Annotated in this window: 54 protein-coding genes, 1 other RNA gene and 1 riboswitch (2 of these 56 running past the window's edge); of the genes, 28 read left to right on the top strand and 27 right to left on the bottom strand. The window is 69.3% G+C overall.

The features are described 5' to 3' along the window. From carA to hrcA, 6 genes are all read right to left on the bottom strand, one after another. Positions 1–504 carry the 5' portion of a glutamine-hydrolyzing carbamoyl-phosphate synthase small subunit gene (gene carA, locus LDO11_RS08120; protein ID WP_232141073.1) on the bottom strand. The gene continues 633 nt to the left of window position 1, outside the view, so only the first 504 of its 1,137 coding nucleotides appear in the window; its start codon is at positions 502–504; the stop codon falls past the left edge of the window. 241 nt (positions 505–745) lie between these two features. Next, positions 746–1,465 (bottom strand): 4-hydroxy-tetrahydrodipicolinate reductase, encoded by a 720-nt coding sequence (gene dapB, locus LDO11_RS08115; protein WP_232141072.1) that lies wholly within the window; start codon positions 1,463–1,465, stop codon positions 746–748. Positions 1,466–1,599: 134 nt separating this feature from the next. Beyond that, positions 1,600–2,739, bottom strand: coding sequence for a molecular chaperone DnaJ (gene dnaJ / locus LDO11_RS08110; protein WP_232141071.1), 1,140 nt, complete (start codon positions 2,737–2,739; stop codon positions 1,600–1,602). A 128-nt stretch (positions 2,740–2,867) separates the two neighbouring features. Further along, the gene (gene dnaK, locus LDO11_RS08105) at positions 2,868–4,790 is read right to left on the bottom strand and encodes a molecular chaperone DnaK (protein WP_232141070.1); all 1,923 of its coding nucleotides are present in this window, start codon (positions 4,788–4,790) and stop codon (positions 2,868–2,870) included. A gap of 123 nt (positions 4,791–4,913) precedes the next feature. Further along, positions 4,914–5,444 carry a nucleotide exchange factor GrpE gene (gene grpE, locus LDO11_RS08100; RefSeq protein WP_435574621.1) on the bottom strand — a complete coding sequence of 177 codons (531 nt, stop codon included), beginning with the start codon at positions 5,442–5,444 and terminating at the stop codon, positions 4,914–4,916. Positions 5,445–5,559: 115 nt separating this feature from the next. Further along, a complete protein-coding gene (gene hrcA / locus LDO11_RS08095; RefSeq protein WP_129135940.1) occupies positions 5,560–6,621 on the bottom strand; it encodes a heat-inducible transcriptional repressor HrcA in 1,062 nt (353 codons plus the stop codon). Positions 6,622–6,729: 108 nt separating this feature from the next. Between hrcA and recN the strand changes: the two genes are divergently transcribed. Then, a complete protein-coding gene (recN, locus tag LDO11_RS08090; protein WP_232141069.1) occupies positions 6,730–8,391 on the top strand; it encodes a DNA repair protein RecN in 1,662 nt (553 codons plus the stop codon). A gap of 23 nt (positions 8,392–8,414) precedes the next feature. Here recN and LDO11_RS08085 read toward each other — a convergent pair whose 3' ends face one another. Then, positions 8,415–8,822, bottom strand: coding sequence for a Fur family transcriptional regulator (locus tag LDO11_RS08085; protein ID WP_129135942.1), 408 nt, complete (start codon positions 8,820–8,822; stop codon positions 8,415–8,417). Positions 8,823–8,925: 103 nt separating this feature from the next. On the opposite strand from LDO11_RS08085, the gene LDO11_RS08080 reads away from it, so the two are divergent. Then, on the top strand, positions 8,926–9,306 hold the full coding sequence (locus LDO11_RS08080; RefSeq protein ID WP_129135943.1) for an outer membrane protein assembly factor BamE: 381 nt from the start codon (positions 8,926–8,928) through the stop codon (positions 9,304–9,306). Between the two features lie 48 nt (positions 9,307–9,354). On the opposite strand, the gene LDO11_RS08075 is transcribed toward LDO11_RS08080, so the two are convergent. Together LDO11_RS08075 and LDO11_RS08070 are read right to left on the bottom strand one after the other, a co-directional pair. Beyond that, positions 9,355–9,633, bottom strand: coding sequence for an RnfH family protein (locus tag LDO11_RS08075; protein WP_232141068.1), 279 nt, complete (start codon positions 9,631–9,633; stop codon positions 9,355–9,357). Beyond that, positions 9,630–10,058, bottom strand: coding sequence for a type II toxin-antitoxin system RatA family toxin (locus LDO11_RS08070; RefSeq protein ID WP_232141067.1), 429 nt, complete (start codon positions 10,056–10,058; stop codon positions 9,630–9,632). Before LDO11_RS08070 ends, LDO11_RS08075 begins: the two co-directional genes overlap by 4 nt. A 57-nt stretch (positions 10,059–10,115) precedes the next feature. Here LDO11_RS08070 and smpB point away from each other — a divergent pair, with 57 nt between their 5' ends. Then, positions 10,116–10,607, top strand: a complete 492-nt coding sequence (smpB, locus tag LDO11_RS08065) for an SsrA-binding protein SmpB (RefSeq protein ID WP_232141066.1) — start codon at positions 10,116–10,118, stop codon at positions 10,605–10,607. Positions 10,608–10,637: 30 nt separating this feature from the next. Here the strand turns inward: smpB and LDO11_RS08060 are convergent, their stop codons facing one another. Next, positions 10,638–12,851, bottom strand: coding sequence for a CHASE domain-containing protein (locus tag LDO11_RS08060; protein ID WP_232141065.1), 2,214 nt, complete (start codon positions 12,849–12,851; stop codon positions 10,638–10,640). A gap of 106 nt (positions 12,852–12,957) precedes the next feature. Here LDO11_RS08060 and ssrA point away from each other — a divergent pair. The 3 genes from ssrA to LDO11_RS08045 all read left to right on the top strand — a co-directional run bounded on the left by ssrA (position 12,958) and on the right by LDO11_RS08045 (position 14,823). Beyond that, positions 12,958–13,310: a transfer-messenger RNA gene (gene ssrA / locus LDO11_RS08055) on the top strand. Positions 13,311–13,419: 109 nt separating this feature from the next. After that, complete coding sequence (locus LDO11_RS08050; RefSeq protein ID WP_232141064.1) at positions 13,420–14,076, top strand: UdgX family uracil-DNA binding protein; 657 nt, start codon at positions 13,420–13,422, stop codon at positions 14,074–14,076. 18 nt (positions 14,077–14,094) lie between these two features. Continuing rightward, positions 14,095–14,237: riboswitch (yybP-ykoY riboswitch) on the top strand. A gap of 25 nt (positions 14,238–14,262) precedes the next feature. Beyond that, on the top strand, positions 14,263–14,823 hold the full coding sequence (locus LDO11_RS08045; protein ID WP_232141063.1) for a manganese efflux pump MntP: 561 nt from the start codon (positions 14,263–14,265) through the stop codon (positions 14,821–14,823). 117 nt (positions 14,824–14,940) lie between these two features. On the opposite strand, the gene LDO11_RS08040 is transcribed toward LDO11_RS08045, so the two are convergent. From LDO11_RS08040 to LDO11_RS08005, 8 genes are all read right to left on the bottom strand, one after another. Then, positions 14,941–15,618, bottom strand: a complete 678-nt coding sequence (locus LDO11_RS08040) for a YiaD family glycine zipper/OmpA-like lipoprotein (protein WP_129135949.1) — start codon at positions 15,616–15,618, stop codon at positions 14,941–14,943. A gap of 116 nt (positions 15,619–15,734) precedes the next feature. Next, positions 15,735–17,171, bottom strand: coding sequence for a cryptochrome/photolyase family protein (locus tag LDO11_RS08035; RefSeq protein ID WP_232141062.1), 1,437 nt, complete (start codon positions 17,169–17,171; stop codon positions 15,735–15,737). 33 nt (positions 17,172–17,204) lie between these two features. Further along, positions 17,205–18,344, bottom strand: a complete 1,140-nt coding sequence (gene alr, locus LDO11_RS08030) for an alanine racemase (protein ID WP_232141061.1) — start codon at positions 18,342–18,344, stop codon at positions 17,205–17,207. A gap of 92 nt (positions 18,345–18,436) precedes the next feature. Next, positions 18,437–19,852, bottom strand: coding sequence for a replicative DNA helicase (locus LDO11_RS08025; RefSeq protein WP_232141060.1), 1,416 nt, complete (start codon positions 19,850–19,852; stop codon positions 18,437–18,439). 213 nt (positions 19,853–20,065) lie between these two features. Next, entirely contained in the window at positions 20,066–20,527 is a 462-nt protein-coding gene (gene rplI / locus LDO11_RS08020; protein WP_129135952.1) for a 50S ribosomal protein L9, read from the bottom strand. 101 nt (positions 20,528–20,628) lie between these two features. Beyond that, positions 20,629–20,859 (bottom strand): 30S ribosomal protein S18, encoded by a 231-nt coding sequence (gene rpsR, locus LDO11_RS08015; protein WP_024890462.1) that lies wholly within the window; start codon positions 20,857–20,859, stop codon positions 20,629–20,631. Between the two features lie 11 nt (positions 20,860–20,870). Then, positions 20,871–21,299: a 30S ribosomal protein S6 gene (gene rpsF, locus LDO11_RS08010; RefSeq protein WP_129135953.1), complete on the bottom strand. Its 429-nt coding sequence runs from the start codon at positions 21,297–21,299 to the stop codon at positions 20,871–20,873. 173 nt (positions 21,300–21,472) lie between these two features. Next, on the bottom strand, positions 21,473–21,814 hold the full coding sequence (locus LDO11_RS08005) for a HesB/IscA family protein (RefSeq protein WP_232141059.1): 342 nt from the start codon (positions 21,812–21,814) through the stop codon (positions 21,473–21,475). Positions 21,815–21,917: 103 nt separating this feature from the next. Between LDO11_RS08005 and asnS the strand changes: the two genes are divergently transcribed. The 15 genes from asnS (at position 21,918) to chrA (ending at position 36,083) form a co-directional block, all read left to right on the top strand. Then, positions 21,918–23,318, top strand: a complete 1,401-nt coding sequence (gene asnS / locus LDO11_RS08000) for an asparagine--tRNA ligase (protein ID WP_232141058.1) — start codon at positions 21,918–21,920, stop codon at positions 23,316–23,318. Between the two features lie 5 nt (positions 23,319–23,323). Continuing rightward, a complete protein-coding gene (locus tag LDO11_RS07995) occupies positions 23,324–23,623 on the top strand; it encodes a hypothetical protein (RefSeq protein ID WP_129135956.1) in 300 nt (99 codons plus the stop codon). Positions 23,624–23,630: 7 nt separating this feature from the next. Continuing rightward, entirely contained in the window at positions 23,631–23,963 is a 333-nt protein-coding gene (locus LDO11_RS07990) for a hypothetical protein (protein ID WP_232141057.1), read from the top strand. A gap of 22 nt (positions 23,964–23,985) precedes the next feature. Further along, positions 23,986–24,774 carry an SDR family NAD(P)-dependent oxidoreductase gene (locus LDO11_RS07985; protein ID WP_232141056.1) on the top strand — a complete coding sequence of 263 codons (789 nt, stop codon included), beginning with the start codon at positions 23,986–23,988 and terminating at the stop codon, positions 24,772–24,774. A gap of 18 nt (positions 24,775–24,792) precedes the next feature. Further along, positions 24,793–26,214, top strand: a complete 1,422-nt coding sequence (locus tag LDO11_RS07980; protein WP_232141055.1) for an aldehyde dehydrogenase — start codon at positions 24,793–24,795, stop codon at positions 26,212–26,214. An 18-nt stretch (positions 26,215–26,232) separates the two neighbouring features. Next, a complete protein-coding gene (can, locus tag LDO11_RS07975) occupies positions 26,233–26,907 on the top strand; it encodes a carbonate dehydratase (RefSeq protein WP_232141054.1) in 675 nt (224 codons plus the stop codon). Beyond that, positions 26,900–27,337 carry a RidA family protein gene (locus tag LDO11_RS07970; protein ID WP_232141053.1) on the top strand — a complete coding sequence of 146 codons (438 nt, stop codon included), beginning with the start codon at positions 26,900–26,902 and terminating at the stop codon, positions 27,335–27,337. The genes can and LDO11_RS07970 overlap by 8 nt, the downstream gene beginning before the upstream one ends. Positions 27,338–27,395: 58 nt before the next feature. Then, entirely contained in the window at positions 27,396–27,959 is a 564-nt protein-coding gene (locus tag LDO11_RS07965) for a 3-hydroxyanthranilate 3,4-dioxygenase (protein WP_129135962.1), read from the top strand. A gap of 143 nt (positions 27,960–28,102) precedes the next feature. Beyond that, the gene (locus LDO11_RS07960) at positions 28,103–29,128 is read left to right on the top strand and encodes an amidohydrolase family protein (protein WP_232141052.1); all 1,026 of its coding nucleotides are present in this window, start codon (positions 28,103–28,105) and stop codon (positions 29,126–29,128) included. 79 nt (positions 29,129–29,207) lie between these two features. Beyond that, positions 29,208–30,500, top strand: a complete 1,293-nt coding sequence (gene kynU / locus LDO11_RS07955; RefSeq protein ID WP_232141051.1) for a kynureninase — start codon at positions 29,208–29,210, stop codon at positions 30,498–30,500. Continuing rightward, positions 30,497–31,864, top strand: a complete 1,368-nt coding sequence (locus LDO11_RS07950; RefSeq protein ID WP_232141050.1) for an FAD-dependent oxidoreductase — start codon at positions 30,497–30,499, stop codon at positions 31,862–31,864. The genes kynU and LDO11_RS07950 overlap by 4 nt, the downstream gene beginning before the upstream one ends. A gap of 110 nt (positions 31,865–31,974) precedes the next feature. Next, positions 31,975–33,417, top strand: a complete 1,443-nt coding sequence (gene sbcB, locus LDO11_RS07945) for an exodeoxyribonuclease I (protein WP_232141049.1) — start codon at positions 31,975–31,977, stop codon at positions 33,415–33,417. Between the two features lie 82 nt (positions 33,418–33,499). Then, the gene (locus LDO11_RS07940; protein ID WP_232141048.1) at positions 33,500–34,186 is read left to right on the top strand and encodes a DUF2461 domain-containing protein; all 687 of its coding nucleotides are present in this window, start codon (positions 33,500–33,502) and stop codon (positions 34,184–34,186) included. An 82-nt stretch (positions 34,187–34,268) separates the two neighbouring features. Next, a complete protein-coding gene (locus tag LDO11_RS07935) occupies positions 34,269–34,811 on the top strand; it encodes a DUF2939 domain-containing protein (protein WP_232141047.1) in 543 nt (180 codons plus the stop codon). Between the two features lie 60 nt (positions 34,812–34,871). Then, positions 34,872–36,083, top strand: a complete 1,212-nt coding sequence (chrA, locus tag LDO11_RS07930; RefSeq protein WP_232141046.1) for a chromate efflux transporter — start codon at positions 34,872–34,874, stop codon at positions 36,081–36,083. A gap of 31 nt (positions 36,084–36,114) precedes the next feature. Here the strand turns inward: chrA and LDO11_RS07925 are convergent, their stop codons facing one another. The 4 genes from LDO11_RS07925 to LDO11_RS07910 all read right to left on the bottom strand — a co-directional run bounded on the left by LDO11_RS07925 (position 36,115) and on the right by LDO11_RS07910 (position 44,367). Then, a complete protein-coding gene (locus LDO11_RS07925) occupies positions 36,115–37,071 on the bottom strand; it encodes a 5'-nucleotidase (protein WP_129135969.1) in 957 nt (318 codons plus the stop codon). A 69-nt stretch (positions 37,072–37,140) separates the two neighbouring features. Beyond that, the gene (locus LDO11_RS07920; protein WP_232141045.1) at positions 37,141–37,908 is read right to left on the bottom strand and encodes an NAD kinase; all 768 of its coding nucleotides are present in this window, start codon (positions 37,906–37,908) and stop codon (positions 37,141–37,143) included. Between the two features lie 155 nt (positions 37,909–38,063). Further along, complete coding sequence (locus LDO11_RS07915; protein WP_232141044.1) at positions 38,064–43,064, bottom strand: NAD-glutamate dehydrogenase domain-containing protein; 5,001 nt, start codon at positions 43,062–43,064, stop codon at positions 38,064–38,066. 148 nt (positions 43,065–43,212) lie between these two features. Further along, on the bottom strand, positions 43,213–44,367 hold the full coding sequence (locus tag LDO11_RS07910; RefSeq protein ID WP_343226114.1) for an acyl-CoA dehydrogenase family protein: 1,155 nt from the start codon (positions 44,365–44,367) through the stop codon (positions 43,213–43,215). Between the two features lie 122 nt (positions 44,368–44,489). Between LDO11_RS07910 and LDO11_RS07905 the strand changes: the two genes are divergently transcribed. The 3 genes from LDO11_RS07905 to metH are packed head-to-tail and all read left to right on the top strand — an operon-like array spanning position 44,490 to position 49,227. Continuing rightward, entirely contained in the window at positions 44,490–45,467 is a 978-nt protein-coding gene (locus tag LDO11_RS07905; RefSeq protein ID WP_232141042.1) for an ArsR/SmtB family transcription factor, read from the top strand. Beyond that, a complete protein-coding gene (locus LDO11_RS07900; protein WP_232141041.1) occupies positions 45,464–46,543 on the top strand; it encodes a homocysteine S-methyltransferase family protein in 1,080 nt (359 codons plus the stop codon). The genes LDO11_RS07905 and LDO11_RS07900 overlap by 4 nt, the downstream gene beginning before the upstream one ends. Beyond that, positions 46,540–49,227 carry a methionine synthase gene (gene metH / locus LDO11_RS07895; protein WP_232141040.1) on the top strand — a complete coding sequence of 896 codons (2,688 nt, stop codon included), beginning with the start codon at positions 46,540–46,542 and terminating at the stop codon, positions 49,225–49,227. The genes LDO11_RS07900 and metH overlap by 4 nt, the downstream gene beginning before the upstream one ends. Before the next feature lie 7 nt (positions 49,228–49,234). Here the strand turns inward: metH and LDO11_RS07890 are convergent, their stop codons facing one another. The 4 genes from LDO11_RS07890 to LDO11_RS07875 all read right to left on the bottom strand — a co-directional run bounded on the left by LDO11_RS07890 (position 49,235) and on the right by LDO11_RS07875 (position 51,990). Beyond that, positions 49,235–49,882, bottom strand: coding sequence for a DUF2058 domain-containing protein (locus LDO11_RS07890; protein ID WP_232141039.1), 648 nt, complete (start codon positions 49,880–49,882; stop codon positions 49,235–49,237). Between the two features lie 19 nt (positions 49,883–49,901). Then, the gene (locus LDO11_RS07885; protein ID WP_255683359.1) at positions 49,902–50,129 is read right to left on the bottom strand and encodes a SlyX family protein; all 228 of its coding nucleotides are present in this window, start codon (positions 50,127–50,129) and stop codon (positions 49,902–49,904) included. 78 nt (positions 50,130–50,207) lie between these two features. Further along, positions 50,208–50,975 carry a BamJ family beta-barrel-assembly machinery protein gene (bamJ, locus tag LDO11_RS07880; RefSeq protein WP_232141037.1) on the bottom strand — a complete coding sequence of 256 codons (768 nt, stop codon included), beginning with the start codon at positions 50,973–50,975 and terminating at the stop codon, positions 50,208–50,210. Between the two features lie 70 nt (positions 50,976–51,045). Beyond that, positions 51,046–51,990 carry an FKBP-type peptidyl-prolyl cis-trans isomerase N-terminal domain-containing protein gene (locus LDO11_RS07875; protein WP_232141036.1) on the bottom strand — a complete coding sequence of 315 codons (945 nt, stop codon included), beginning with the start codon at positions 51,988–51,990 and terminating at the stop codon, positions 51,046–51,048. 307 nt (positions 51,991–52,297) lie between these two features. Between LDO11_RS07875 and LDO11_RS07870 the strand changes: the two genes are divergently transcribed. Together LDO11_RS07870 and LDO11_RS07865 are read left to right on the top strand one after the other, a co-directional pair. Beyond that, positions 52,298–53,344 carry an SDR family oxidoreductase gene (locus tag LDO11_RS07870; RefSeq protein ID WP_232141035.1) on the top strand — a complete coding sequence of 349 codons (1,047 nt, stop codon included), beginning with the start codon at positions 52,298–52,300 and terminating at the stop codon, positions 53,342–53,344. 172 nt (positions 53,345–53,516) lie between these two features. Then, the gene (locus LDO11_RS07865; RefSeq protein WP_129135980.1) at positions 53,517–55,316 is read left to right on the top strand and encodes a glycoside hydrolase family 15 protein; all 1,800 of its coding nucleotides are present in this window, start codon (positions 53,517–53,519) and stop codon (positions 55,314–55,316) included. Positions 55,317–55,349: 33 nt separating this feature from the next. Here LDO11_RS07865 and LDO11_RS07860 read toward each other — a convergent pair whose 3' ends face one another. Then, complete coding sequence (locus LDO11_RS07860; RefSeq protein WP_232141034.1) at positions 55,350–55,865, bottom strand: glutathione peroxidase; 516 nt, start codon at positions 55,863–55,865, stop codon at positions 55,350–55,352. A gap of 159 nt (positions 55,866–56,024) precedes the next feature. Here LDO11_RS07860 and LDO11_RS07855 point away from each other — a divergent pair, with 159 nt between their 5' ends. Both LDO11_RS07855 and LDO11_RS07850 read left to right on the top strand, forming a co-directional pair. Next, a complete protein-coding gene (locus tag LDO11_RS07855) occupies positions 56,025–56,360 on the top strand; it encodes a hypothetical protein (protein ID WP_232141033.1) in 336 nt (111 codons plus the stop codon). A gap of 3 nt (positions 56,361–56,363) precedes the next feature. Next, on the top strand, positions 56,364–56,648 hold the 5' portion of the coding sequence (locus tag LDO11_RS07850; protein WP_129135983.1) for a GntR family transcriptional regulator. Its footprint extends 87 nt past the window's final position; the window shows 285 of its 372 coding nt (coding positions 1–285); its start codon is at positions 56,364–56,366; its stop codon lies off the right edge, out of view.

Here is a 56,648-nt window from a genome sequence, read left to right as displayed (position 1 = left end):
GACGCTGACCTCCTTCGCCAGGTCCATGCCCTTGAGGCCGGGGAACTTGCGCGCCGCCTCGAGTGCACGCTCGACGTCGGCTTGCCCGATGGAAGCAGCACCGGCCAGCAGTGCACCGTTCTGGGCACCGCGCTCGCGCAGGATGCGCGTGAGCTTGCGGGTGTCGATGCCGGCGATCGCGACCACGCCGCGCGCGGCCAGCCACTCCGGCAGCGGTACCTGGCTGCGCCAGCTCGAGGGCCGGCGCGGGACGTCACGCACGATCAGGCCCGCGGACCATACCTGCGTGGCTTCGTCGTCCTGGTCGGTCGCACCGGTGTTGCCGATATGCGGGTAGGTCAGGGTGACGATCTGGCGCGCGTACGACGGGTCGGTCACCACTTCCTGGTAACCGGTCATGGCGGTGTTGAACACCACCTCGCCCACGGACAGGCCAGCGGCGCCTGCGGAAATGCCCTCGAAGACGGTGCCGTCTTCAAGTACGAGGATTGCGGGTCGGGTCACGGCGGTCGCCCAGTGTGGAGGAGATCCTGCACCGCCAGGCCCGCCTCCAGTGACGGAGAGCGTTCGCTGTCGACGGGCCGCAAAAATCCGCGGACGTGGCGCTTGGCCAGTCCGGGGCGGTGGGGTTCAGGCGAGCGGGAATTTTACCGGCCGGGGGGGCAAAAGGAAACGGGCGCAGCGCATCGCGAAGAGGGGAATGGCGCCACTGCGCGTCCGCGCCGGCCTATCGCACGTGTTGTGTTCAGCCCGCGGCCAGCAGATCGCGCATGCCATAGCGGCCGGGCGCGCGCCCGGCCATCCGCAGCGCCGCCGTCAACGCGCCCTGGGCGAACACGTCGCGGCTGGTCGCACGGTGCACCAGCTCGATGCGCTCACCGGTGCCGGCGAAATGCACGGTGTGTTCGCCGACGATGTCGCCGGCGCGCACGCTCGCATAGCGCGGCGTCGCCCCGCCCTGCTCCGCCGCTGCGCCCAGCGCGAGCGCAGTACCCGAGGGCGCATCGCGCTTGTGGATGTGGTGCAGTTCGAGGATGTCGCAGTCCCAGTCGGCGAGGTCGCGCGCGGCGCGCTCGACCAGCAGGTTGAGCACCGCCACCCCGAGGCTGAAATTCGCCGCCCACAACACAGGGATCCGCTCCGCCGCGCGGTCGAGCGCGGCAAGCTGGGCGTCGGTCACGCCAGTGGTCCCCGACACGAACGCGGCGCCGCGCGACACGCAGTGCGCCAGCACGCCATCGAAGCCATCCGGCAGGCTGAAGTCGATCGCCACGTCGAACGCCGGCACGCCGCCTAGCTCGCGCGACGCGAATCGTGGCACCCCGTCCTGCACCCGCTGCTCGACCCGTCGCGACACCGCAGCGACCACCTGCAGGTCCTCGCGCCCCGCGGCAAGGCGCAGCAGCGCCTGCCCCATGCGGCCATTGGCGCCGTGGATCAGCAGTAGGACGGGAGGCTTCGACATCGTGCGGGGGAGCCGGCTCGGGAGGCCGCATAGGCTGCGCCAGCGCTGCGGCAACGGCAACCCTCGCGAGGGCCTGCGGCCCACATGGGAACGCCGCGGATGGCCGCGGCGTTGGGACAGGACAGTGGTGCGCGTCAGGGAGACGTCATGCGGTCCCAGAAGCTGCGCACGCCGTCGACGAAGGTGCTCGACTTCGGCGAGTGGCGACGCGCACCATCGCCGCTGAAGGTGGCTTCGAACTGCTCGAGCAGCGTCCGCTGCTCGGCAGTGAGGTTGACCGGCGTTTCGATGACCACCTTGCAGTAGAGATCGCCGGGGTGGCGGCTGCGCACCGACTTGACGCCCTGGTCGCGCAGGCGGAACACCTTGCCGGCCTGGGTTTCGGCGGGAATGCGGATCTCCGCTTCGCCATCGAGCGTCGGCACCCGCACCACGTCGCCGAGCGCGGCCTGCGAGATGCGGATCGGCACCTCGCAGTGCAGGTCGTCGCCGTCGCGCTGGAAGATCTCGTGCGGGCGCACCCGCACCTCGACATACAGGTCGCCCGGCGGCGAACCCGCGGGCCCGGCCTCGCCCTCGCCCGACAGGCGGATGCGGTCGCCGCTGTCCACACCGGCGGGGATCTTCACCGACAGGACCTTTTCCTCCTCCACCCGCCCTGCGCCATGGCAGGTCCGGCACGGGTTGACGATGCTCTTGCCGCGGCCACCGCAATGCGGGCAGGCCTGCTGCATGGTGAAGATGCCGCGCTGCATGCGCACCTGGCCGCGACCATGACAGGTCGAGCAGGTCTCGATCCTGCCGTCTTCCGAACCGCTGCCATCGCAGCTGCCACAGCCGACCAGGGTCGGTACCTCGATACGCTTCTCGACGCCGTTGACCGCCTCGCGCAGGTCGAGCTCGAGAACGTAGCCGATGTCGGCGCCCCGGCGCGGGCCACCCCGCCCGCCGGCACCACCACCGAAGATGTTGCCGAAGATGTCGCCAAAGATGTCGCCCATGTCGGGGCCGCCGAACCCGCCCGGGCCGGCGTTGCCACCGCCCATGCCGTGTTCGAACGCGGAATGGCCGTACTGGTCGTACATGCGGCGCTTGCCGCCGTCCGACAGGACCTCGTAGGCCTCCTTGCACTCCTTGAAGGCCGCCTCGGCAGCCGCATCACCCGGGTTGCGGTCCGGGTGGTGCTTCATGGCGCTGCGGCGGTAGGCCTTCTTGAGTTCCTCTTCGCTTGCGGTGCGGGCCACGCCCAGGACTTCGTAGTAATCGCGTTTCATCGGGCGGGGATTCGTCGTCTGGATTGGGTGTTGCGTGGACGTGTGTGCATCGCCATCGGAAAGCCACCGGCCGGCGAAGGAACGGGGCCTCGGCCCCGTTCCCTGGACTCAGCCGTGGCGGATGACCGTCACTTGCGCTCGTCGTCCTTGACCTCGGTGAACTCCGCGTCCACCACGTCGTCGTTCGACGGCGCACCGCCACCGGCCTGCGGGCCGGCATCGCCGCCCTGCTGGGCGGCCGCGACGGCGGCGAACAGTGCCTGTGCAGTCTCTTCGAGCGCCCTGGTCTTCGCCTCGATCTGGGCCTTGTCGTCGCCCTTCATCGCGGTCTCGACCTCGGCGATCGCGGCCTCGACGCGGCCGATCACGTCACCGGGCACCTTGTCGCCGTTGTCCTTGATCGCGCTGCGGGTGCCGTGCACCAGCGCATCGGCCTGGTTGCGGGCGCCGACCAGTTCCTGGAACTTCTTGTCGTCCTCGCGGTGCGCCTCGGCGTCGGCGACCATCCGCTGGATCTCGTCGTCCGACAGCCCCGAGCCGGCCTTGATCTCGACCTTCTGCTCCTTGCCGGTCTTCTTGTCCTTGGCGGTGACGTGCACGATGCCGTTGGCATCGATGTCGAACGACACCTCGACCTGCGGCATGCCACGCGGCGCCGGGTCGATGCCGGTGAGGTCGAACTTGGCCAGCGACTTGTTGTAGCGGGCCTGCTCGCGCTCGCCCTGCAGCACGTGCACGGTCACCGCGGACTGGTTGTCCTCGGCGGTCGAGAACGTCTGCGAAGCCTTGGTCGGGATGGTGGTGTTCTTCTCGATGATCTTGGTGAACACGCCGCCCAGGGTCTCGATGCCCAGGCTCAGCGGGGTCACGTCGAGCAGCAGCACGTCCTTGACGTCGCCGGCCAGCACGCCGCCCTGGATCGCGGCGCCCAGTGCCACGGCCTCGTCGGGGTTGACGTCCTTGCGCGGCTCCTTGCCGAAGAACTCCGCCACCGCCTGCTGCACCTTCGGCATGCGGGTCTGGCCGCCGACGAGGATCACCTCGTTGACGTCGGACGCACGCAGACCGGCATCGTTGAGCGCGGTGCGGCAGGGCTCGATCGACTTGCGGATCAGGTCCTCGACCAGCGCCTCGAGCTTGGCCCGGGTCAGCTTGATGTTGAGGTGCTTGGGACCCGACGCATCGGCGGTGACGTAAGGCAGATTGACCTCGGTCTGCTGCGCGGAGGACAGCTCGATCTTGGCGCGCTCGGCGGCGTCCTTCAGGCGCTGCAGGGCCAGCGGATCCTTGCGCAGGTCGATCCCCTGGTCCTTCTGGAACTCCTCGACGAGGTAATCGATGACGCGCTTGTCGAAGTCCTCGCCGCCGAGGAAGGTGTCGCCGTTGGTGGCCAGCACCTCGAACTGCTTCTCGCCGTCGACTTCGGCGATCTCGATGATCGACACGTCGAAGGTGCCGCCGCCGAGGTCGTACACGGCGATCTTGCGGTCGCCGCCGGCCTTGTCGAGGCCATAGGCCAGCGCGGCCGCGGTCGGCTCGTTGATGATGCGCTTGACGTCCAGGCCGGCGATGCGGCCGGCGTCCTTGGTGGCCTGACGCTGCGAGTCGTTGAAGTAGGCCGGCACCGTGATCACGGCCTCGGTGACCTTCTCGCCCAGGTAGTCCTCGGCGGTCTTCTTCATCTTCTCCAGGATGCGCGCGGAGATCTCCTGCGCCGACAGCTTGTTGCCGTCGTTGGTGGCCACCCAGGCGTCGCCGTTGTCGTGCTGGACGATCTTGTACGGCACCAGGCCGATGTCCTTCTGCACTTCGGCATCGGTGAACTTGCGCCCGATCAGGCGCTTGACCGCGAAGAAGGTGTTGTGCGGATTGGTGACGGCCTGGCGCTTGGCGGATGCGCCGACCAGTACCTCGCCATCCTTTGTGTAGGCGACGATCGAAGGCGTGGTGCGATCGCCCTCGCTGTTCTCGATGACCTTGGCCTTGCCGCCGTCCATGATCGCCACGCACGAATTGGTCGTGCCGAGGTCGATGCCGATGATCTTTGCCATGAGTGGTTCCCTCTGGATCCGTATTCGATGTGTCTGGGGGCGGCACGCGGCCGCCGATGCGTGATATCTGGGGGCGGCGGTGTGCCGTTCAAGCGGCTACCGCGATGCGCAGGCGCGCCGGCGTCAGTCCCTGGCCACCACGACGAGCGCGGGGCGCAGCAGGCGCTCGTTGAGCACGTAGCCCTTCTGGAACACCTGGGCGACGTGGCCCGGAGGCACTTCGCCGGCGTCGGTCTGGCTGATCGCCTGGTGGCGTTCCGGGTCGAACGGCTGGCCGGCTGGCGCGACGACCTGCAGGCCGTTGTCACCGGCCACCTTGAGCAGCTGGCGCAGGGTGAGTTCCAGGCCCTCGCGGAGCGGGCTGCTGTCGGCGCCGGCCGCGGCCAGGCCTGCATCCAGGCTGTCGAACACCGGCAGCAGGTCGCCCAGCAGGCGCTCGTTGGCGAAACGGCGGGCCGCGTCGACCTCGCGCGCCATGCGCTTGCGCTGGTTCTCGAGGTCCGCGCGCTCGATCAGGGACTGCGCACGCAGCTGCTCGAGTTCGGCCTGCAGCAGCTGCACCTGTTCTTCGAGCAGGGCCTGCGGCGATGCCGACGCGTCGTCCTGCGGCTGCATCGTGGGGTCGGGAGTGTCGGGGTGGCTCTCGTGGGTCATTTCCATGTCCGTGGCGGTCGACTGGCCGCCGCTGGCCGGAGCAATGGGGTTGCCCGGCGCGGATTCAAGTGCCGTCCGCCTGCAATCGTGTGTCGGTGCCGTCCCGCAGCCCCCGCTACGGCGACCTGCCACCGCGCTCCAGCGCCGCACCCAGTGCTTCCGCGGTGGCCTGCACCACCGGCACGATGCGGTCGTAGGCCATCCGCGTCGGCCCGATCACCCCCAGCACCCCGAGCACGCGCCCGTCGGCCGCGTACGGCGCGGTCACCAGCGATACCCCTTCCAGAGGGGCCAGCCCGGTTTCCTCGCCGATGAATACCCGCACCCCGGGCGCGCGCACGGTGCGCTCGAGCAACTGCAGGATCTCGCGCTTGCGCGAAAAAGTATCGAACAGCTCGCGGAGGCGGTCGAGATCCGAGAGGTCCTGCACCCCGATCAACCGGGCCTGCCCGGCCATCAGCATGTCGTCGCCCTCCTCCGGGGCGAGGGCCTGCTCGGCAAGCTCGACGGTGCGCGCCATCAGGCTCTCCATCTGGCTGCGCGTGAGCTGCATCTCGCGCAGCAGCGTGGCGCGGATGTCGGCCACCGCGCGACCGGCGAAGTTGACGTTGAGGTAGTTGGCCACCTGCTCCAGTTCCGACGCCTCGTAGGGCCGGCGCACCTGGATCAGGCGGTTCTGCACCTCGTTGTCCGCAAACACCAGGATTGCCATCACCCGCTGGCTGTCGACGGCAACGAAGTCGATGTAGCGGAAGGCGAACTGCTCGCGCCGCGGCACGCTGACCACGCCCATGAAGCGGGTCATCGCCGACACCAGCTCCGACGCGCTGCCCAGCAGCGACTGGGTGCCACCGCCGGCGGGCAGCTGTTCGCGTAGGTGGGTGACCTCGTGCTCGGGCAATGGCCGCAGCTGCAGCAGCGAATCGACGAACACCCGGTAGCCCTGCGCGGTGGGCACGCGTCCGGCGGAGGTATGCGGCGCGGTCAGCAGGCCGCTGTCCTCGAGGTCGGAGAGGATGTTGCGGATCGTCGCCGGGCTCACGTCCAGCCCGGCATGGCGGGCAAGCGTCTGCGACCCGACCGGCTCGCCGTTCTCGATATGGCGGGCGATCAATGTGCGCAGCAGATGCCGTGAACGGGCATCGAGTTCGGACGGGGGCGTGTGCTTGCGGCTCATGGCCCCGGTATACGGCGCACCCTGCGCCCACGCAAGCGCGTCTCAGCCGCTGCGCCGCTGATCGCCGAGATTGTTGGCCGCAACCATTCCGCCCTGCACAATCCGCGCATGCTGACCCACCTCGCCATCCGCAATTTCGCCGTCGCCACCGCCAGCGAGCTGGAGTTCGGTGCCGGCCTCACCGTGATCTCCGGCGAAACCGGCGCCGGCAAGTCCCTGCTCGTCGATGCGCTCGGGTTCCTGTCCGGGTTGCGTGCCGACAGCGGCATGGTGCGCCATGGCGCCGACCGCGCCGAACTCACCGCCAGCTTCGACCTCGCCGATGCCGCCGGCGCGCGCGCCTGGCTGGTGGCCGAGGAATTCGACGATGGCGATGCCTGCCAGCTGCGGCGCACGCTGCGCGCCGATGGCGGTTCGCGGGCATGGATCAACGGCCGCCCGGCCACGCTCGGGCAGCTGGCCGCGCTGGCGGGTCACCTCGTCGAGATCCATGGCCAGCACGAGCACCAGGCGCTGCTGTCGCGTGGCGCGCAGCTCGCCCTGCTCGATGCCTATGGCCGCCATGCCGGCGCACTGCAGGCGGTGGCCGCGGCCGCGCGCACCTGGTCGGCCCTGCTCGACGAGCGCGACCGCCTTGCGGGTCTGGGCGACCCCGGCGAGCGGCGCGACTGGCTGGCCCACCAGCTCGCGGAACTCGAACGCGAACCGCTGGATGCCGCCTCCCTCGCCGAACTCGATGCCGCGCACCGCCGCCAGGCCAATGCCGCCGGCCTGATCGCCGCCTGCGAAACGGTGCTGGCGGGGCTTGGCGAGGACGACGCCGTGACCGGACGCGTGCAGCGGCTGCGCGGCGAACTCGCACGCCTGCATCGCGACGAGCCACGCCTGGCCGAGGTGGACGCGATGCTCGAGGCGGCAACGATCCAGCTCGACGAGGCGCAGCTGCTGCTGCAGCGGGTGCGCGACGATCTCGACATCGACCCGGAGCGCTACGCCGAGCTCGAGCGCGGCCTCGCCCGCATCCACGACCTCGCCCGCAAACACAGGGTGGCCCCGGATGCCCTCGAAGCCCTGCGCGATCGCATCGCCACCGAACTGGAGGAACTGGCCGACGCCGGCATCCGCCTGCAGCGGCTGGATGGCGAGATCGATGCCGCCAGCGCCGCGTGGACGGCGGCGGCCGCCGACCTGACCCGCGCCCGCGCGTCGGCGGCGGCACGGCTCTCTGCCGACACCACCACGCTGATCGATGAGCTCGGCATGGGCGGTGGCCGCTTCGAGATCGCACTGGAGCCGCAGCCGGGCGGCCGCCCCGACCCGCTGGGCGCCGAGCGCGTGGAATTCCTGGTCGCGGCCAATGCCGGCCAGCCGCCACGGCCGCTGCGCAAGGTGGCTTCCGGCGGCGAGCTGTCGCGGATTTCACTGGCGATCGAGGTCGCCGCGCTGGGCCTGGACGCGGTGCCGACGATGGTCTTCGACGAAGTCGACTCCGGCATCGGCGGCGCGGTGGCGGCAATCGTCGGCCGCAAGCTGCGCGCGCTGGGCGCATCGCGCCAGGTGCTGTGCGTGACCCATCTGCCGCAGGTGGCGGCGCAGGGCCATGCGCACTACCGGGTGAGCAAGCGCACCCGCGGCGAAGAGACCGAGAGCGAGGTCAACCGCCTCGACGAGCGCCAGCGGCAGGAGGAACTGGCGCGGATGCTGGGCGGCGTCGAGGTCAGCCGCGAGGCCATGGCCGCCGCACGCCGGCTGCTGGCCGACGTGGCCTGAGGGGAGGGACGCGATCGACCGCGTCAGAGGCGCTTCTTGCGCACGTACAGCACCAGCGAATGCTCGTCGAGCACATAGCCGTGCTCGTCGGCGATGCGGTTGAGCAGGGCGACGATTTCCGGGCTCTCGAATTCGGTGATCAGCCCGCTGCTCATGTCGACCATGTGGTAGTGGTGGTCGCCACGGTCGAGTTCGTAGAGCGCATGGCCGCCCTCGAAGTTGTGCTTGATCACCAGCCCCGCGGCCTCGAACTGGGTCAGCACGCGGTACACCGTGGCCAGGCCGATCTCGTCGCCCTGGTCGAGCAACTGGCGGTAGATGCCTTCCGCAGTCATGTGCTGGTGCGGCGTCTTCTGCTCCAGCAGCTGCAGGATCCGCATTCGGGGATGCGTGACCTTTAGACCGGCCTTGCGAAGGTCGAAGGATTCCATGTCGTCTCCTGTCGGCCGCATCGAACAGGGCAAAGCGGTCCGGAACGGTTGCTGCAATCGGCCGGAGTGTATCATCGGCATGTTCCCGACCACCGATGGCCCCATGCGCAGACTCCTCGTTCCCCTCCTCGTCGCCGGCATCCTGTCGGGCTGCGGCATCGTCTACAAGCAGCCGATCTACCAGGGCAGCCTCGTGGAACCCGAAGCGGTCGAGCAGCTGCAGGCCGGCATGAGCAAGCAGCAGGTCGTCGGCCTCCTGGGCACCCCGTCCATCGCAGACCCGTTCCACCACCAGCGCTGGGACTACACCGCCACCCAGCGCAACAACCGCCTGGGCCGCACCGACATCAAGAACCTCACGCTGTGGTTCGAAAGCGACCGGCTGACGCGCTGGGAAGGCGAATACTTCCCGGAGCAGAACGAGGAACTCGCCGCGGAAATGCGCAAGTTCGGCAATCTGCCCCGCGAGCGCGGCCGCCGCTGATCCGCGCAGCCGTGCATGATTGACACCCGATGACCGGCCATGTGCCGGTCATTTCTTTTGTGCGCGTTCGCCTGCACGCCGCCGGCGCGCGTCCTTGGGATCGGCCACGAGTGGCCGCAGCAGTTCGATGCGGTCGCCGTCCGCAAGCGGGGCGTCGGGCTCGGCCCGTTCGCCGAAGACCGCCTGGCCATCGATGCCATCGAGCGGCAACCCGCTGGCGGCGATGGCATCGGCCACCCGCGCGCCTGCCGGCAGCTGCAGTTCCACCGCCTCGAAGTGGCGCGGCCAGGCCAGCACCACCGAGACCCGGATGGTGCCTGCGCTCATGCTTCGCGGTCGGCGACGCGCACGAAATCGTCGACCATGCGGTCGGCCAGGCCCTGGAAACCGATGGTCATCGCCGGCAGCAGCAGGCGGCTGCGCGGTTCGAAGTCGAGCGTCAGCGTGACGCGGCTGGCGGCTTCGTCGATCGCGTGGAAATCCCAGCGACCGTCGAGGCGGCGGAACGGGCCGTCGCGCAGCTGCATGTCGATGCGGTGCGGGGCGTCCAGGGTGTTTTCGGTGGTGAACCAGGTGCGCAGCGCGCCGAAGCCGAGGTCGAGCCGGGCAAGCTGGCGGTCAGCGGTGGATTCCATCACCTCGGCGCGTTCGCACCACGCGAAGCGGCGGGGATAGGCGTCGACGTCACGGACCAGCTCGAACATCCGCGTGACGGGATGCTCCACCAGGGCACTGCGTTGGATCTTGGGCATGGAACCTCTTTGCTGCGGGTGTGTCCACGCCTGCCGTATTTCGGGGACAATGCCGGGATGGGCAAGCAGGCGGACAAGGATAAGACAATCGGTGCGACCATCGCGTTGAACAAGCGCGCGCGCCACGAGTACCACCTCGAGCAGCGCGTCGAGGCGGGTATCGCATTGCAGGGCTGGGAGCTGAAGGCCATCCGTGCCGGACGCGCCAACATCACCGAGAGCTACGCCATCGTCCGCAATGGCGAGATCTTCCTGTTCGGCGCGCAGATCACCCCGCTGATCTCGGCGTCGACCCACGTGGTCGCGGATTCGCGCCGCACCCGCAAGCTGCTGATGCACCGGCGCGAGATCGACCAGTTCATCGGCAAGGTCGAGCGCGATGGCTACACCATCGTGCCGACCTCGGTGTACTGGAAGCGCAACAAGGTCAAGGTCGAACTGGCCCTGGCCAAGGGCAAGCAGAAGCACGACAAGCGCGACACCGAGCGCGAGCGCGACTGGAACCGGGAAAAGCAGCGCGTGCTGCGCCGGCACAACAAGGACGCCTGACCGGCCCCACCGGCGTCGCGGTCCCGGACGTCAGGCGGTCTCGCTGTCGTCGTCGGGCTGCTCCGGCAGCGTGAACCAGAAGCAGGCGCCCTCGCCTTCGCGGCCTTCGGCCCAGACCTCGCCACCGTGGCGTTCGACGATCCGCTTGACCGAGACCAGGCCGATGCCGTGGCCGGGGAACTCGTGCTGCGCATGCAGGCGCTGGAACGGCCGGAACAGCTTGGACGCGTAGTCCTGGGAGAATCCGGCCCCGTTGTCGCGCACGAAGAATGCCTCCACGCCATCGGGGCGCTGCCGGCGGCCAACCTCGATCCGTGCGCCATCGCGACCACCGGTGAACTTCCAGGCATTGCCGAGCAGGTTCTGCAGCAGGTTGGCGATCAGAGCCGGGTCCCCGTGCGCGACAAGCCCGTCGGCGATGTCGACGTCGACCTCGCGCTCCGGATCGGCCAGCCGCAGGTCCGCGATCGCCTGCCGGGCGATCGCGGCGAGGTCGAGTTCGCGGCGATGCACCTTGGCGCGCGACAGCCGCGCCATCTGCAGCAACGCGTCGATCAGCGCATCCATGCGCGACGTGGCCGCGCGGATACGCGAGAGGTAATCGCGGCCGGTATCGTCGATCACCGCGCTGTAGCGTTCGTTGAGCAGGCGCGAGAACCCGTCGATCGTGCGCAGCGGTGCGCGCAGGTCATGCGACACGCTGTAGGAGAACGCCTCGAGTTCGAGATTCGCCCGCTCCAGTTCCTGCGTACGCGCCGCCACCCGTGCCTCGAGCGTGCGGTTCAATGCGCGCACGCGTTCCTCGGCGCGGTACCACTCGGTGACATCGTCGATCTGCACCAGCCGCACGACTTCGTCGCCGGCCTCGCCGGGGACAGGCGCGGTGAACATGCGCACGCGGCGCCGGCTGCCATCGCTGCGGCGCAGGATCCTGCTGGCCCGGTACACGCCATCGCGTGCGTGTGCGCCGGCTTCCTCGCTGTCCACCTCGTCGGCATCGCGCCCGTCGACGAAGAAGCCGCCCATGTCGGCACCGATCAGCTGCTCCAGCGGCATGCCGACGATGGCGGCCAGGGCGAGGTTGGCATCGACGACGCGGTCATCCTCGTCGAGCAGCGCGTTGCCGACCGGCGAGTACACCATCGCGCTGCGGAACCGGGATTCACTGCGCCGGTAGGACTCGCTCATCCGCGCAGCGAGCTGGCGGGCGTGCACGCCGGTACGCGCCAGCGACCACGTCACCGCCGCCAGCAGCAGGGCCGCCAGCAGTCCCACGATCATCGTGGCCCGCGCCGGCGAGGGGCCGCTGGACGGCTCCAGTGCGATGAACTCGATCCGCCAGGTGCGGCCGTAGAATTCCTGGATGACACTGTGGCGGTCGCGATGGTCGGCGGCCGCGGCCCTGGCGAAGTCTGGATCGACATACATTTCCGCGGCCTCGCCGTGGGTGATGTCGGTGATCCGGATCGACATCGTGCGCGGCAGCGTGGCCAGCGACTGCGGCATGAAGTCCTGCATCCGCAACGGTGCGTAGGTCCATCCGCGCAATGCCGCACGGCGCGCCTCCACCGACGCCGGCAGCACGCCACCGCGGTATACCGGGGTGTACAGGATCGCCCCCTGCGGGGTGTCGTCGAACCTGCGTTGCAGGACCAGCTTCCCGGTCAGCCGCGACTCGCCACTGTCGCGCGCGGCTTCCATCGCCACCCGGCGCGCCGGCTCCGACAGCATGTCGAAGCCGTCGATGCCGTCATGCTCCGGCCGTCGCGGCTCCACATAGACCACCGGCCCGTAGGCTTCGCGCACGCCGCGCGGATGCAGTTCGAACAGGCCATTGCCATCACTGCGGCGTTCGAGCTGGAACTCGCGCAGACGATCGCCGGGAATGTAGGCCCCGTAGCCCAGCGCGTTGGGCCCGGCGCGGCGCCCGATCTGCAGGCCGTCGACGTAGCTCCGCCATTGCTGCGCAGTGGGCCGCTCGACCGAGGCGAACAGCGAGGCACCACCGCGCGTACTGAGCTCGTAGACCAGCAGCTGCTGCGACATCAGGTCGCGCACCTGGGTGGTTTCTTCGGCCATGTGCGCCTTGCGCGAGTCGCGGTCGCGCGCATGCTCGGAGCGTGCGTACAGCAGCACCAGCGACAGCGCGGCCAGCAACACCACCAGCGCCGCCGCCACCGCAAGCCGTGGATCCTCGCGCAGCCCCCGGGGCCTTGCCGTTGTGCCGTCCGTATCCCCGATCAAGCTGTTGTTCCCTTCGATGAACGCCTCCCCGCCCCCGTGCGTGCGCGCCTTGTGTCCGCGCAGGCGGCCCCTATACTGGCGCATGTCGGCGACAAACGACATTCCCGGGGGTGCACTGGCTTCGACGGGGGTCGCGAAATTGCCTGGCGCATGCCGAGGGGGTAGCTTTCCTCGTAAATCCAGCTGCAAAACTCTAGTTGCCAACGACGACAACTACGCTCTCGCCGCTTAAGGCGTAAGCCCCGAACCCACTTGTGCCTGTGCTCGTGGATGTAGGGTCATTATCACAGGAACCAGCCATGGCGGTTGCCTGTCCGCCATGGTTGAACCAACAGGCTGGTCCCGGGATGCGCTTCGCGCACCGTGCTGTTCCGGGGCGAGATCCAACGGTGCGCTAAGCATGTAGTGCCGGGGATGGAGTGCCTTCGGACGGGGGTTCAATTCCCCCCACCTCCACCATCTTCAAGCAGGACCCCGACCGGAAACGGCCGGGGTCTTCTGCTTTCAGGGCACGGAAAGCCTCGCCGACTTCACCGGTAGGACGCGCAATGGCCGCTAGCGTGGTGCCATGCCTGCAAGCGCCGCCAGACGTCGTGGCCCACCCCGCCCGGCCAAGCCGGTTGACGAGGTTCCGACGGGCAACCTCTCCGAACTGCGTGCCGCTGCGGCCGCCTGCCGGCGTTGCCCGCTCTGGCGTCCGGCAACGCAGACGGTATTCGGCGCAGGCCCGGCACGTGCGCGGATCATGCTGGTGGGGGAACAGCCCGGTGCCCAGGAAGATCTCGCCGGTCAGCCCTTCGTGGGCCCCGCCGGGCAGCTGCTGCGCGTGGCGCTGGAGGCCTCCGGCCTCGATCCTGCGCGGCTGTATCTGACCAACACGGTCAAGCATTTCAAGTTCGAGGCCCGCGGCAAGCGGCGCCTGCACCAGCGTGCGTCCGCCGGCGAACAGGCGGCCTGTCGACCGTGGCTTGCCGCCGAGCTCGACCGGCTGCGGCCACGCATGGTCGTCGCGCTCGGCGCGATGGCGGGGCAGACCCTGCTCGGCAACACGTTCCGCCTGACTATGGGCCGCGGCCAGCTGCTGCCGTTGGGTGAGTCGGACACCACGGTGGTCGCGACCTGGAACCCGTCGGCGATCCTGCGCGCGCGCGATCCGAAGCGCGAGGAGATGCATCGGCAACTTCTCGATGACCTGCAACTGGCCGCGGAGCACGTACGCGCCTGATGGCCATGGCCCCGGGTGCTAGAATCGCGCGCCTCACTGGGGAGTAGCCTGCTTCCGCAAGGAAGCGCCGGTATCAACATGCTCGGCCTTCGGCCGTGGTACCGGAGCCGTGATGGGTTGGCGAGACCAGCGGTCCACGGCGCCCGTGCGCCGTCATGGCCGTGTCCGCAACCGACTGCCTGACGCATGCACCCTGTCACGATGCTTCTGATCGGCCTCGCCATGTCGACCGACGCGTTTGCCGCGGCGGTCGGCAAGGGCGCCGGGATGCGGCAGCCACGGCTGCCCGATGCGCTGCGCGTGGGCCTGATCTTCGGGGTCATCGAGGCGGTCACGCCGGTGGTCGGATGGTGGCTGGGTCGCAGCGCGCTGCCGTGGGTGGAGGCCTTCGATCACTGGATCGCGCTGGCGCTGCTGGTGTTGCTGGGCGGCCACATGATCCACGCCGGCCTGCGCAGCGCGACGGCAGCAACGGATCGGCCCCGGCATGGCTTCTGGAACCTTGCCGCCACCGGCCTTGCGACCAGCATCGACGCGCTCGCGGTCGGCGTCGGCCTGGCGATGCTCGACGTGAATATCGTGGTGATGGCTGCGGTCATCGGCCTGTGCACGCTGGCGATGGTGACGACCGGCGTCATGCTCGGCCGCGCGCTGGGCGCAATGGCCGGGCGGCGGGCTGAAGTGCTCGGCGGCGTGATCCTGATCCTGATCGGCCTGACGATCGTCTACGAGCACGTGCTCGCATAAGCCATCGGCCACTGGGCCCAACCACGTCGGTATGACCTGGTAACGCTGCCCGGGGGACCTTCAGAAGAAGAAAGGGCCGCTTTCGCGGCCCTTTCCGTTTCGCCTCGATCCGGACGATTACTGCTGGATCGGCACCAGGGTGATCTCGACGCGGCGGTTCTGTGCGCGCCCGGCCTCGGTGCTGTTGTCGGCGATCGGACGGGTCATGCCGGCGCCGACGGTGATGATGCGCTGCTGGTTGACGCCCTGCCCGCCCAGGTACTGGGCGACCGCCTGGGCACGGCGCTCCGACAGCTGCTGGTTGTAGGCCGCGGCACCGGTGTTGTCGGTGTGGCCAGCCACCTCGATCACCGTCTGCTCGTACTGGCGCAGGGTATTCGCGACGTTGTTGAGCACCGGATAGAACTGCGGCTGGATGTTGGACTGGTCGAACCCGAAGGTCACGTTGCCCGGCATGTTCAGGGTGATGTTGTCGCCCTGGCGGACGACGTCGACACCGGTGCCGGCCATCTGCCGACGCAGCTCGGCTTCCTGGCGGTCCTGGTAGGCACCGACGGCGCCACCGGCAAGCGCGCCGGCACCGGCGCCGATCAGCGCGTGCTGGCGACGCTCGGTCGCGCTGTCGCCGCTCAGGAGACCTGCCACCGCACCGATGCCGGCGCCGATCAGCGCGGTGTTGCGGGTCCGGTTCGGGTCATTGGGGTCGCTGCTCTGGCCGGTGTAGGTGGCACAGCCGGTCAGCATCAGCGCGCCGGCGAGCGCGGCGGTCAGGCCTTTGGTCACGGAATTGCGCATGGGTCTTCTCCCTGGGGTCTGCGCCGGAGGACTCCGGCGTGTGGGTAGGCGGATCGCATGCTAGCCACGTGACGGTCGGGACCGGGTGACGGGCTGAATGCGCGGATACGGCCCATTCAGTTTTTCGACACCCGCTTGCGGGTGACCTGCGCGTACGCATCGAGCGCCGCCTGCCGACCCTCGGCGATGCCCACCAACGGTGCATGGGGGTAGCCCTGCACCTGCTTCAGCATTGCCGCGGGCGCGTCCCACGGTGCGAAGCGGTGTGCGGGCGGCAGCACCTGCAGTTCCGGCAGCCAGCGCGAGATATAGGCCGCGTCGGGATCGAAGCGCCGCGCCTGCAGGACCGGGTTGAAGATCCGGAAGTACGGCGCGGCATCCGCCCCGGTCCCCGCCACCCACTGCCAGCCCATCGTGTTGTTGGCGAGGTCGGCATCCACCAGGGTGTCCCAGAACCAGCGCGCACCGTGCCGCCAGTGCAGCCGCAGGTGTTTGGTGAGATAGCTGGCGGCGAGCATGCGCACACGGTTATGCATCCACCCGGTCTGCCACAGTTCGCGCATGCCGGCGTCGATGATCGGCACGCCGGTGCGGCCCCGCTGCCAGGCAGCCAGCACCCCCTGCTGTGGACGTTGCCAGGGAAAGTCGGCAAACCGGGGGTCGAGGTCGGCATCGACGGTATGTGGATAGTGGTGCAGCAGGTGGTGGGCGAACTCGCGCCAGCCCAGCTGCGCGAGGTAGGCATCGCCGGCATCTCCGAGGTCCGCGTCGATCACCACGTGGGCGACGCGCGCCACCGAGATCTCGCCGAAGTGGAGGTGCGGCGACAGCCGCGAGGTGCCGTCGATGCCGGGGATGTCGCGCGCGTCCCGGTAACTGCCGGGATCCGCCTGCAGGAACTGCGACAGCGCCCTCGCCGCCCCGGCCTCCCCCGGCACGAACCGCTCCCAGCAACCGTGGTCCCAGCCGCGGCGCGGCGCCAGGTGCAGGCCCTCGAGCGGTACGCCATGCGGCACCGCGTCTTCGTCCTCCAGGGCGGCAAACTGCTGCGGCGCCTGCCAGAGGCGGGGCGCACGCCACTGCCCGCGTGCGCGCTTCCAGAACGGCGTGAACGCCCGGTACGGATCGCCCTGCGCGGTTTCGACTTCCCAGGGTTCGAACAGCAGCGAGCCGTTGAAGCTCTCCGCACGCAGGCCGGCGCGGCGCAGCGCACGCTTGATGACGGTGTCGCGCGCCTCGACCACGGGTTCGTAGCGCCGGTTCCAGAACACCGCCTCGGCATCGACGGCCGCGGCGATCGACTCCAGCGTTGCCTGTGTCGGGCCGTGGAAGCAACGCAGCATCGACCCACGTGCGCGCAGTTCGTCATCGAGCGCCTTCAGCGAGCGGTGCCGCCAGGCATTGGAGGCCGCGCCCGGCGGCCAGTCGCCCTCCTCGCCCGGCGCGTGGATATGGACCATCAACGGCTGGTAGCCGCCCTCAACCGCGGCGCGCAGTGCCGGGTTGTCGTCGAGGCGGAGATCGTTGCGGAACCAGACCAGGGCGATAGGCATGGCGCAGTCTCGGCCGTCCCGGTGAGCGGGGCGTCAAACAGCGGTCGAGCCGCCGCCGGTGTACTCGCGCGGGACCCGGTCGTTGAAGCCGGTCAGCAGTTCGTAGGGAATGGTGCCCGCGGCCGTGGCCAGAGCCTCGACATCGATCCGCGCCTCGCCCTGGCGTCCGATCAGGACCACCTCGTCCTCGTTCCACGCACTGCCGTCGCCGATGTCGACCATGAACTGGTCCATGCACACCCGCCCGACGATGGGATACGACTGCCCGCGGATCAGTGCGCGTCCCCGCGACGACAGCGCCCGCGGGTACCCGTCGCCATAGCCAAGTGGCACCGTCACCACCCGGGTGTCGGATGGCGCGGTCCAGTTGCCGCCATAGCTCACCGTGCGGCCGGCGCGGACCACCTTGAAATACACCACCCGCGAGACCAACGACAGCGCGGGTTCGACCCTGATCGTGGGCCGCGAGGCCGGGTCCGGCATCACCCCGTAGACGAGGATGCCGGGCCGCACGAGATCGAGATGGGTGTCGGGGAAATGCAGCACGCCACCGGAATTGGCGAGGTGGCGCAGCGGCATCGGTGCACCGATGCGGTCGAAATGCGCGCAGGCCTCGAGGAAGCGCTCCAGCTGCAGCGCGGTCATCGGCGAATCCGGATCGTCGGCGCAGGCGAGGTGCGAATACACGCCCTCGATCCGGCACCAGCGCGAGCCGACGGCCGCCTCGATGAAGGGCCCGGCCGAGTACTCGTGCACGCCGATGCGCTCCATGCCGGTGTCGATCTTCAGGTGCACCACCGCACGACGCCCCAGCGCCTGCGCCGCGGCCTCGACCTGTCGCAGTTTCTCCACCGACGACACCGTGACCTCGAGATCGTGGGCGATGAACTGCGCCACCTGCGGACCGAAGATGCCGCCCAGCACGAGGATCGGCACGCGGATGCCCGCCCGCCGCAGCGCGATGCCCTCTTCCACGAACGCCACCCCCAGCCGTTCCACGCCGCTGGCTTCGAGGTGGCGCGCCACCGGCACCAGACCGTGGCCGTAGGCATTGGCCTTGACGATCGCCATCACCGGTACCCGCACGTGCGCGCGGATGCGCTGCAGGTTGCCGGCGATACGGTCGAGGTCGACCACGATCCGGGTCGGGCGCTCGGTGGCGGAGACGCTCATGCGAAATCCATCAACGGGCATGGCGCCCGGCTGCAGCGGATTCTAGCGGTGGCCGGCTCTGCTGTACGCAGGCGACGCCGCTGCGCGATGGGCTATTCGAAGCTGCCCATCGCGTCGTGCGCGAGGTTGTCGAAGCGGGTGTATTCGCCGAAGAAACGCAGCTTGAACGAGCCGGTCGGGCCGCTTCGATGCTTGCCGATGATGATCTCGGCGAGCCCTTTGTCCGGCGACGCTTCCTTGTTGTAGTACTCGTCGCGGTAGATGAAGATGATCATGTCGGCGTCCTGCTCGATTGCGCCCGATTCTCGCAGGTCGGCCATCACCGGGCGCTTGTCGGTACGCGATTCCAGCGAGCGGTTGAGCTGCGACAGCGCGATCACCGGCACGTTGAGTTCCTTCGCCAGGCCCTTGAGCGAACGCGAGATCTCCGAGATCTCGGTGGCGCGGTTCTCGTTGTTGCCCGGCACCTGCATCAGCTGCAGGTAGTCGATCACCACCAGCCCGAGGTCGTACTCGCGCTTGAGCCGGCGCGCCTTGGCACGCAGCGCGTCCGGCGACAGGCCCGGGGTGTCGTCGATGAAGATCTTCGACTCCTTGAGCATGCGGATCGCCGCCGTCACCCGGCTCCAGTCCTCGTCCTCGAGCTGGCCGGTGCGCAGGCGGGTGGCGTTGATGCGGCCGTTCGATGAAATCAGGCGCAGCGCGAGCTGGCTGGCCGACATTTCCATCGAGAACACCGCCACCGCCTTCTTCGACTTCAGCGCGGCGTACTCGGCGATGTTGAGCGCGAGCGTTGTCTTGCCCATCGCCGGGCGCGCGGCAAGGATCAGCAGGTCGGTCGGCTGCAGGCCCGAGGTCATCTGGTCGAATGCCTCGTAGCCGGTCGGCAGGCCGGTGATGCCGTCGCCGTTGGCGAAGCGCGTCTGCAGGACGTCGAAGGCTTCGGCCATCGCCTTGTTGATGGCGGTGAAGTCGGTGCGCCCGCGCGCCCCGGCCTCGGCGATCGCGAACACCTGCTGCTCGGCCTTGGCCAGGATCTCGCCGGAATCGCGGCCGTCGGGCTGGAAGCCGTCGTTGACGATCTCGGTGCCGACGTCGATCAGCTGCCGCATGACGGCCTTGTCGCGCACGATCTCGGCATAGGCGCGGATGTTGGCGGCCGACGGCGTGGTGCTGGCCAGTTCGACCAGGTAGGCGCCACCGGCCACCTGCTCGGCCAGGCCCTGCGATTCGAACCATTCGCCCAGGGTCACCGCGTCGAACGGGCGGTTGCGTTCGGCGAGCTCACGGATGGCGCGATAGATCAGCTGGTGGTCGCGGCGGTAGAAGTCCTTGTCGACCAGCATGTCGGCGATGCGGTCGAACGCCTCCGGCGCCAGCATCAGCCCACCGAGGACGGCCTGTTCGGCTTCCACCGACTGGGGCGGGATGCGCAACTGCTCGAGGCGGCCTTCGCGGGCATCGTGCTCGTGGCCGGCGCGATCGCCGAATCGGGGGCGGGCGGACATCTTCTGGGGAACTCCGGACAGGCGGTGCCGCGGTCATGCGGGCGGCAGGAAACATCGATGCTAGTGCCGATGGCTGTGGGTACGCGATGGAACAACCTGTGGATAACCCCGCCATGCTGGCGCCGGCCCATCTCACTGCGTGCGAACCCGACGCCGCAGAAACACGAAGGGCGCCCTGGGGCGCCCTCCGTCAGCTCCGGTCGGCAGCGCGGATCAGACCGCGACCGCTTCCGGCTCGATCACCACCTTGACCGGCGTTTCGACGTCGGCGTGCAGGTGGACGACCACTTCGTACTCGCCCACGTGGCGGAACGGGCCTTCGCCCATCACCACTTCGGACTTGCTGACCTCGACACCGGCCTGCGCCGACAGCGCCTCGGCGATGTCGCGGTTGGTCACCGACCCGTACAGCTTGCCTTCCGACGAGGCATTGGCCTTGAGGTTGACGGTGAAGCCTTCCAGCTTCGAGATGCGCGAGTTCGCGGCTTCCAGCTGGTCACGGGCCTTGGCTTCGTACTCGGCACGACGGGCTTCGAACGCGGCCAGGTTGTCGGCGGTCGCCGGCACGGCCTTGCCCTGCGGGACCAGGAAGTTGCGGCCGTAGCCCGGCTTCACGGTAACGGTGTCGCCGAGGTTGCCGAGGTTGGTGATCTTCTGCAGGAGGATCAGTTTCATGGTGTTGCTCCGTGTTCGTTAGCGGCGACGCGCGCCGCAACGGGTGCTGTCCGAACGTGCCGTCCGGGTGGACGGGAGCCTCCCCGGAGGGAGGCCCGTGCTTAGACGTTGTGGTTGTCGGTGTACGGGATCAGCGCGAGGAACCGCGCGCGCTTGACGGCCGTGGCCAGCTGGCGCTGGTAGCGCGACTTGGTGCCGGTGATGCGGCTCGGCACGATCTTGCCGTTCTCGGTGATGTTCTGGCGCAGGGTGTTGAGATCCTTGTAGTCGATCTCCTTGACACCCTCGGCGGTGAACTTGCAGTACTTGCGGCGACGGAAGAACTTGGACATGACGTGATTCCTCAGGCGGCTTCGGCGGTGTCGTCGGCCTTGTCGGCCTTCTGGGCGTCGTCACCGGACTCGTCGTCACGGCGGCGGCGTTCGCTGCGCTCGGGCTTGTCGCCCTTGTCGTCCTTGTTCTTCATGATCAGCGACTGCTCGGTGACCGCCTCGTCGCGGCGGATCACCAGGTGGCGCAGGATCGCGTCGTTGAAGCGGAAGGTCTCGACCAGTTCATTCAAGACGCCCTGGTCGGCTTCGATGTTGAACATCACGTAGTGGGCCTTGACCAGGTTGTTGATCGGGTACGCCAGCTGGCGACGACCCCAGTCTTCGAGGCGGTGGACCTTGCCGTTGCCGGTTTCGACCATCGAGGTGTAACGCTCGATCATCGCCGGCACCTGCTCGCTCTGGTCCGGATGGACCAGGAACACGATTTCATAGTGGCGCATGGTGTTTCCTTTCGGTTATCGGCCGGCGGACAGTAGATCCACCGGAAGGACAGCCCCCCGTCGCCGCCCTCGGGCGGGCGCAGTGGGGCAAGGGCTCGCCCGGCACAGGGCCGCAGCGAGCCGCGCATTATGGAGGATCAACGACTTGCCCGCAATCGCGGACGATGGGCGGCTCAGGCGGCCTTGTCGGCGTCGGTGGTGAAGCTCTCGCCGCAACCGCACTCCGCGGCGGCGTTGGGATTGCGGAACACGAACTCGTGGTTCAGCCCCTTCTGCGCGAAATCGATCTCGGTACCATCGACCATCGGCTGGCTGGTGGCATCGACATAGATGCGGATGCCTCCGTGTTCGCTGACGGTATCGCCGGGGCGCTCCTCGTGGGCGATGTCGACCATGTAACCCCAGCCCGAACAGCCGGTGCGTTCGACGCCGAAGCGGATGCCGAGCGCGCCGGGGGTGGATTCGACGAAGCGGCGCGCGCGTTCGAGAGCGGCAGGTGCAAGCGAGATGGCCATGCCGTCGATTCTAGCCCGCGCGGCATACGCGCGCCTTAGCGGCGCCTGAGTTTTCGGTAGACTGCGGCGCTTCCGACAACGATTCTCTGCACGGGATTCCAGCATGACGACGGTAAGCGTGGCGCAGGCGCTGGCGGGCAAGGTGCCCGAGGGCGGCGAGGTGACGGTGCGTGGCTGGGTGCGGACCCGGCGCGACTCCAAGGCCGGGCTGAGCTTCGTCAATGTCAGCGACGGGTCGGGGTTCCACCCGATCCAGGTGGTCGCGCATTCGGATCTGCCCAACTACGACAGCGAAGTGAAGCGGCTCACCGCCGGCTGCGCGGTGATCGCACGCGGCACGCTGGTGAAGTCGCAGGGCCAGGGCCAGCAGTTCGAGATCCAGGCGCGCGAGGTGGAGGTGGTGGGCTGGGTCGAGGATCCGGAGACCTACCCCATCCAGCCCAAGGCGCATTCGCTGGAATTCCTGCGCGAGGTCGCCCACCTGCGCCCGCGCACCAACCTGTTCGGTGCGGTCACCCGCATCCGCCACTGCCTGTCGCAGGCGGTGCACCGCTATTTCCACGAGCAGGGCTACTACTGGATCAGCACCCCGATCATCACCACGTCCGACGCCGAGGGCGCCGGGCAGATGTTCCGGGTGTCGACGCTGGACATGGCCAACCTGCCGCGCAGCCCGGACGGAAGTGTCGACTTCTCGCGCGACTTCTTCGGTCGCGAGGCGTTTCTGACCGTGTCCGGCCAGCTCAATGTCGAGGCCTACTGCCTGGCGCTGTCCAAGGTCTACACCTTCGGGCCGACCTTCCGCGCCGAGAACTCCAACACCACCCGCCACCTGGCCGAGTTCTGGATGGTGGAGCCGGAGATCGCCTTCGCCGACCTCGCCGAGGATGCGCGGGTGGCCGAGGACTTCCTCAAGTACCTGTTCCGCGCGGTACTCGACGAACGTGCCGACGACATGGCGTTCATCGCCGAGCGCGTGCAGAAGGACGCCATCACCCGGCTGGAGAAGTTCGTCAACGCACCGTTCGAGCGCATCGAGTACACCGATGCCGTGGAACTGCTGCGCAACTCCGGGCACAAGTTCGAGTTCCCGGCCGAATGGGGCCTGGACCTGCAGACCGAGCACGAGCGCTGGCTGACCGAGCAGCACGTCGGCCGCCCGGTGGTGGTGACCAACTACCCCGAGCACATCAAGGCGTTCTACATGCGCCTCAACGATGACGGCAAAACCGTCGCCGCGATGGACGTGCTGGCGCCGGGCATCGGCGAGATCATCGGTGGCTCGCAGCGCGAGGAGCGCCTGGACGTGCTCGATGCGCGCATGGACCAGTTCGGCCTCGACCGCGAGCACTACGGCTGGTATCGCGACTTCCGCCGCTACGGCACCGTGCCGCATGCGGGCTTCGGCCTGGGCTTCGAGCGCCTGGTGGTCTATGTCTGCGGCCTGTCCAACATCCGTGACGCGATCCCCTACCCGCGCGCGCCCGGCCACGCGGAGTTCTGAGCACCGTGATCCTGTTCATGGCCCTGGTCTTCGTCGGCGTCGCCATCGGCGGCACCTGCGCCTTCGTGATCTTCTGGCCGCTGTCGCTGGTGCACCTGCGCGAGCGCGAACCCGCGGTGCGCGCGCGGCTGGGCGAAAACGCGTTCCTGCGCCCGGCCGCCCTGCGCTGGCTGCTGTCGGGCGGCTACCGCGAGGTTGCCGACCGCCAGTTCACCGGGCTCGCCACGCCGGCTCGCATCGCGCTGGTGGTCACCATGATCGGCCTCGCATTCGCAGGCCTGCTCGCCCTGTGGGCGCTGAGCTGAGGAATCCATGCACGAGATCCGCGACCCCGCCGGGGAACATAGCTATGACGAGTGGTGGCTGGCGACGCTCGGCCGCACCGTGGTCTGGGCCCGGCTGCGCCTGCGTGCCGGCGGTACCGCAGAGGTGTTCGACAGCGACGGCAACACGCTGGCCTACGACAGCGAGGACACCGCGCGGGCGGCGCTGCTGGATGCGGAATTCGTCGGCTACGACGGCCTCGACGAGGACGATGCACTGGCGCGCGGGTTCTCGCTTGACGAACTCGCCCCGCCGCAGGCCACCGACGACGACCAGCTGCGCCCGCTGATGGTGCACCGGTTGGCCGCCGGCAACGCCTGACCCACCTGCCCCGGAGCCTGCGATGGACCTCGACCTCACCGGCAAGCACGCCCTGGTCTGCGGAGGGTCGGAAGGCATCGGCCGCGCGGCCGCACATGAGCTCGCCCTGCTCGGGGCCGCGGTGACCGTGCTGGCGCGGCGCGAGCCGGCGTTGCGGGCGGTCGTCGATGCACTGCCGGTTGCCCACGACGGCCAGCAGTACGGCTGGTGCGTCGCCGATGTGGCCGATACCGCGGGCCTGCAGGCGTCGCTGCAACAGCTGCTGGTGCAGCGGCCGGTCGACATCCTGGTCAACAACACCGGCGGCCCGCCGGGTGGCAGCGCCCACGAAGCCGCCGTGGATGCCTACCTCGACGCCTTCCGCCGCCACCTGGTGGCCGGGCAGACGCTGGTGCAGGCGGTCCTGCCGCACATGCGCGAACGTCGCTGGGGCCGCATCGTCAATGTCGTCTCGACCTCGGTGCGCGAGCCCATCGCAGGCCTCGGGGTCTCCAACACCGTGCGCGGCGCGGTCGCGGGCTGGGCGAAGACGCTCTCGCGCGAGCTTGCCGCCGACGGCATCACCGTCAACAACGTGCTGCCGGGCTTCACCGAGACCGGGCGCATCGACCAGATCGTGCGTGACCGCGCGGCACGCGAGGGTCGCGCCGAGGCCGACATCCGTGCCGACATGGCCGCCGGCGTGCCGGCACGCCGCTTCGCCCGGCCGGAAGAGACCGGCGGCGTCATCGCCTTCCTGTGCTCGCCGGCCGCGGCCTATGTCAACGGCGTCAGCCTGGCGGTCGACGGCGGGCGGATGGCGTCGATCTGACAGCGCTAAGCTGTGCGCATGCTGCGCTATCAACATCTCATCGGCGGGCAGCCGCACGGCTCCGAGCACTGGCTCGAGGTGGCGGACCCGGCGCGCGGCCTCACCTATGCGGACGTCGCCGACGGCAGTGCCGGGGACGTGCACGCCGCCGTTGAAGCGGCGTCCGGCGCGTTCCCGGAGTGGAGCGACTGGCCGGCCGAACGGCGCGCACGCTGCCTTGAACGGCTGGCGGACGCGGTGGAAGCGCGCCTCGACGATTTCGCCCACGCCGAAGCCCGCGATGGCGGCAAGCCGTTCGCGCTGGCACGCGATGCGGAGATTCCGCGCGCGGTCGCCAACCTGCGCTTCTTCGCCCATGCCGCCACCCAGTTCGCCAGCGAATGCCACCACGGCCAGGCCGGGCTGAACTACACGCTGCGGCTGCCGCTGGGCGTGGTCGCCACGATCTCGCCGTGGAACCTGCCGCTGTACCTGTTCACCTGGAAGATCGCGCCCGCGCTGGCCGCGGGCAACACGGTGGTGGCGAAGCCCTCCGAGATCACGCCCGCCACCGCTACCATGCTGGGCGAACTGCTGCATGGGGCCGGCTTTCCCGATGGCGCGCTCAACATCGTCCACGGCCGCGGCGCGGTGGTGGGCGAAGCACTGGTGTCGCACCCGCAGGTGCGTGCGATCTCGTTCACCGGCAGCACCGCGGTGGGCCGGCGGATCGCGGCGATCGCGGCGCCGATGCTGAAGAAGCTGTCGCTCGAGCTCGGCGGCAAGAACGCCACGCTGGTGTTCGCCGACAGCGACTGGGAAGACCAGCTCGACACCATCGTGCGCTCGACCTTCCAGAACAGCGGGCAGATCTGCCTGTGCGGCTCGCGCCTGCTGGTGGAGCGCGCCATCTGGCACCGCTTCCGCGATGCGCTGGTCGCACACGTGGGCGAACTGGTGCCCGGCGACCCGATGGATCCCGATGCGCGCATGGGCCCGCTGGTGTCGCAGGTGCACTTCGACAAGGTGATGGCCGCCATCGCGCGCGCGCGCGACGAGGGCGCGCAGGTGTTGTGCGGCGGACACGCACTCGACCGCCCGGGCTGGTTCGTGGCACCGACGCTGCTCGAAGGCCTGGGTGCCGATACCGCGACCAATCGCGAGGAGATCTTCGGCCCGGTCGCCACCCTGCAACCCTTCGACGACGATGCCCACGCACTGGCGTTGGCCAATGCCTGCGACTACGGGCTTGCCGCCAGCGTGTGGACGCGCGATCTCGCCCGTGCCCACCGGATGGCGGCGGAACTGCGCGTCGGCATCGTCTGGATCAACAGCTGGCTGGTGCGCGACCTGCGCACGCCGTTCGGCGGCACCGGGCAATCGGGCGTCGGCCGCGAGGGCGGCATGGAGGCCATGCGCTTCTTCACCGAACCAAAGAACGTGAGCCTGCCCTACGGATGACTCTGGAATAATCCGCGCATGGGCGAACTCGACAACCTCCTGCAACGCAACCGCGACTGGGCCGAACGCGTTTCCCGCGACGACCCGGGCTTCTTCCACCGTCTGTCCACTCAGCAGACCCCGCGCTACCTGTGGATCGGCTGTTCCGATTCGCGCGTACCGGCCAACCAGATCCTCGGGCTGGACCCGGGCGAGGTGTTCGTCCACCGCAACATCGCCAACGTGATGTCGCACGGCGACCTCAACGCGCTGTCGGTGATCCAGTTCGCGGTGGACATCCTCAAGGTCGAGCACATCCTGCTGGTGGGCCACTACGGCTGCGGCGGCGTGCATGCGGCGATGACCGGCACCCGCGTGGGGCTGGCCGACAACTGGCTGCGCCACGTCGGCGACCTCACCAAGAAACACGCACCGCTGCTGGCATCCGTCAGCGATCCTTCGCTGCGCCATGCACGCATGTGCGAGCTCAATGCGATCGAGCAGGCGTTCAACGTGTGCGAGACCACCGTGGTCCAGGACGCCTGGGCGCGCGGCCAGCGGCTGACCGTGCATGGATGGGTCTACGCGCTGGGCGATGGCCGCGTGCGCGAGCTGTCGATGGACGTCAGCGCACCGGAGGCGCTGGCACCCGCCTACGCCAGGGCAGTGGCCGAGGTGGCCGACGTCGCGGCGCGTGGCCGGCGCGATGACTGACGTCGTCCACGCCGGTGCCGCACCGCGCCCGGTCGGGCGCTATCCGCATGCGCGACGGGTCGGCGACCTGCTGTTCCTGTCCGGCATCGGTCCGCGCGACCCGCGCACCGACTCGGTTCCCGGCAACGTGTTCGACGACGAGGGCCAGCTGGTCGCCCACGACATCACCGCGCAGACGCGCGCGGTGTTCGCCAACGTGCGCGCGGTGCTCGAAGCCAGCGGCGCGCGCTGGGAGGATCTTGTCGACGTGACCGTCTACCTGACCGACATGGCCGGCGATTTCGCCCGCTACAACGCGGTGTGGGCCGAAGCGTTCCCGGATCCGGCCACCGCGCCCTGCCGCACCACCCTCGGCATCACCGCGCTGCCCACACCGATCGCCATCGAACTGAAATGCATCGCCGCGGTCACACCGCGCACCCCGGCATAGGCCTGCCCATCGCAGGCGCGTCATCCTGGCGCGTGCCGCTCCATGTGGAGGATTCCCGATGATTCCCGCACCGCTGAACTTCCAGAAGTGGATCGAGGACAACCGCCACCTGCTGAAGCCGCCGGTGGGCAACAAGTGCATCTACGACGGTGACTTCATCGTCATGGTCGTGGGCGGTCCGAACGCTCGCACCGACTACCACTACGAGGACGGCCCGGAATGGTTCTACCAGCTCGAAGGCGAAATGGTGCTGCGCATCCAGGATCACTCTGATGGGGAGCCGGGCCGGGTACGCGACATCCCGATCCGCGCCGGCGAGACCTTCCTGCTGCCGCCGCGCGTACCGCACTCGCCGCAGCGTGGCGAAGGTTCGATCGGGATCGTCATCGAGCGGCGCAGGCTGCCGCACGAGGACGATGGGCTGATGTGGTTCTGCGTGCAGTGCAACGCGAAGCTGTACGAGGAGTTCTTCCACCTCACCGATATCGAGCAGGACTTCTTCCGGGTGTTCGAGGCCTTCTACCGCAGCGACGACCTGCGCACCTGCAAGGCATGCGGGCATCTCAATCCGCGGCCCACGCGTTACGAGATGCAGGCGGATTCGCAGGCCGATATCACCTGAGTCCCCCCGGGTGTGCTGCCACGCCGCGCACGAGCCGTAGCCCGACCACGGTTTGATCGTCGACGGGGCCGTCGGGGCGCGCAGGGTCGGTGAGCCGGCCGCCCGGGTCGCCCGCCCGACCGGCGTCGTCTACGATGACCGCCATGCTCAAGATCGACATCCACGCCCACTACCTGCCGCGCGACTGGCCCGACCTCGCCCGCAAGTACGGCGACGCGCGCTTCCCGGTGATCCACCACACCCCGGATGGGCGCCACCGCATCTACAAGGACGGCAGGTTCTTCCGCGAGATCTGGTCGAAGACCTGGGACGCGCAGGAGCGCATCGACGACTTCGCGCGCTTCGGCGTGCAGGTGCAGGTGATCAGCACGGTGCCGGTGATGTTCAGCTACTGGGCGCGACCGCAGCACGCGCTGGAGCTGCACCAGGCGCTCAACGACCACATGGCGCAGACCTGCCGGGACTTCCCGCGCCATTACGCCGGCATCGGCACGGTGCCGCTGCAGTCGCCGCGGCTGGCGGTGCAGGAACTCGAACGCTGCATCGACCAGCTCGGCCTGCAGGGCGTGCAGATCGGCTCGCACGTGCAGCTGTCCGACGGCCAGCACTGGAACCTCGATGCACCGGAACTGTTCCCGTTCTTCGAGGCCGCGGCCGATCTCGGCGCGGCGATCCTCGTGCATCCGTGGGACATGATGGGCACCGACACCATGCCCAAGTACTGGTTGCCGTGGCTGGTCGGCATGCCGGCCGAGCAGTCGCGTGCGGCCTGCTCGCTGGTCTTCGGTGGCGTGCTGGAGCGCCTGCCGAAGCTGAAGATCTGCATGGCCCATGGCGGCGGCAGCTTCCCGTACACGATCGGCCGCATCGAGCATGGCTTCAACATGCGCCCGGACCTGGTCGCCACCGACAATCCGCACAACCCGCGCGGCTACCTCAAGCGCATGTACTTCGATTCCTGGGTGGCCGACCCGCACGCGCTGCGCTACCTCATCGATACCTGCGGCATCGATCGGGTGATGCTGGGAACGGACTATCCATTCCCGCTCGGTGAACAGACCCCGGGCGCGGGGATCGCCGAACTCGGACTCGACGCGGAAGGACAGGCGCGGCTCTACCACGGCACCGCACTCGAATGGCTCGGCCTGCCGCTGTCGCGGTTCGCATGAACCTGCGCACCAGCCCCGATGCCACCGCTGATCGTTGCCGACCAGCATCGACCACGGCCAATCCCGTTCCGGAACCCCGATGACCGATCTTCTTTCCAGCAGCCACGCCACGGCGCTCGACGCGGCCGACCCGCTCTCCGCCCTGCGCGCCGAATTCCACCTGCCACGCCATGGCGAGGGTGAGCAGGCCTATTTCGTCGGCAACTCGCTGGGCCTGCAGCCGCGCGGCGCGCGCGCCCACGTGGAGGAGGTTCTCGACCAGTGGGCACGGATCGCCGTGGAAGGTCACTTCCGCGGACCCGCACAGTGGATGACCTACCACGAGCTGGTGGCGGAGCCGTTGGCATCGGTCGTGGGCGCGGAGCCGGCCGAAGTGGTGGCGATGAACTCGCTGACCGCCAACCTGCACCTGCTGATGGTGAGCTTCTACCGGCCGACCGCCGAGCGCCCGGCGATCCTGATCGAGGCCGGCGCGTTTCCTTCCGACCGCCATGCAGTCGCCTCGCAGATCCGCTTCCACGGCTTCGACCCGGCCACCGACCTGATCGAAGTCGAGCCCGACCTGCCCGGCGGCACGCTGTCGACGGCGGCCATCGCCGGGGCCATCGAGCGCCATGGCCCGCGGCTGGCGCTGGTGCTGTGGCCGGGCGTGCAGTACCGCACGGGGCAGGCCTTCGATCTTGCGGAGATCACCCGCCTTGGCCATGCCGCGGGCGCGGTCGTCGGGTTCGATCTAGCCCATGCCGTCGGCAACCTGCCCGTGCACCTGCACGATGCCGACGCCGACTTCGCGGTGTGGTGCCACTACAAATACCTCAACAGCGGTCCGGGCGCGGTGGGCGGCGCCTTCGTGCACGCACGCCACGCACGCGCCGACCACCCCCGCTTTGCCGGCTGGTGGGGACATGACAAGGCCACGCGATTCCGCATGGGCCCGGAGTTCGTGCCCACGCCCGGCGCCGACGGCTGGCAGCTCAGCAATCCGCCAATCCTCGGGCTGGCGCCGCTGCGCGCCTCGCTGGACCTGTTTGCCCGCGCCGGCATGGATGCGTTGCGTGCACGCTCGGAGCGCCTGACCGGCTACCTGGAATCGCTGGTGCGCGGCCATCTCGACGACGCGCTGGAGATCGTCACCCCCGCGGACCCGGCGCAGCGTGGCTGCCAGCTGTCGCTGCGCGTGCGTGCCGGTCGCGATGCGGGGCGCGCGCTGTTCGAGCATCTCGCCGCTGACGGCGTGCTCGGTGACTGGCGCGAGCCCGACGTGATCCGGATCTCTCCGGCCCCGCTCTACAACTCGCATGCCGACGTGCTGCGCTTCGCTCGTAGCGCGCTGGCCTGGCGCGACGGACGTGCGCCGGGGGACGCGCCGTGAAGCCGGCCGCGGGCCAGCGCATCGTGATCGTCGGCGCTGGCCTGGCAGGTGCGCTGCTGGGCGCCCTGCTCGCCCGCCAGGGCTGGCAGGTGGATCTGTACGAGAAGCGCGGTGATCCGCGGCGACAGGGTTATGCCGGCGGCCGCTCGATCAACCTGGCGCTGGCCGAACGGGGCCGGCACGCCCTGCGCCAGGCCGATGCCGACGACGCGGTGATGCGCCAGGCGGTGATGATGCGCGGGCGCATGGTGCATTTCGCCGACGGCAGCCAGCAGCTGCAGCGCTATGGCCGCGACGATTCCGAAGTGATCTGGTCGGTGCACCGCGGCGACCTCAACATCACCCTGCTCGGCATCGCGGAAGACGCGGGCGCGCGGGTGCATTTCGACAGCCGCCTCGACGGTGTCGACTTCGATGCGCGCGAGGCGCGCTTCGTCGACGACCGCGATGGCAGCGTCGACCGCGTGGTTTTCGACGCGGTGATCGGCGCCGATGGTGCCGGTTCGGCGCTGCGTGCGGCGATGACGGACGTCATCGACCTCGGCGAACGGGTCGAGCCCCTGGGTCATTCCTATCGCGAGCTGGAGATCCCGCCGGCCGATGACGGCGGCTTCCGCATCGAGCCCAATGCGCTGCACATCTGGCCGCGTGGCGACTACATGTGCATCGCCCTGCCCAACGACGAACGCACCTTCACCGTCACGCTGTTCATGCCCAACACCGGCAATCCCGGCTTCGACACGGTGCGCACGCCGGCACAGGCGCGTGCGCTGTTCGAGCGCGACTTCGCCGATGCGGTGGCCCTGATCCCCGACCTGGAAGCGGACTGGCAGGCCAACCCGGTCGGCATGCTGGCCACGCTGTACCTCGACCGGTGGGCGCTGGACGGACGCGCGGTGCTGATGGGTGACGCCGCGCACGCGATGGTGCCGTTCCACGGCCAGGGGATGAACTGCGCGTTCGAGGACTGCGTGTCGCTGGCGCGGCATATCGGCAACGCCGACTCGTTCGAGGCCGCGTTCGCCGCCTTCGAGGCCGAGCGCAAGCCGAACGCCGAGGCCATCCAGCACATGGCGCTGGAGAACTACTACGAGATGCGCGACCGCGTCGACGATGCCGACTACCTGCTGCAGCGCGCACTCGAACTGGTGCTGCAGGAACGCCATCCCGGCCGCTTCGTGCCGCACTACGCGATGGTGACCTTCATGCGGATCCCGTACCGCGTGGCGCTGGAGCGCAGCGAGGTGCAGCGCGAACTGCTGCGCGAGGCGACGGCCGGCATCGATTCGCTCGACGCGGTCGACTGGGCGATGCTCGATGTACGCGTGCGTGAACGCCTGGCCGCGCTGGATCCGGAGCGCTGATGTCGCCCAGCCTTCTCTTCCACGATCGCGCCAGGTGCACGCTCCGACGCGATTGAAACGATGCCGTCGCCACGGCCGATGCCAGTGACTCGCCAGGACCACCGCTTTTCATGTCATCCAGCTTTCTTTTCTACGATCTCGAAACCTTTGGCAGCGATCCGCGGCGCACGCGCATTGCCCAGTTCGCGGCCATCCGCACCAACGAGCTTCTGGAGGAAATAGAAGCCCCGATCGACCTGCTGGTCCGGCCCGCCGACGACCTGCTGCCGTCGCCGGGAGCGACGCTGGTCACCGGCATCGAGCCGCAACGCGCGCTGCGCGATGGCATGCGCGAGGCCGAGGCGTTCGCACTCATCCACGAGGCGATGGCGCAGCCGCGCAGCTGCAGCGTCGGCTACAACTCGCTGCGCTTCGACGACGAGTTCATCCGCTGCGGCCTGTACCGGAACTTCCACGACCCCTACGAACGCGAGTGGCGCGGGGGCAATTCACGCTGGGACCTGCTCGACGTGATGCGGCTCGCCCATGCGCTGCGGCCGGACGGCATCATCTGGCCACGCCGCGACGACGGCGCCACCTCGTTCCGGCTCGAACACCTGGCCGCCGCCAACGGCGTGCGCATCGGCGACGCCCACGAGGCGGTGTCCGACGTCCGTGCGCTGATCGGCATGGCACGCCGCCTGCGCGAGTCGCAGCCGCGGCTGTGGGACTACGCGCTGCGCCTGCGCGACAAGCGCCATGCGGCCTCGCTGCTCGATACGGTGGCGATGCAGCCGGTGCTGCATGTCTCGCAGCGCTATCCGGCCTCGCGGATGTGCGCGGCCGCGGTACTGCCGCTGACGCGCCATCCGCGTATCGACGGTCGCGTGATCGTGTTCGACCTCGAAGGCGAACCGGAACGCCTGCTCGACCTCGATCCGGCGGAGATCGCCGACCGCCTGTACACCCCGGCGCGCGACCTGCCCGAAGGCGAGACGCGTATCCCGCTCAAGGAAGTCCATCTCAACCGCTGCCCGTCGCTGGTGGCCTGGCGGCATCTCACCGATGCCGACCGCGAGCGCCTGTGCATCGACGATGCGCTGGTGCAGGCGCGCGCGCAGCGGCTGCGCGACGCCGGACCCGCGCTGGCCGAGAAGGTGCGGCGCGTGTATGCCCAAGAGGCCGAGCGCGCGGCAACCGACGCCGACGGCGCGATCTACGACGGCTTCCTTGGCGATGGCGACCGCAAGCGCTGCGCCGAGGTGCGCGCGACGCCGCCCGACCAGCTGGGCACGCGCACGTTCGGTTTCCAGGACCCACGGCTGGACGAGCTGCTGTTCCGCTACCGCGCGCGCAACTGGCCGGAACATCTGGACGCCGGCGAGCGCGTGCGCTGGGACGCCTACCGCCGCCAGCGCCTTGCCGAGGGCAGTGAGCTGTCGGAACACTCGCTGCCGGGATTCTTCGCCGAGATCGCGCAGATGCGCCAGGCCCATGCCGGCGACGGCCGGGTGCAGGTGCTGCTCGACCGGCTGGAGGCATGGGGCCGTGGGATCGAGGTATCGCTCGGTTAGCTCCGCGCCGCACCGGCCGGCAGTGAAGCGGCGTTCGGCAGTGCCACCCTAGAATGCCCGCACACCCACGTCGCGGTCGCCAATGCCCGCCTATTTCTCCGACCGCTCCTTCCGGTTCCTGCACAGCCTCGCGCGCCACAACGAGCGCGAGTGGTTCCATGCCCACAAGGCCGATTACGAAGCGCACGTACGCGAGCCGTTCCAGCGCCTGCTGGGCGACCTGCAGCCGGATCTCGCTGCGGTCAGCCTGCAGTTCCGCGCCGATCCGCGGCCGGTCGGCGGCTCGCTGTTCCGCATCCACCGCGATACCCGCTACGCCAACGACAAGTCGCCCTACAAGCGCTGGCAGGGCGCGAAGCTGTTCCATGCGCGCCACCGCGAGGTGCCTGCACCGTCGTGGTACATCCACCTGCAGCCCGGGGAGAACTTCCTCGCCGCGGGCATCTGGCATCCGGAGACGCCGGTGCTGCGACGGATCCGCCAGTTCCTCGTCGACAACCCGCAGGGCTGGGGTCGCGCCGCGCACGATCCTGCGCTATGCCGTCGCTGGAGCCTGTCGGCCGACGACATGCTGGTCCGGGTGCCGCGCGGTTATCCCGACGACTTCGACTACCGCGACGACCTGCGCCGTCGCAACTTCGTCATCCTGCGCCCGCTCGACGATGCCACCATGGCCGGGCCGCGGCTGCGCCAGACCATCGCCCGCGAACTGGCCGCGACCGCGCCGTTCATGGACTACCTGTGCGCCGCGCTGGACCTGGAATTCTGATGGCCGCCTCTCTCTCCGCCCTCCCGACCGCCGCCCCCGCACCGCGCCATGCGGCCGCGACCGGCTGCGATGGAGGATCGACATGAGGCGCACGCGATGGCTGCCGTGGGCGGTGCTCGCGATCGTACTGGCGGTGCTGGCGTACGTCGTCGCCGGGCCGTGGCTGACCATCCGTGGCATCGAACAGGCGATCCGTAACGACGACACCCGCGCCCTCGCCCGCCAGGTGGATTTCCCCGCCCTGCGCGCCAACCTCCGCGCCCAGGCCGAAGGCCACATCGCGAGGGAGTACGGCGATCGGGCCCAGGCCAACGTGTTCGGACGGCTTGGCCTGCGGGTCGCCAGCGGGCTGGCCGGTGGCGTGGTCGATGCCATGGCCACGCCGGTGGGGCTGGCGGCACTGATGGAGGGCCGGCGCGTGTGGTCGCGCCTCGACGGCTCCCCGCCCGCGCGCAGCCTCGACGAAAGCCAGCGCCCGCAGCCGTTCCGCGAGGCGCGCTACCGCTACGAATCGACGTCGCGCTTCACGGTGACCATCGAAGACGAAGGTGCCCGGCCGATGGTGTTCGTGCTGACCCGCAAGGGCCTGCACTGGCGGCTTTCGGATATCCGCGTCTCGCCGTGAGCGTTGCCGCATCCCCCGGGGACCGGATACGGAAGCGCCCTGCACGCCGGCCATGAGACCGTGAACCGCCCGACCCGCTCGGCTGCACAGGCGTCATCGCTGGAGGTGTTTGGCATCTTCCTCCTGCTGGGCCTCACGTCATTCGGTGGGCCGATTGCCCACCTGGCCTACCTGCGCCGGGAGTTCGTCGAGCGCCGCCGCTGGCTCGACGACCAGCGGTTCGTCCATTTGATGGCCGTCTGCCAGTTCCTGCCAGGCCCTGCCAGCAGCCAGCTGGGATTCGCCATCGGCCTCGATCGTGCCGGCTGGCCCGGCGCGCTGGCCGCGTTCGTGGGCTTTACCCTGCCCTCGGCACTGCTGATGTTCGCGCTGGCCGTGCTCGCGCCGATGCTTTTACCGCACGCCGTGACCGGAAGCATCGTGCAGGGGCTGAAGATCGTCGCGGTTGCGGTGGTCGCCCACGGCCTGCTGGGAATGGCGCGATCGCTCGTGCCGGATGTCGCGCGCGCCGCCATCGCCGTGAGCGCGGTGGCACTCGTGCTGTTGACGGGCGGTGCCTGGAGCCAGTTGTCCGCGGTGGTGCTGGGGGCGCTGCTGGGCCTTGCCTTCTGCGCGCACGTCCGCGGCCCTGCGACCACCGGCCAACGCTGGCATGTCGGACACCGCGCCGCGCTTGCCTGCCTGCTGGCCTTCGCCGCGCTCCTCGGGCTGGCGTTGGCCATGCCGCTGTCGCCCTCGCCGGGTGTACCCGGCCTGCTCGCTGCGTTCTACCGGACCGGTGCGCTGGTCTTCGGCGGCGGCCACGTCGTGCTGCCATTGTTGCAACAGGCCGTGGTCGAGCCGGGCTGGATGGACGCGGATGCGTTCATCACCGGGTATGGCGCGGCACAGGCGTTGCCAGGGCCGATGTTCGCGCTGTCGGCCTACCTCGGTGCAGGGATCCACGCCGGGCTTCCCCCGGCCGCCTCGGCGGGCCTGGCCCTGGTCGCGATCTTCCTGCCCGGATTCCTGCTGGTGACCGCCACCCTGCCGGGTTGGACGCGCCTGCTCGCCCGCCCGGCGGCGGCCAGGGTGGTTGCCGGCATCAATGCCGCCGTGGTGGGCCTGCTCGCGGCAGCGCTGTACGACCCGCTGTGGGTGACGGCGATCCATGGCGTTGCGGATCTGGTGATTGCCGTGGGCGCATTCGCACTGTTGCTGACCGGTCGGGTCGCGGTGCCCTGGGTCGTGCTGTTCTGCGTGGTCGCGGCCGTGCTCACCGGCGCGGCCTGAGGCGTCCGGGCAGTGTGTGGCGGGTAGCCGTCTACTTCGCAGCGGGAACCCTGGGGAGGTTCGATATCCCGTGGGGTACATGGCCGGCGGTGACGTGCTGGCGCGCGGAATCGATGTTGTGCAGGGAATCGTCGAAGAAGATGTCGGCGCCGAAGGCTTCCAGGAACGGGCCCTTCGGCCGGCCGCCGAGGAACAGTGCCTCGTCCAGGCGCACGCCCCACTCGCGCAGCGTGCGGATCACGCGCTCGTGTGCCGGCGCCGAGCGCGCGGTGACCAGCGCGGTGCGGATCGGCGCATCCGGCCCTGCGGGAAACGCCTCCTGCAGATCGTGCAGGGCGGACAGGAAACCGCGGAACGGACCGCCCGAAAGCGCCTCGCGGGCGCGCTCGCGCTCATGGCGATGGAAGGCCTCGATGCCGCTTTCCTGCGACACCCGCTCGCCCTCGTCGCCGAAGATCACCGCGTCGCCATCGAAGGCGATGCGGATCTGCGCGCGGGCACTGGTGGCGGCTTCGCCCGCCCGCGCCGGCGGCGGCAGCGCCGCGCTCGGCAGGATGGTCGCGGCGGCAATGCCATCGGCAAGCGCGCGGCGTACCGATTCCGGATTCGCCGACAGCAGCAGCTGCGCACCGAACGGCCGGATATACGGCCAGGTCGGCTCGCCCGAGGTGAACGTCGCGCGCGAGATCGGCAGGCCGTGGTGCTGGATCGAGTTGAAGATCCGCAGCCCGGTATCGGCCGAATTGCGCGACAGCAGGATCACCTCCACATGCGGCGCATCCGGCGGCGCGGATTCGTTGAGCGCAAGCAGCTTGCGCACCAGTGCGAACGCGATGCCGGGCGGCAGGATGTCGTCCTCGTGGGCGCGCTGATAGTTCGAGTACGCCTCGATGCCCTCCTCCTCGAACAGCGCATGGCTGTCCTCGAGGTCGAACAGCGCCCGCGACGAGATGGCGATGGTGAGCGTGGAGACGGATGGGATCGACATGCGCGGATTATGCGGCGGGTGCGGCGCATGCCGTGAGACGCGACGCAGGCCCGTGGATGACCCCCGCCGTCACGCCATGAACTGTTCGCTCAGGATCCGCTCCTCGAGGTTGTGCTCGGGATCGAACAGCAGCGTGACCTGGCGGTCGCGTGCCTCGCGGATGCGTACCTCGACGACGTCGCGGACCTCGTGCGAATCGGCGGTGGCGCTGACCGGGCGCTTGTAGGGATCGAGCACGCGGAACACGACCTCGGTGTCGGCACGCAGGATCGCGCCCCGCCAGCGGCGCGGGCGGAACGGCGCGATCGGCGTCAGCGCGAACAGCCCGCTGCCCAGCGGCAGGATCGGACCATGCGCGGAATAGTTGTAGGCGGTGCTGCCCGCCGGCGACGCCACCAGCACGCCATCGCAGATCAGTTCCTCCAGGCGGGTGCGGCCGTTGAGCTCGATGCTCAGGTGCGCGGCCTGGCGGGTCTGCCGCAACAGCGAGACTTCGTTGTAGGCCAGCGAACCCACGCTGGTGCCGGATTCGGTCTGCACCACCATCTCCAGCGGTCGCAGGGTGGCGGGCTCGGCGGCGGCGATGCGCTCGAGCAGGCCCTCCGCGCGGTGATGGTTCATCAGGAAGCCGACGGTGCCGAGCTTCATTCCGAACACCGGCCTGTCCAGCGCGCCATGGCGATGCAGGGTCTGCAGCATGAAGCCATCGCCACCGAGCGCGCACAGCACATCGGCGTCCTCCGGGGCATGGTTGCCATGCCTGGCGACCAGTGTCTCCAGCGCAACGCGTGCGTGATCGGCAGGACTGGCGAGGAAAGCAATGCGCGGCGCGGACATCCGACGGCTCCCGATGGGTCGCGGGCAGGATAACGCGGGCAACGCCGCGACAGGCACCGGCCTGCCACGAACAACGATGCCCGCGGCATCACGCACGCGGGCACTCCGATCGCCCGGTCCGTCGGGAAGTGCCGACGGACCGTTCGCATGCCGGATCAGCCGGCGCCGGTACCGGCCAGCTGGCCGAGGCGGCTGACCGCCACCGAGACCGTCGGATAGTCCAGCGACTTCTGCGCGCACATCTCGTCGAGCATGCCGAGGGTGAAGCGCAGCGTGGCGTCGTCACGACCCACCCAGGCGGCGACCTTGTCATCGGCAACGCGGCCGGGCATGTCGAGCACCTGCGCGGTCAGCAGGGTCTGCTGGGTCGCGAGGTCGTCACGCAGCACGCCGCGTGCCACCGCATGCCAGCGGCCCTGCACCTCCAGCGCCTCGATCTGCGAGAACAGCCACGGCAGGCGCAGCGCCTCGCCGACGCGGAAGTGCACCTTCGCCACGTCCACCGGCTTCATCCTGCGCGCCCGCGCCAGCTCGATGATGTCGAGCGCCGAGGCCAGGTACGGCAGTTCCGCCAGCTCACGGGCGAGGTCTGCCGGCATGCCGCGTTCGGCCCACGCCACAAGGCCCGCCTCGTACTCGCCACGCTGGGAATCCGGGAGGATACCGTCGGCACGGCGGATCTCGTTGAGCGCATCGTGGTAGCGCTCCACTGCCCGGGTGATCGCCGGCATCTCGCCCTGGCGGTTGAGCAGCCAGCGCACGTACGAGCGCTGCAGGTTCCAGATCGCCTGCAGGGCATCGATCTGCGCCTCTTCGCTGACCTTGAGGTCGAGCGCGTCAAGCTGGGTCCACAGCGCACGTGCATCCAGCGTCTCGCGGCTCACGGTGTAGGCCTTGGCCACCTCGGCCGCACTGCGGCCGGTGTCCTCCTGCATGCGCATCAGGAAGGTCGCACCCATCCGGTTGATGGTGGCGTTGGTCACCGCGGTGGCGATGATCTCGCGCTTGAGCGGGTGCTTCTCCATCGCCGCGGCGTACTTCACGCGCAGCGGCTCGGGGAAGTAGCGCTGCAGCTCCTTCGACAGGTACGGGTCCTCCGGGATGTCGGAATCGAGCATCTGCTGGAACGCCACCAGCTTCGAATACGACAGCAGCACGGCGAGTTCGGGCCGGGTCAGGCCCTGGCCGCGGGCACGGCGCGCGGAGATCTCGGCGTCCGACGGCAGGAACTCGATCTGCCGGTCCAGCAGCCCCTGCGATTCCAGCGTGCGGATGAAGTGCTGCTTGGATCCCAGTCGCGACAGGCTCATCCGCTCCATCAGGCTCAGCGCCTGGTTCTGGCGGATGTTGTCCCACAGCACCAGCGATTCCACCTCGCCGGTCATGTCGGCCAGCAGCTTGTTGCGCGCCGGCAGGGTGAGCTTCTTCGCCCGCACCTGGCCGTTGAGCAGGATCTTGATGTTGACCTCGTGGTCGGAGGTGTCCACGCCGGCGGAGTTGTCGATGAAGTCCGCGTTGAGCAGCGTGCCCACCTGGGCCGCTTCGATGCGCCCGCGCTGGGTGAAGCCGAGGTTGCCGCCCTCGCCCACCACCCGGCAACGCAATTCGCAGCCATCCACGCGCAGGGCGTTGTTGGCGCGGTCACCGACGTCGGCGTGGCTCTCGGTGGAGCCCTTGACGTAGGTGCCGATGCCGCCGTTCCACAGCAGGTCCACCGGCGCCTTGAGGATCGCGTTCATCAGCTCGTTCGGGCTGAGCGCGGTGACCGAGGCATCCAGCCCCAGCACCTCGCGTGCCTGCGCCGAAACCGGGATCGTCTTGGCCGAGCGCGGCCACACGCCGCCACCGGCGCTGATCAGCGACCTGTCGTAGTCCTCCCAGCTCGAACGCGGCAGGCGGAACAGGCGCTCGCGCTCCTTCCACGAACGTGCGGACTCGGGCTGCGGGTCGATGAAGATGTGGCGGTGGTCGAACGCGGCGACCAGGCGGATGTGCTTCGACAGCAGCATGCCGTTGCCGAACACGTCGCCGGACATGTCGCCGATGCCGACCGCGGTGAAGTCCTCGTTCTGGCTGTCGATGCCGAGCGCCCGGAAGTGGCGCTTGACCGACTCCCACGCGCCCTTGGCGGTAATGCCCATGCCCTTGTGGTCGTAGCCGACCGAACCGCCGGAGGCGAAGGCGTCGCCCAGCCAGAAGTTGTATTCGGCGGAGATGCCGTTGGCGATGTCGGAGAACGTCGCGGTGCCCTTGTCGGCGGCGACCACCAGGTAGTAGTCGTCATCGTCGTGGCGCACCACGTCGTTCGGCGGAACCACCTTGCCGTCGATGACGTTGTCGGTGACATCGAGCAGGCCGCTGATGAAGCGGCGGTAACAGGCGATGCCCTCGGCCAGCTGGGCGTCGCGATCGCCGCCCACCGGCGGCTTCTTGACGATGAAGCCGCCCTTGGCGCCGACCGGCACGATGACGGTGTTCTTGACCATCTGCGCCTTGACCAGCCCCAGCACCTCGGTGCGGAAATCCTCGCGGCGGTCCGACCAGCGCAGGCCGCCACGCGCGACCGGCCCGTAGCGCAGGTGCACGCCCTCGACCCGCGGGCCACAGACGAAGATCTCGCGGTACGGGCGCGGCTTCGGCAGCTCCGGAACGCGCGCGCAGTCGAACTTGTAGGCCACGAAGTCCTTGTCCTGGCCGTCGGCCGCACGCTGGTAGTAGCTGGTGCGCAGGGTGGCGTCGATCACGCCGATGAAGCCGCGCAGGATGCGGTCCTCGTCAAGGCTGCCGACGCCGTCGAGCAATGCAGCCAGGGCCTGGCGCGCGGCGCTGTACTGCCCGGCGCGGTCGCCCTCGCGGGCCTGCAGCACCGGCTCGAGGGCCGCCATCGCGTCGGCGTTGCCGCCGGTGAGCGATGCGAACTGCGCACGCAGCTGCTCGACGCCTTCGCCGATCTGCGCGCGGGTCTCGCGGCCGGTGGCCGGGTGGAAGCGGCTTTCGAACAGCTCGACCAGCAGGCGCGACAGCAGCGGGTAACGCGCCAGCGTCTGCTCCATATAGGCCTGCGAGAACGGCACGCCGGCCTGCAGCAGGTACTTGCTGTAGGCGCGCAGCATCGCCACCTGGCGCCAGTCCAGCCCGGCCAGCACGATCAGGCGGTTGAAGCCGTCGTTCTCGGCCTCGTCGCGCCACAGGCGGGCAACGGCCTCCTCGAACGCCGGGCCGATGCGCTCGAGATCGAGCTCCACGCCCACCGCTTCGACCTCGAAGTCCTGCACGTAGAAGACGTCGCCGCCGGCATCGATGCGGTGCGGGTGCTCGGACAGCACGCGCAGGCCCATGTTCTCCATCACCGGCAGCACGTCGGACAGCGGAATGTCGCGGTGCTGGCGGAACAGCTTCAGGCGCAGGCCGCCGCTGCCGTCGGCGGAGTCCGCTGCGCGCACCAGGCTCAGGCGCAGGTCGTCGGCGGACTCGAGCGCGGCCAGCTGGCCGACGTCGCTCGCCGCCACCGCCGGGGTGGCCTGGGCGATGTAGTCGACGCTGAGCGCGCGGCCGAAGCGGCCCGCCAGCGCCAGGCCCTCGGCCTCGCCATGGCGTGCGATCAGCGCGTCGCGCAGGTCGTCCTGCCAGTTGCGCACGATCGCCGACAGCTCACGGTCGAGCGTCGCGGCGTCGATGTCGACGGTGTTGCCGGAACGCGGGCGCACGATCAGGTGCAGCTGCGCCAGCGGCGACTCGCCGACCTGCACGCTGGTATCCACGCGGTCGGCGTCGAGCACCTCGCGCAGCATCGCCTCGATGCGCAGGCGCACCTCGGTGTTGTAGCGGTCGCGCGGCACGTAGGCCAGCACCGAATAGAAGCGGCCGTAGCGGTCGGCGCGCAGGAACAGGCGGCTGCGCACGCGCTCCTGCAGGTGCAGGATGCCCAGCGCCAGGCGGTAGAGTTCGTCGCTGCTGGACTGGAACAGCTCGTCGCGCGGCAGGGTCTCGAGGATGTGCTTGAGCGCCTTGCCGCTGTGGCCGGTCTCGCGCAGGCCCGAGCGGCTCATCACCTGCTCGAAGCGCTCGCGCACCAGCGGGATGTCCCACGGCCGGCGGTTGTAGGCGGCCGAGGTGTACAGGCCGATGAAACGCTGCTCGCCGATCGCCCGGCCCCTGGCGTCGAACTGCAGGATGCCGACATAGTCCATGAAACCCGGACGGTGCACGGTGGAGCGCGCATTGGTCTTGGTCAGGATCAGCGGGTCGATCTCGCCCTCGCCGCGCGCGGCCTGCGCGGCCAGTGCACGCAGCGAGCGCGGCTGGCCGACCTCCTTGCCGCGCAGCAGGCCGAGGCCGGAATCCTCGACCGCCAGCAGGTTCGGCTCGCCGGCGCGCTGGCGCACCTGGTACTCGCGGTATCCCAGGAAGGTGAAGTGGTCATTGGAGGCCCAGCGCAGGAACTCCTGCGCCTCCGCACGCACCGCATCGTCCACCGGCAGCGCGCGGGTGGCGAGGTCCTCGGCGACGGCAACCATCCTGTCGCGCATCGCCGGCCAGTCGGCGACGATCTGCCGCACGTCGCCCAGGACGTGGCCCAGCGCCTCCTCGATCACGGCGATCGACTCCGCCGGCTGGCGGTCGATCTCGAGATGCATCAGCGATTCGGGCTCGCCCTCGCCCACCGCCTGCAGCCTGCCGCCGCGATCGCGGCGCAGCGCGATCACCGGATGGCCCAGCACGTGCACGCCGATGCCCTGCTCGGCCAGCGCCATGGTCACCGAGTCGACCAGGAACGGCATGTCGTCGTTGACGATCTGCAGCACCGTGTGCGGCGACTCCCAGCCATGGGTCTTCAGGGTCGGGTTGAACAGGCGCATGCGTGCGGTGCCCGGCTTGCGCTTGCGGGCGAACTCGAGGAAATCGAACGCCAGCGCTGCCCAGCCGTCGGCGGTGTGCAGCGGCAGTTCGTCCTCGCCCATGCGGTAGTAGAAGGCATTGGTGAAGGCCTCGGCGTCGGCAGCGCCTGCCGCGCCGGCACGGGCGCGGATCGCCGCGCGGATCGGCGCGAGGATGCCGCCGCCGGCAGTGCGCGCGGCCTTCTTCGATACCGCGCGTGCGGGGCTGTCGGCCGTCGCGACGGCGGGTTTGCGGGTGGAACTGCGTTTGCTGGTCATGGTCGGTGGGTCCGGATGCAATGAGGCCCGCGCGATGCGCGGGCCGGCCATGGGAGTTCAGTTGCCGTACGGCGCGGTCGCGCATGCGGCCGGGATGTCCGGCATGGGCAACGCGTTCGCGGCGGCGGCGTGGGTGGTCACGTCGGGGTCAACGCAGCCCGGTCTCGTTGCGGGCGATGACCAGGCGCTGGATTTCCGAGGTGCCCTCGTAGATCTCGGTGATCTTGGCATCGCGGAAATAGCGCTCGATCGGCATCTCCTTGGAGTAACCCATGCCGGCGTGGATCTGCACCGCCTGGTGGGTGATCCACATCGCCGCTTCCGATGCGGTGAGCTTGGCCACCGACGCCTCGGTGGTGAAGCGCTTGCCCTGGCCCTTGAGCCACGCGGCACGCAGCGTCAGCAGCAGCGAGGCATCGAGCTTGCACTTCATGTCGGCGATCTTGGCCTGGGTCATCTGGAACGCGCCGATCGGCTGACCGAAGGCCTTGCGCTCCTTGACGTACGCAAGCGTCGCCTCGTAGGCGGCGCGCGCCAGGCCGATCGCCTGCGAGGCGATGCCGATGCGCCCGGCGTCGAGCACGCTCATCGCGATCCTGAAGCCCTGGCCTTCCTGGCCGAGGACGTCCTCGGCGCGCGCCACATAGTCCTGGAACTCGATCTCGCAGGTGGCCGAGGCGCGGATGCCGAGCTTGGGTTCGGTCTTGCCGCGGTGGAAGCCGGCGCGGTCGCCATCGACGAGGAACGCGGTGATGCCGCGTGCCCCCTGCTCCGGGTCGGTCACCGCGAACAGAACGAAATACTTGGCCACCGGGCCGGACGTGATCCAGCTCTTCTTGCCGTTGATGACATAGCTGCCATCATCCTGCTTCACCGCGCGGCACCGCATCGCGGTGGCGTCGGAGCCGGACTGCGGCTCGGTCAGCGCGAACGCGCCGATCTCCGCACCTTCGGCGATGGCACGCACGTACTGCTGCTTCTGCTCCTCCGTGCCATGGGTCAGGATGCCGTTGCAGAACAGCGAGTTGTTGACCGACATGATCGTGGAGTGCGCGGCATCGCCTGCGGCGATCTCCACCATCGCCAGCACATAGGCGATCGGGTCCATGCCGGCACCGCCGTATTCCGTCGGCACCTCGATGCCCATCAGGCCGTTCTCGCCCAGCAGGCGGATGTTGTCGAGCGGGAACTCGCCGCTGCGATCGAAACCTTCCGCCGACGGCGCGATCTTTTCCTGCGCGATGCGGCGCGCCACGTCCTGGATCATCAACTGTTCTTCGCTGAAACCGAACTCCACGCCCACACCTCGAAGCCGAACGGAAAGCGCAAATTGTACCCGCGCACGCGGGCAAACCCCATCATCCGGCTTGACGCTCCAGACCCGCACGCGCAGACTTATCTCCATATCGCGATATAGAGATATTCATGGATCTGGAAAGCTGGTCGGCACGCCTCAAGATCCTCGCCGATGCCACCCGTGTGCGGCTCCTGGCCCTGCTCGAAGGTGAGGAACTCACCGTGGCGGAGCTCTCGGCGATCACCCGCCTGGCGCAGCCGCGGGTCTCCACGCACCTGGCCAAGCTGAAGGAAGCCGGACTGGTGCGCGACCGTCGCGCCGGGGTTTCGGCCTATTACCGCTTCGACGACGCGCCGCTCGACCCCGCCATCCGCACCCTCTGGGTCACCCTGCGCGACGGCAGCGACGATCCCCTTCTGCGCCAGGATGCCGAGCGCGTCGCCGCGGTACTGGCGATGCGCGCCGCCGACCAGAACTGGGCCGACTCGGTGGCCGGCGACATGGAGCGACACTATTCGCCGGGCCGCACCTGGGAAGCGCTGGCGCGTTCCGCGCTGCCGCTGATGGAAACCGGCGACGTACTCGACATCGCCTCCGGCGACGGCGTGCTGGCGGAACTGCTCGCCCCGCATGCCCGGCGCTATGTATGCGTGGACACCAGCGCACGCGTGGTCAACGCGGCCGCGGAAAGGCTCAAGCGCTACCGCAACGTCGAGGTGCTCGAAGGCGACATGCACGCGCTCGCCTTCGACGAAGGCGGCTTCGACCTGGTCGTGCTGATGCATGCATTGACCTATGCCGACCGCCCCGCGCAGGCGGTGGCGGAAGCCGCACGCGTACTGCGCCCCGGCGGCCGGCTGCTGCTGACCACCCTCGCCCGCCACGAGCACCGCAGCGCGGTCGAGGCCTACGGCCACGTCAACCTCGGTTTCAACGAGCGCGAGCTGCGCCGGTTCGTGGACAGGGCCGGGCTGTCGCTGCAGAGCATCAACACGGTGACCCGCGAGAAGCGGCCGCCGCATTTCGAGGTCATCTCGCTGATCGCGCTCAAACCCGCGGCCGCGGCACACGTGCCGGCGCGGGCACGCACCGGAACGCCGGCGTGAGCCGACCCGTTGCCGGTGGTCAACCCTGGCTGCAGCCGCAGCGGGTGCAGGCGCTGGAGGATGCGCTGTCGAAGCGCATCCTCGTCATCGACGGCGCGATGGGCACGCTGATCCAGCAGCATGGGCTGGCCGAAGCGGATTACCGCGGCGGGCGCTTCGTCGACGGCTTCGATGCCGAAGCCCCCGGCGAGCGCGCCGCGCACGAGCTCCGTGGCAACAACGACCTGCTCAATCTGACCCGCCCCGGCGTCATCGCCGACATCCATCGTGCCTACCTGGACGCCGGCGCCGACCTCGTCGAGACCAACACCTTCAACTCCACGTCGATCAGCCAGGCCGACTACGGCCTGCAGCACCTCGCACGCGAGCTCAACCGCGAGGGCGCGCGCATCGCACGCACGGCCTGCGAGGCTGCCGAAGCCGTCACCCCGGGGCAGCCGCGTTTCGTGGTCGGGGTGATCGGCCCGACCAGCCGCACCGCATCGATCAGCCCGGACGTCAACGATCCCGGGTTCCGCAACACCTCGTTCGACGAACTGCGCAAGGCCTACGGCGATGCCACGCGCGGCCTGGTCGAGGGCGGCGCGGACGTGGTGATGGTGGAGACCGTGTTCGACACCCTCAATGCCAAGGCCGCGCTGTACGCGATCGAGGAGGTTTTCGACGAGCTCGGCGGACGCCTGCCGGTGATGGTCTCGGGCACGATCACCGATGCCTCGGGCCGCACCCTCTCCGGGCAGACGGCCGAGGCCTTCCATGTCTCGCTGATGCACGCGCGACCGCTGTCGATCGGCCTCAACTGCGCGCTCGGCGCGCGCGAACTGCGTCCGCATGTCGAGACCCTTGCGCGAATTGCGCAGTGCCACGTCAGCGCGCACCCCAACGCCGGCCTGCCGAACGCATTCGGCGGCTACGACGAGACGCCGGAGGAGATGGCCACGATGCTGAAGGAGTTCGCCACCGCGGGCCTGGTCAATCTCGTCGGAGGCTGCTGCGGCACCACGCCCGCGCATATCGCCGCGATCGCGGAAGCCGTCCATGGCGTGACACCCCGCCGCCCTGGTGCGCTGGCGTGAGTGCCACGCGGCGACATACCCGGCTGTCCGGCCTCGAGCCGCTGGTGCTCACGCCGGAACTGCTGTTCGTCAACGTCGGCGAGCGCACCAACGTCACCGGCAGCGCGCGCTTCCGCAAGCTCATCAAGGAAGGCCGCTACGAGGATGCCGTGGAGGTCGCGCGCCAGCAGGTCGAGAGCGGCGCACAGATCCTCGACGTCAACATGGACGAGGGCCTGATCGACTCCGAAGCGGCCATGGTGCGCTTCCTCAGCCTGATCGCCTCCGAGCCGGACATCGCGCGCATCCCGGTGATGGTCGACTCCTCGAAATGGAGCGTGATCGAGGCCGGGTTGCAGTGCCTGCAGGGCAAGGGCGTGGTGAACTCGATCTCGCTGAAGGACGGCCACGCCGCGTTCGTGGCGCAGGCCCGCAAGGTGCTGCGCTACGGCGCGGCCGCGGTGGTGATGGCCTTCGACGAGGACGGCCAGGCCGACACCTGCGCACGCAAGGTGGAGATCTGCAGCCGCGCCTACCGCATCCTCGTCGACGAGGTCGGTTTCCCGCCCGAAGACATCATCTTCGACCCCAACATCTTCGCCATCGCCACCGGCATCGCCGAGCACGACAACTACGCGGTGGACTTCATCGAGGCCACGCGGATCATCCGCGCCACGCTGCCGCACTGCCACGTCTCGGGTGGCGTGTCCAACGTCAGTTTCTCGTTCCGCGGCAACGAGCCGGTGCGCGCGGCGATCCACTCGGTGTTCCTCTACCACGCGATCCAGGCCGGCATGGACATGGGCATCGTCAATGCCGGCGCGCTGCCGGTCTACGATGACCTCGACCCGGAGCTGCGCACGCGCGTGGAGGATGTGGTCCTCAACCGCCGCGCGGATGCCACCGAACGCCTGCTCGAGATCGCGGAGACCTTCCGCGGCAGCGGCGCCGCGCGCGAGGTCGCGGACCAGGCCTGGCGCCAGCGCCCGGTGGGCGAACGCCTCACCCATGCGCTGGTGCACGGCATCGACCAGTACGTGGAAACCGACACCGAGGAAGCTCGCCAGCAGCTGCCCCGCCCGCTGGATGTCATCGAAGGGCCGCTGATGGACGGGATGAACGTGGTCGGCGACCTGTTCGGCGCCGGCAAGATGTTCCTGCCACAGGTGGTCAAATCGGCGCGGGTGATGAAGAAGGCGGTCGCCTACCTGCTGCCCTGGATCGAGGCGGAAAAGGCCCGCACCGGCGATGTCGCGAAATCCAACGGCCGCATCGTGCTGGCCACCGTCAAGGGCGACGTCCACGACATCGGCAAGAACATCGTCGGCGTGGTACTGGCCTGCAACAACTTCGAGGTCGTCGACCTCGGGGTGATGGTGGCGACGCAGAAGATCCTCGATACCGCCCGCGACGTGGGTGCCGACCTGGTCGGCCTGTCCGGCCTGATCACGCCGTCGCTGGAGGAGATGGGCCATGTCGCGCGTGAGATGCAACGGCAGGGCTTCACGATGCCGTTGCTGATCGGCGGCGCGACCACCTCGCGTGCGCATACGGCGCTGAAGATCGATCCTCACTACGCCGCGCCCACGGTCTGGGTGAAGGACGCCTCGCGCGCGGTGGGCGTTGCGCAATCGCTGATCTCGCGCGACATGCGCGCGGCGTTCGTCGCCGCCAACGATGCCGACTACGCCGGGATCCGCGAGCGCCACCGCACCCGCGGCGACGCCAGGCGCCTGGTGTCGCTGCAGAAGGCGCGCGGCCAACGATTCGACGGCGGCTGGGACGACTACGCGCCACCCGCGCCGAACCGCCCCGGGCTGCATGTGTTCGGGGACTGGCCGCTGGCTGAGCTGGTCGACTGCATCGACTGGAGCCCGTTCTTCAACGCCTGGGAACTCGCGGGCCGCTATCCCGCGATCCTCGACGACGCCATCGTCGGCGCCCAGGCCCGCGAGCTGTACCGCGATGCGCGGGCCATGCTTGCCACCATCGTCGAGGAGAAATGGCTGACGGCGAAGGCCGTGTTCGGGCTGTGGCCGGCCTGCAGCATCGGCGACGACGTGGTGGTGCGTGCCGACAGTGGCGGGACCACCCTGCACTTCCTGCGCCAGCAGGTCGACAAGCCGGCCGACCGCCCGGACTTCTGCCTGGCCGACTTCATCGCCCCGCGGGAGACAGGCATCCCCGACTGGATCGGCGGCTTTGCGGTGACCGCGGGCATCGGCCTGGACCCGCATGTCGCGCGCTTCGAGGCCGACCACGACGACTACAACGCGATCCTGCTCAAAGCGCTGGCCGACCGCCTGGCGGAAGCGCTGGCCGAGGGCCTGCACCAGCGCGTGCGCATGGAGTACTGGGGCTACGCCGCCGATGAAACCCTCGACAACGATGCGCTGATCGCCGAACGCTACCGCGGCATCCGCCCCGCGCCCGGGTACCCGGCATGCCCGGACCACAGCGAGAAGACCACGCTGTTCGCGCTGCTCGATGCCGGCGCCAATGCGGGCATGTCGTTGACCGAGAACTTCGCGATGCTGCCGACTGCGGCGGTGTCGGGTTACTACTTCAGCCACCCGCGCAGCCAGTATTTCGTGGTCGGCCGGGTGTCACGCGAGCAGGTCGCGGACTACGCGCGCCGCAAGGGCGTGCCGCTGCAGCAGGCCGAACGCTGGCTGGCGACGCAGCTCGACTACGACCCGCAGTGACGCGCGATCACCACACCAGGTCGTCGGGCACCTGGTATTTCGGATCGGCGTAGGGATCGTCGCCGGCCGGCGCGTCGGGATCCACCCGCAGCGCCACCGACGGCGCGAACACCGCCTCGGCCTCGGCCAGCACCGCCGCGGTCACCAGCAGGTAGCGGCCGTTGAGCTGGGCCACGCCGAGCTCGCCGGCGTTGAGCGCCTGCAACTGGTCGGCGGTCACGTAGATGCGCTTGATCTTGCCGCCGTACTCGAAATGCCGGGCGATCTCGGCGTCCTCGCGGTTGAGCGCCTTGCCGTCGAGCAGGGTGGCCAGCCGCGCACGCGCCTCGCGGCGCAGGCGCGCCTCCTCCTGCTTCTGCTTCTCGGCGGCGATGCGCTCGTCCTTCTCCTTCTGCGCGCGGATGGCATACGCCTTGGCAAGGTCGATGTCCTCGCGCGATGCCGGCTTGCCGCGGCCGCGGGTACGCGCGTCGCCGCGTGCCGGGGGCTTGCCCGACGACGGCTTGCCATCCGGCCGGCGTTGGCCATGGCGCGCCGGGTCCGCCTTGGCGGACGTGGGATTACCGCCCGTGCCGGGCTTGCGCGCGGGCTTGCGCTCCGGCGTGGGGGCCTTGAAGCCCAGGCCCAGGAGCTGGTCGCGCAGGGTATCGCTCATCGTCGTGCCGTCGTTCCGGTCAGTAGTGCGGCGGCGGCGGCTCGTCCGCCGGGTCGGCGAAGAACCCGCCACGCGCCTGCTTCAGTTCATCAAGGCTGCGCCGCAGCAGTTCCGCGTTCTGCGCGGACTGCAGGCGCAGCCCGGCAAGCGCATCGCTCACCTCGTTGAGGGCGCGCTCCTGGAACGCGACCCGCGTTTCCAGTTCAACCACGCGCTGTTCCAGCTCGTCCATCGCCAGCTTGTCCATCACGTTTTTTCGTTCCCTTCCACGCCGGCAGGTCCCGGCTGGCGGCGCCACGTGGACGCGCCAGCCGGAACCGCGTGCCTACTGTGCGCTGGCCGGCAGCACTTCGATCAGCTCGACCTCGAACTGCAGCGCCGCGTTCGGCGGGATCGGGCCAGCGCCCTGCTCGCCATAACCCAGGCTGCTGGGGATCCACAGGCGGTGCTTCGCACCCTGCTGCATCAGCTGCAGGCCTTCCTGCCAGCCCGGGATGATCTCGGCCAGTGCGAATTCCACCGGCTCGCCACGCTGGATCGAGCTGTCGAACACGGTGCCGTCGAGCAGCTTGCCCTCGTAGTGCACGCGCACGCGGTCGCTGGTGGTCGGGGTCGGGCCGGTGCCGGGGGTCAGCACTTCATACTGCAGGCCCGAAGCCGTGGTCTGCACGTTTTCGCGGGCGGCGTTCTCGTCGAGGATCTTCTTCTCGTCGTCGAGGCGGGTCTGTGCTTCGGCAGCCTGCTTCGCCTGCATGCGCGTGGCGAGGCCCTGCATCACCTGCATGACCTGCTCGTCGTTGAGCCTGGGTTCGTTGCCGGCAAGGTTGTCGCGGATGCCACGTACCATCGCGTCGAGGTCGACCTCGTCCTCGAGCGGCTTGATCGAGTTGCCCAGGTCCAGGCCGATCGCATAGCCGACCTGCTCGCGGTTGCTCTTGAGCCCCGGCACCTGCACGGCGGGCGCATCGGCGCCAGCGGCCGTCGCGGCGCCGGTCGAGCCCTCGCCGTCCTCGATCTTCTTGCAGGCCGACAGCCCGAGGGTGGTGGCCAGCGCGAGCGCGGAGATGGTCAGGGCGCTGCGGGAAATCTTCATGGGGAACTCCTGGAAGGAAAGGTTGCGGGCGGCGCGGACAGCGCGCCGGCCATTTGGAGCGCGAACGCGATCAGAGGATGTCGAGCAGTTCGACGTCGAACACCAGGGTGGCCTCCGGCGGAATGCCTTCGGTGCCCTTGGCGCCATAGCCGAGGCGCGCGGGAATCCAGAAGCGGTACTTGCTGCCGATCGGCATCAGCGCCACGCCCTCGGTCCAGCCGGGGATGACCTGGCCCAGCCCGAAGTCGGCCGGGCGGCCGCGTTCGTAGGAACTGTCGAAGACCGTGCCATCGAGCAGCTTGCCCTCGTAGTGCACGCGCACGCGATCGCTGGCCACCGGGCGGCGTCCCGAGCCCTGGCGGACCACGCGGTACTGCAGGCCCGACGGCGTGACCTGCACGCCGGTCTCGTTGCGGTTGCCGGCCAGGAACGTTTCGCCCTCGGTGCGGTTGCGCTCACCGGCCTGCGCCTGCTGCGCTTCCATGTCCTTGCGCACGCGGTCGGAGAACGATTGCCGCAGCGCATCGGCCTGCGCGTCGTCCATCAGCAGCGGACCGCCCTCGACGCGTGCACGCAGGCCCTGCACCAGCACCGCGAGCTCGAGCTCACCCTGGATCGGCTGCAGCGAACGGCCGATATCGCTGCCGACCATCAGTCCGACCTTCTCGCGGTCGACCTCCGGCGGCGCCGCGCCGGGCGGCATGCCGGGCGGGGTCTGGCCGTTGCGCAGGGCGATGCGCTGCATCAGCGCCTGCGCCGTCTGCGCCACGTCCTGTTCCGACAGCAGCGGCTCGCCGCCCTCGAAGGCGTTGCGGATGCCGCGCTCCAGCGCCGCGTAGTCGATGTCCGGCCCGACCGGCGCGATCGACTGGCCCACGTCCATGCCGACCATGTAGCTGACCTGGGCGCGCTCGCCCTGCAACGGCTGCCCCTGCGCCAGGACCGTGGCCGGAACCGCGACCGCGCACATCGCGGCCAGACAGAGCGCGGCCGCACCGCGCATCGCTTTCTTCATTGGGACAACTCCATATGGATGACGCGGACGCGCGCCCGGATACCTGGCCATGCGCTTCCGCCCTGCCCGCGGCGCCCCGGGGGCGCTGTCGGATATCGGGCGGAGACGATGCAGCGGGCTATTGTCAGGGCAGCACGCCACGCGGGCAATCGCGCCACCGCGCGCCTTCCCGGCACGTCGAAACCGCGCCACGGTGATGGGCGGGCGATGAACCGCCGATGTCCTGCCCCGCGGGCACGATGCCTTCACGTTTTTTTTTCGACCATGCACTGCCGACCCGGCGCCCCGCCCGCCCACCAGGAGCAGCATGGCCCTCTTCCGACGTTCCAGCGAAATCCCCGTCCATTTCCACGGCAGGGTGGTGATGATCACCGGCGGCACCGCCGGCGTCGGCCGCGCCACCGCGATCCGCTTCGCGCGCCGCGGCGCCCGGGTCGGCCTGATCGCCCGTGACCCGGCGGGGCTGGACGAAACCCGCCAGGAACTCGAAGCACTGGGGGCCGAGGTCGCCACCTTCGCCGTGGACGTGTCCGATGCCGACGCCGTGCGCGCCGCCGCCGACGACTGCGAAACCCGGCTTGGCCCGATCGATGTCTGGGTCAACAACGCGATGGCCACGGTGTTCTCGCCGGTCGATGCGATGGACGCCGCCGAGATCCGCCGCGTCACCGAGGTGACCTACCTGGGCTATGTGCACGGCACGCTGGCCGCGCTGGCGCATATGCGCCCGCGCAACCGCGGGGTGATCGTGCAGGTCGGCTCGTCGCTGGCCTTCCGCGGCATTCCGCTGCAGGCGGCCTATTGCGGCGCCAAGCACGCGATCCGCGGATTCACCGACTCGCTGCGCACCGAACTGCTGCATGCACGCAGCGGCGTGCAGCTCACCGCCGTGCATCTGCCGGCAATCAACACGCCGCAGTTCGACTGGGCGCGCAGCCATGACCGGGGCGCGCCGCGCCCGGTCGCGCCGGTGTTCTCGCCCGACGAGGCCGCGAAGGCGATCCTGCACGCGGCAGCCCACCCGGTGCGCGAGTACTGGCTGGGCGCCACCACCCCGGCGACGATCCTTGCCAACATGGTTGCGCCGGGACGCATGGACCGCTATCTGGCCAGCAAGGCGGTGGAAGGCCAGCGGCGCGGAGAGGGCAAGGCCGCCCGCGGTGGCGACAACCTGTTCGAACCGGTGGCCGGGCGCCACCGCACCTACGGCGCGTTCGGGCACGAGGTCAAGCGCGCGCCGGTGATGATGTCGGCGCAGACCGCACGCAGCGGTGCGGTGATCGCCGCCTGCACCCTGGCGGCGGCGGCCGGGCTGGCGCTCGGTCTGCGCCTCGCCGGCCGTTCGGGTCGCTGACGGTGCGCCCGCTCGCGCGTCCCGCTCCGGCGCCGGTGCGCCGCATCCAGCCGAACGCGCGCCTGCTCGCAGCGCTCGACGGTCTGCCACGCAGTGCGGCCACCCGTGACATCCGCAGGATGCGCGGCCTTTCGGACGTGCTGGTGGCCGTGGTTGCGCGGGGCAGGCCCGCATGAGCCGGCCGATCGCCGATTACGCGATCATCGGCGACTGCGAAACCGCGGCGCTGGTCGCCAGCAACGGCTCGATCGACTGGCTGTGCTGGCCCCGTTTCGATTCGAATGCCTGTCTGGCGGCGCTGCTGGGCACCCGGGAGCATGGCCGTTGGCTGATTGCCCCGTGCGACGGGGAGGCGCGCAGCCGCCGGCGCTATCTCGGCGACACCCTGGTCCTGGAAACCGAATTCGAGACTGCGACCGGCACCGTGGCCGTGATCGACTTCATGACCATCCGCAACGCCCGGCCCGTGTCCGAGCTGGTGCGGGTGGTGGTCGGGCGCAGCGGCCGGGTGGAGATGCGCATGGACCTGGCCCTGCGCTTCGATTACGGCCGCATCGTGCCCTGGGTGTCGCGGCTGGAGGGCGAGGTGCTGCGTGCCGAGGCCGGCCCGCACTCGGTGACCCTCGCCTCCCCGGTGACGACACGCTCCAACGACCACGCCACCGTGGCCGTCTTCACCGTCGAGGAAGGCCAGCGCCTGCCGTTCGTACTCGTGCACAAGGCCTCGCACCTGCCACCGCCGGAACTCCCCGACGCCGAACAGGCCCTGCAGGAGACCTGCGAGTTCTGGACCGGCTGGTCGGCACGTTCGGACTACGACGGGCCATGGCGCAACGCGGTCAAGCGCTCGCTGCTGACGGTCAAGGCGCTCACCTATCGCCCGACCGGCGGCATCGTCGCCGCGCCCACCACCTCGCTGCCGGAAAGGCTTGGCGGGTCGCGGAACTGGGACTATCGCTATTGCTGGCTGCGCGATGCCACGTTCACCCTGCTGTCGCTGCTCAACGCCGGGCATCGCGAGGAAGCCGAAGCCTGGTGCCGCTGGGTCATGCGCTCGGTGGCCGGGGTGGCGTCGCAGGCACAGCCGATGTACGCCATCGACGGCGGCCACCGCACCGACGAGGTCGAGCTGGACTGGCTGCCCGGCCATGCCGACTCGCGGCCGGTGCGCATCGGCAATGCCGCCTACAGGCAGCTGCAGCTCGACATCTTCGGCAGCGTGATGGACACCCTGTACGAGGCGCGTGCCAACGGACTGGACCTGCCGCCCGACGTGCCCGAATTCCAGCGCGACATCCTCGAATACCTGGAAGGCGCCTGGCAGCAGCCGGACGAGGGCATCTGGGAGGTGCGCGGCGGTCGCCGGCACTTCGTGCATTCGCGGCTGATGTGCTGGGTCGCGTTCGACCGCGCGGTGAAGCTCGCGCGTGACTTCGGCCTGGAAGGCCCGGTCGACCGCTGGGAGCAGACCCGCGACGCCATCCGCGCCGAACTGCTCGAGCGCGGCTACGACCACGAACGTGGGGCATTCGTGCAGGCCTATGGCGAGCCCCATCTGGACGCCGCCGTACTGCTGATGCCGATCCTGGGCTTCCTGCCGGCCGATGACCCGCGCATGGTGTCCACCATCGACGTGATCGAACGCGAACTCTCGCGCGACGGCCTGCTGCTGCGCTATGACCCGAAGGCGGCGGGTGATGGCCTGGACGGCGAGGAAGGCGCATTCCTCGCCTGCACCTTCTGGCTGGCCGACAACCGGATCCTGCAGGGCCGCGAGGACGAGGCACGTGCCCTGTACGAACGCCTGCTTTCGCTATGCAACGACGTCGGCCTGCTGGCCGAGCAGTACGACGTGGAGAACAACTGCCAGGTCGGCAATTTCCCCCAGGCGTTCTCCCATTTCGCGCTGATCGACACCGCGTTCAATTTCGCCGGCCGCCGTGGCGCCGCGCGCGAGGCCCGTCAGGACTGACCTGCACGGCGGTTACCGCAGCACGACCCTGCTTCAGGGCGAGCCCAGCGCGCGCTCGATCGCGCTGACGATCGCGGGATCATCCGGCGGCGTGCGGCTGCCCCAGCTGTCCACCAGCCTGCCGTCGCGACCGATCAGGTACTTGTGGAAGTTCCACTTCGGTACGTCGCCGTCGCTTGCGGCCGCAAGATCGCGATACAGCCCGGTGGCCTGCGGGCCGACCACGTGCACGCGCTCGAACATCGGGAAACGGACGCCGTAGGTCAGGGTGCAGAACTCGCGGATCTCGGCCTCGTCCTCGAATTCCTGCTCGCGGAAGTCACCCGAGGGGAATCCGAGCACCGCGAAGCCGCGCGTGGCGTATTTCGAATGCAGCGCTTCCAGCGCCTCGAACTGCGGCGCCAGCCCGCATTTGCTGGCGGTGTTGACCACCAGCAGTACCCGGCCGCCATAGGACTCGCGCAGATCCACCGGCTCACGCCCCGCCAGCGGCCGGTACGTGTGGTCCAGCAGCGTGTCCGCGGCCTGCACCGGCGTGAGCAACAGCATCAGGAAAATCCCGCAAACCGCTGATTTGAATCTCATCACACTGACTCCTTGGGGACCGGACCGATCCTGCCATCAGTTGGGGATACCAGCTGCTTGACCTCAACTGTTCTGGTGTTATAGTTTCATACAACACCGATTAACCAGGGCAGGAGGTTCGACATGAACCGCAAGCTCCACAACACGATACTGGCTTTCTCGTTCACCGGCCTTGCCGGTGTCCTGATGCTGCTGGCCGCCAGCCCGTTGCCGCAGGCGCCAGGTTCCACGATCGCGCACCTGTCCGGTAGCCACGATGATCCCAGCGTGCACGGCACCGCCATCGGCACCTCTGCGGTCGCCGCCACGGCCGATGCGCTCTCCGCCCGGGGCAGCACCCGGGCCTCGGTCGAACCGGACGAAGCCCAGTCCGCGCCGCGGCGCGCGCGCCGCCGCCACCAGGCGCTGGCAATGCCGTACTTCTCGTTCGCGCAGGGACTGCGCCCGGTAGGGAGCTGACCCATGGCCGACATCCAGTGGAGCGATGGCGCTCCCATCTACCGCCAACTCAAGGAACGGGTGATCGCGATGATGCTCGACGGCGTACTCAAACCCGGCGACGCCCTGCCCTCGGTGAGGCAGGTCGCCGCCGATTACCAGCTCAACCCGATCACCGTCTCGCGCGCCTACCAGGAACTCGCGGACGAGGCGCTGGTGGAAAAGCGCCGCGGGCTGGGCATGTTCGTCACCGAAGAAGCGTCCAGGAAACTGTTGTCCAACGAGCGCGAGCGCTTCCTCAACGAGGAA

Source organism: Alterluteimonas muca (genome assembly GCF_021191595.1).
Classification (GTDB): domain Bacteria; phylum Pseudomonadota; class Gammaproteobacteria; order Xanthomonadales; family Xanthomonadaceae; genus Luteimonas; species Luteimonas muca.
This window is presented reverse-complemented; position numbering and strand designations above follow the sequence as displayed.

Coding starts and splice junctions, on each gene's coding strand:
- dapB (WP_232141072.1), bottom strand. CDS start 1,465: ATGTCGAAGCCTCCCGTCCTACTGCTGATCCACGGCGCCAATGGCCGC.
- dnaJ (WP_232141071.1), bottom strand. CDS start 2,739: ATGAAACGCGATTACTACGAAGTCCTGGGCGTGGCCCGCACCGCAAGC.
- dnaK (WP_232141070.1), bottom strand. CDS start 4,790: ATGGCAAAGATCATCGGCATCGACCTCGGCACGACCAATTCGTGCGTG.
- grpE (WP_435574621.1), bottom strand. CDS start 5,444: ATGACCCACGAGAGCCACCCCGACACTCCCGACCCCACGATGCAGCCG.
- hrcA (WP_129135940.1), bottom strand. CDS start 6,621: ATGAGCCGCAAGCACACGCCCCCGTCCGAACTCGATGCCCGTTCACGG.
- recN (WP_232141069.1), top strand. CDS start 6,730: ATGCTGACCCACCTCGCCATCCGCAATTTCGCCGTCGCCACCGCCAGC.
- LDO11_RS08085 (WP_129135942.1), bottom strand. CDS start 8,822: ATGGAATCCTTCGACCTTCGCAAGGCCGGTCTAAAGGTCACGCATCCC.
- LDO11_RS08080 (WP_129135943.1), top strand. CDS start 8,926: ATGCGCAGACTCCTCGTTCCCCTCCTCGTCGCCGGCATCCTGTCGGGC.
- LDO11_RS08075 (WP_232141068.1), bottom strand. CDS start 9,633: ATGAGCGCAGGCACCATCCGGGTCTCGGTGGTGCTGGCCTGGCCGCGC.
- LDO11_RS08070 (WP_232141067.1), bottom strand. CDS start 10,058: ATGCCCAAGATCCAACGCAGTGCCCTGGTGGAGCATCCCGTCACGCGG.
- smpB (WP_232141066.1), top strand. CDS start 10,116: ATGGGCAAGCAGGCGGACAAGGATAAGACAATCGGTGCGACCATCGCG.
- LDO11_RS08050 (WP_232141064.1), top strand. CDS start 13,420: ATGCCTGCAAGCGCCGCCAGACGTCGTGGCCCACCCCGCCCGGCCAAG.
- LDO11_RS08045 (WP_232141063.1), top strand. CDS start 14,263: ATGCACCCTGTCACGATGCTTCTGATCGGCCTCGCCATGTCGACCGAC.
- LDO11_RS08040 (WP_129135949.1), bottom strand. CDS start 15,618: ATGCGCAATTCCGTGACCAAAGGCCTGACCGCCGCGCTCGCCGGCGCG.
- LDO11_RS08035 (WP_232141062.1), bottom strand. CDS start 17,171: ATGCCTATCGCCCTGGTCTGGTTCCGCAACGATCTCCGCCTCGACGAC.
- alr (WP_232141061.1), bottom strand. CDS start 18,344: ATGAGCGTCTCCGCCACCGAGCGCCCGACCCGGATCGTGGTCGACCTC.
- LDO11_RS08025 (WP_232141060.1), bottom strand. CDS start 19,852: ATGTCCGCCCGCCCCCGATTCGGCGATCGCGCCGGCCACGAGCACGAT.
- rplI (WP_129135952.1), bottom strand. CDS start 20,527: ATGAAACTGATCCTCCTGCAGAAGATCACCAACCTCGGCAACCTCGGC.
- rpsR (WP_024890462.1), bottom strand. CDS start 20,859: ATGTCCAAGTTCTTCCGTCGCCGCAAGTACTGCAAGTTCACCGCCGAG.
- rpsF (WP_129135953.1), bottom strand. CDS start 21,299: ATGCGCCACTATGAAATCGTGTTCCTGGTCCATCCGGACCAGAGCGAG.
- LDO11_RS08005 (WP_232141059.1), bottom strand. CDS start 21,814: ATGGCCATCTCGCTTGCACCTGCCGCTCTCGAACGCGCGCGCCGCTTC.
- asnS (WP_232141058.1), top strand. CDS start 21,918: ATGACGACGGTAAGCGTGGCGCAGGCGCTGGCGGGCAAGGTGCCCGAG.
- LDO11_RS07990 (WP_232141057.1), top strand. CDS start 23,631: ATGCACGAGATCCGCGACCCCGCCGGGGAACATAGCTATGACGAGTGG.
- LDO11_RS07985 (WP_232141056.1), top strand. CDS start 23,986: ATGGACCTCGACCTCACCGGCAAGCACGCCCTGGTCTGCGGAGGGTCG.
- LDO11_RS07980 (WP_232141055.1), top strand. CDS start 24,793: ATGCTGCGCTATCAACATCTCATCGGCGGGCAGCCGCACGGCTCCGAG.
- can (WP_232141054.1), top strand. CDS start 26,233: ATGGGCGAACTCGACAACCTCCTGCAACGCAACCGCGACTGGGCCGAA.
- LDO11_RS07970 (WP_232141053.1), top strand. CDS start 26,900: ATGACTGACGTCGTCCACGCCGGTGCCGCACCGCGCCCGGTCGGGCGC.
- LDO11_RS07965 (WP_129135962.1), top strand. CDS start 27,396: ATGATTCCCGCACCGCTGAACTTCCAGAAGTGGATCGAGGACAACCGC.
- LDO11_RS07960 (WP_232141052.1), top strand. CDS start 28,103: ATGCTCAAGATCGACATCCACGCCCACTACCTGCCGCGCGACTGGCCC.
- kynU (WP_232141051.1), top strand. CDS start 29,208: ATGACCGATCTTCTTTCCAGCAGCCACGCCACGGCGCTCGACGCGGCC.
- sbcB (WP_232141049.1), top strand. CDS start 31,975: ATGTCATCCAGCTTTCTTTTCTACGATCTCGAAACCTTTGGCAGCGAT.
- LDO11_RS07940 (WP_232141048.1), top strand. CDS start 33,500: ATGCCCGCCTATTTCTCCGACCGCTCCTTCCGGTTCCTGCACAGCCTC.
- LDO11_RS07935 (WP_232141047.1), top strand. CDS start 34,269: ATGAGGCGCACGCGATGGCTGCCGTGGGCGGTGCTCGCGATCGTACTG.
- LDO11_RS07925 (WP_129135969.1), bottom strand. CDS start 37,071: ATGTCGATCCCATCCGTCTCCACGCTCACCATCGCCATCTCGTCGCGG.
- LDO11_RS07920 (WP_232141045.1), bottom strand. CDS start 37,908: ATGTCCGCGCCGCGCATTGCTTTCCTCGCCAGTCCTGCCGATCACGCA.
- LDO11_RS07915 (WP_232141044.1), bottom strand. CDS start 43,064: ATGACCAGCAAACGCAGTTCCACCCGCAAACCCGCCGTCGCGACGGCC.
- LDO11_RS07905 (WP_232141042.1), top strand. CDS start 44,490: ATGGATCTGGAAAGCTGGTCGGCACGCCTCAAGATCCTCGCCGATGCC.
- LDO11_RS07890 (WP_232141039.1), bottom strand. CDS start 49,882: ATGAGCGATACCCTGCGCGACCAGCTCCTGGGCCTGGGCTTCAAGGCC.
- LDO11_RS07885 (WP_255683359.1), bottom strand. CDS start 50,129: ATGGACAAGCTGGCGATGGACGAGCTGGAACAGCGCGTGGTTGAACTG.
- bamJ (WP_232141037.1), bottom strand. CDS start 50,975: ATGAAGATTTCCCGCAGCGCCCTGACCATCTCCGCGCTCGCGCTGGCC.
- LDO11_RS07875 (WP_232141036.1), bottom strand. CDS start 51,990: ATGAAGAAAGCGATGCGCGGTGCGGCCGCGCTCTGTCTGGCCGCGATG.
- LDO11_RS07870 (WP_232141035.1), top strand. CDS start 52,298: ATGGCCCTCTTCCGACGTTCCAGCGAAATCCCCGTCCATTTCCACGGC.
- LDO11_RS07865 (WP_129135980.1), top strand. CDS start 53,517: ATGAGCCGGCCGATCGCCGATTACGCGATCATCGGCGACTGCGAAACC.
- LDO11_RS07860 (WP_232141034.1), bottom strand. CDS start 55,865: ATGCTGTTGCTCACGCCGGTGCAGGCCGCGGACACGCTGCTGGACCAC.
- LDO11_RS07855 (WP_232141033.1), top strand. CDS start 56,025: ATGAACCGCAAGCTCCACAACACGATACTGGCTTTCTCGTTCACCGGC.